Origin of the sequence: Pseudoduganella sp. SL102, from assembly GCF_027856995.1 — a bacterium.
GTDB lineage: Bacteria > Pseudomonadota > Gammaproteobacteria > Burkholderiales > Burkholderiaceae_D > Rugamonas > Rugamonas albidiflava.
The window spans coordinates 57672-115342 of record NZ_CP115554.1; the positions used below are offsets into that span (position 1 = coordinate 57672).

The 57671-nt window shown below is 64.7% G+C and carries 43 protein-coding genes and 3 tRNA genes (1 of these 46 only partly in view); 21 read left to right on the forward strand and 25 right to left on the reverse strand.

Features of this window, described 5'->3' with window-relative positions; genetic code table 11:
• From OU994_RS00260 to OU994_RS00295, 8 genes are all read left to right on the forward strand, one after another.
• A protein-coding gene (locus OU994_RS00260; protein ID WP_281609151.1) for a tetratricopeptide repeat protein crosses the window boundary here: on the forward strand, window positions 1–1055 show its final stretch. Its footprint begins 1450 nt before the window's first position; 1055 of the gene's 2505 nt are visible here — the last part of the coding sequence; its start codon lies off the left edge, out of view; it ends in the stop codon at window positions 1053–1055.
• Between the two features lie 378 nt (window positions 1056–1433).
• Complete coding sequence (locus OU994_RS00265) at window positions 1434–2216, forward strand: TylF/MycF/NovP-related O-methyltransferase (protein WP_281609152.1); 783 nt, start codon at window positions 1434–1436, stop codon at window positions 2214–2216.
• Between the two features lie 15 nt (window positions 2217–2231).
• On the forward strand, window positions 2232–3938 hold the full coding sequence (locus OU994_RS00270) for a hypothetical protein (protein ID WP_281609153.1): 1707 nt from the start codon (window positions 2232–2234) through the stop codon (window positions 3936–3938).
• An 11-nt stretch (window positions 3939–3949) separates the two neighbouring features.
• Window positions 3950–4723, forward strand: coding sequence for a glucose-1-phosphate cytidylyltransferase (gene rfbF, locus OU994_RS00275; RefSeq protein WP_281609154.1), 774 nt, complete (start codon window positions 3950–3952; stop codon window positions 4721–4723).
• Window positions 4720–5874, forward strand: coding sequence for a CDP-glucose 4,6-dehydratase (rfbG, locus tag OU994_RS00280; RefSeq protein WP_281611552.1), 1155 nt, complete (start codon window positions 4720–4722; stop codon window positions 5872–5874). Before rfbF ends, rfbG begins: the two co-directional genes overlap by 4 nt.
• Window positions 5867–7192, forward strand: coding sequence for a lipopolysaccharide biosynthesis protein RfbH (gene rfbH, locus OU994_RS00285; RefSeq protein ID WP_281609155.1), 1326 nt, complete (start codon window positions 5867–5869; stop codon window positions 7190–7192). Before rfbG ends, rfbH begins: the two co-directional genes overlap by 8 nt.
• A gap of 7 nt (window positions 7193–7199) precedes the next feature.
• Entirely contained in the window at window positions 7200–7757 is a 558-nt protein-coding gene (gene rfbC / locus OU994_RS00290; RefSeq protein ID WP_281609156.1) for a dTDP-4-dehydrorhamnose 3,5-epimerase, read from the forward strand.
• On the forward strand, window positions 7754–8644 hold the full coding sequence (locus OU994_RS00295; protein ID WP_281609157.1) for an NAD(P)-dependent oxidoreductase: 891 nt from the start codon (window positions 7754–7756) through the stop codon (window positions 8642–8644). Before rfbC ends, OU994_RS00295 begins: the two co-directional genes overlap by 4 nt.
• 127 nt (window positions 8645–8771) lie before the next feature.
• Here OU994_RS00295 and OU994_RS00300 read toward each other — a convergent pair whose 3' ends face one another.
• The 10 genes from OU994_RS00300 to pseB are packed head-to-tail and all read right to left on the reverse strand — an operon-like array spanning window position 8772 to window position 17800.
• The gene (locus OU994_RS00300; protein WP_281609158.1) at window positions 8772–9548 is read right to left on the reverse strand and encodes a glycosyltransferase; all 777 of its coding nucleotides are present in this window, start codon (window positions 9546–9548) and stop codon (window positions 8772–8774) included.
• 7 nt (window positions 9549–9555) lie between these two features.
• Complete coding sequence (locus tag OU994_RS00305; RefSeq protein ID WP_281609159.1) at window positions 9556–10761, reverse strand: N-acetyl sugar amidotransferase; 1206 nt, start codon at window positions 10759–10761, stop codon at window positions 9556–9558.
• Window positions 10762–10771: 10 nt separating this feature from the next.
• Complete coding sequence (gene hisF, locus OU994_RS00310) at window positions 10772–11581, reverse strand: imidazole glycerol phosphate synthase subunit HisF (RefSeq protein ID WP_281609160.1); 810 nt, start codon at window positions 11579–11581, stop codon at window positions 10772–10774.
• A complete protein-coding gene (gene hisH / locus OU994_RS00315; RefSeq protein WP_281609161.1) occupies window positions 11578–12192 on the reverse strand; it encodes an imidazole glycerol phosphate synthase subunit HisH in 615 nt (204 codons plus the stop codon). Before hisH ends, hisF begins: the two co-directional genes overlap by 4 nt.
• Before the next feature lie 9 nt (window positions 12193–12201).
• Window positions 12202–13245, reverse strand: a complete 1044-nt coding sequence (pseI, locus tag OU994_RS00320) for a pseudaminic acid synthase (protein ID WP_281609162.1) — start codon at window positions 13243–13245, stop codon at window positions 12202–12204.
• 12 nt (window positions 13246–13257) lie between these two features.
• Window positions 13258–13827 (reverse strand): UDP-4-amino-4,6-dideoxy-N-acetyl-beta-L-altrosamine N-acetyltransferase, encoded by a 570-nt coding sequence (gene pseH / locus OU994_RS00325; protein ID WP_281609163.1) that lies wholly within the window; start codon window positions 13825–13827, stop codon window positions 13258–13260.
• Window positions 13820–14923, reverse strand: a complete 1104-nt coding sequence (pseG, locus tag OU994_RS00330) for a UDP-2,4-diacetamido-2,4,6-trideoxy-beta-L-altropyranose hydrolase (RefSeq protein WP_281609164.1) — start codon at window positions 14921–14923, stop codon at window positions 13820–13822. Before pseG ends, pseH begins: the two co-directional genes overlap by 8 nt.
• Window positions 14914–15651, reverse strand: a complete 738-nt coding sequence (gene pseF, locus OU994_RS00335; protein ID WP_281609165.1) for a pseudaminic acid cytidylyltransferase — start codon at window positions 15649–15651, stop codon at window positions 14914–14916. The genes pseG and pseF overlap by 10 nt, the downstream gene beginning before the upstream one ends.
• Window positions 15648–16799, reverse strand: a complete 1152-nt coding sequence (gene pseC, locus OU994_RS00340; protein WP_281609166.1) for a UDP-4-amino-4,6-dideoxy-N-acetyl-beta-L-altrosamine transaminase — start codon at window positions 16797–16799, stop codon at window positions 15648–15650. Before pseC ends, pseF begins: the two co-directional genes overlap by 4 nt.
• Window positions 16796–17800, reverse strand: coding sequence for a UDP-N-acetylglucosamine 4,6-dehydratase (inverting) (gene pseB / locus OU994_RS00345; protein WP_281609167.1), 1005 nt, complete (start codon window positions 17798–17800; stop codon window positions 16796–16798). The genes pseC and pseB overlap by 4 nt, the downstream gene beginning before the upstream one ends.
• 369 nt (window positions 17801–18169) lie before the next feature.
• Between pseB and OU994_RS00350 the strand changes: the two genes are divergently transcribed.
• Window positions 18170–20956, forward strand: coding sequence for a glycosyltransferase (locus tag OU994_RS00350; RefSeq protein ID WP_281609168.1), 2787 nt, complete (start codon window positions 18170–18172; stop codon window positions 20954–20956).
• 58 nt (window positions 20957–21014) lie between these two features.
• On the opposite strand, the gene OU994_RS00355 is transcribed toward OU994_RS00350, so the two are convergent.
• From OU994_RS00355 to ssb, 6 genes are all read right to left on the reverse strand, one after another.
• The gene (locus OU994_RS00355) at window positions 21015–22334 is read right to left on the reverse strand and encodes an HlyD family type I secretion periplasmic adaptor subunit (protein WP_281609169.1); all 1320 of its coding nucleotides are present in this window, start codon (window positions 22332–22334) and stop codon (window positions 21015–21017) included.
• Window positions 22331–24469, reverse strand: coding sequence for a peptidase domain-containing ABC transporter (locus OU994_RS00360; protein WP_281609170.1), 2139 nt, complete (start codon window positions 24467–24469; stop codon window positions 22331–22333). Before OU994_RS00360 ends, OU994_RS00355 begins: the two co-directional genes overlap by 4 nt.
• Window positions 24470–24645: 176 nt before the next feature.
• Window positions 24646–31278 (reverse strand): heme utilization protein, encoded by a 6633-nt coding sequence (locus OU994_RS00365; protein ID WP_281609171.1) that lies wholly within the window; start codon window positions 31276–31278, stop codon window positions 24646–24648.
• A 1128-nt stretch (window positions 31279–32406) separates the two neighbouring features.
• Window positions 32407–32826, reverse strand: a complete 420-nt coding sequence (locus tag OU994_RS00370; protein ID WP_281609172.1) for a hypothetical protein — start codon at window positions 32824–32826, stop codon at window positions 32407–32409.
• A gap of 647 nt (window positions 32827–33473) precedes the next feature.
• Window positions 33474–34451 carry a hypothetical protein gene (locus tag OU994_RS00375; RefSeq protein WP_281609173.1) on the reverse strand — a complete coding sequence of 326 codons (978 nt, stop codon included), beginning with the start codon at window positions 34449–34451 and terminating at the stop codon, window positions 33474–33476.
• A gap of 90 nt (window positions 34452–34541) precedes the next feature.
• On the reverse strand, window positions 34542–35042 hold the full coding sequence (gene ssb / locus OU994_RS00380; protein WP_131148689.1) for a single-stranded DNA-binding protein: 501 nt from the start codon (window positions 35040–35042) through the stop codon (window positions 34542–34544).
• 357 nt (window positions 35043–35399) lie between these two features.
• On the opposite strand from ssb, the gene uvrA reads away from it, so the two are divergent.
• Entirely contained in the window at window positions 35400–38252 is a 2853-nt protein-coding gene (uvrA, locus tag OU994_RS00385) for an excinuclease ABC subunit UvrA (RefSeq protein ID WP_131148688.1), read from the forward strand.
• Window positions 38253–38286: 34 nt separating this feature from the next.
• Here uvrA and OU994_RS00390 read toward each other — a convergent pair whose 3' ends face one another.
• Window positions 38287–39573: a hypothetical protein gene (locus tag OU994_RS00390; protein WP_281609174.1), complete on the reverse strand. Its 1287-nt coding sequence runs from the start codon at window positions 39571–39573 to the stop codon at window positions 38287–38289.
• A gap of 405 nt (window positions 39574–39978) precedes the next feature.
• Window positions 39979–40602, reverse strand: a complete 624-nt coding sequence (locus OU994_RS00395) for a TetR/AcrR family transcriptional regulator (RefSeq protein WP_281609175.1) — start codon at window positions 40600–40602, stop codon at window positions 39979–39981.
• A 129-nt stretch (window positions 40603–40731) separates the two neighbouring features.
• Here OU994_RS00395 and OU994_RS00400 point away from each other — a divergent pair, with 129 nt between their 5' ends.
• The gene (locus OU994_RS00400) at window positions 40732–41127 is read left to right on the forward strand and encodes a ZIP family metal transporter (protein ID WP_281609176.1); all 396 of its coding nucleotides are present in this window, start codon (window positions 40732–40734) and stop codon (window positions 41125–41127) included.
• Between the two features lie 80 nt (window positions 41128–41207).
• Entirely contained in the window at window positions 41208–41486 is a 279-nt protein-coding gene (locus OU994_RS00405; RefSeq protein WP_281609177.1) for a hypothetical protein, read from the forward strand.
• Window positions 41487–41561: 75 nt separating this feature from the next.
• Here the strand turns inward: OU994_RS00405 and OU994_RS00410 are convergent, their stop codons facing one another.
• Window positions 41562–42104, reverse strand: coding sequence for an ankyrin repeat domain-containing protein (locus tag OU994_RS00410; protein ID WP_281609178.1), 543 nt, complete (start codon window positions 42102–42104; stop codon window positions 41562–41564).
• A gap of 21 nt (window positions 42105–42125) precedes the next feature.
• Between OU994_RS00410 and OU994_RS00415 the strand changes: the two genes are divergently transcribed.
• Entirely contained in the window at window positions 42126–43196 is a 1071-nt protein-coding gene (locus OU994_RS00415; protein WP_281609179.1) for a hypothetical protein, read from the forward strand.
• A gap of 206 nt (window positions 43197–43402) precedes the next feature.
• Here OU994_RS00415 and OU994_RS00420 read toward each other — a convergent pair whose 3' ends face one another.
• A complete protein-coding gene (locus tag OU994_RS00420; protein ID WP_281609180.1) occupies window positions 43403–45268 on the reverse strand; it encodes a phosphoenolpyruvate carboxykinase (GTP) in 1866 nt (621 codons plus the stop codon).
• A 451-nt stretch (window positions 45269–45719) separates the two neighbouring features.
• On the opposite strand from OU994_RS00420, the gene OU994_RS00425 reads away from it, so the two are divergent.
• Complete coding sequence (locus OU994_RS00425; RefSeq protein WP_281609181.1) at window positions 45720–46727, forward strand: D-2-hydroxyacid dehydrogenase family protein; 1008 nt, start codon at window positions 45720–45722, stop codon at window positions 46725–46727.
• A gap of 101 nt (window positions 46728–46828) precedes the next feature.
• Here the strand turns inward: OU994_RS00425 and OU994_RS00430 are convergent, their stop codons facing one another.
• Window positions 46829–47581, reverse strand: coding sequence for an L-asparaginase (locus tag OU994_RS00430; RefSeq protein WP_281609182.1), 753 nt, complete (start codon window positions 47579–47581; stop codon window positions 46829–46831).
• 145 nt (window positions 47582–47726) lie between these two features.
• On the opposite strand from OU994_RS00430, the gene OU994_RS00435 reads away from it, so the two are divergent.
• Window positions 47727–48212: an asparaginase domain-containing protein gene (locus OU994_RS00435; RefSeq protein ID WP_131148680.1), complete on the forward strand. Its 486-nt coding sequence runs from the start codon at window positions 47727–47729 to the stop codon at window positions 48210–48212.
• 104 nt (window positions 48213–48316) lie between these two features.
• On the opposite strand, the gene OU994_RS00440 is transcribed toward OU994_RS00435, so the two are convergent.
• Window positions 48317–49213 (reverse strand): recombination-associated protein RdgC, encoded by an 897-nt coding sequence (locus tag OU994_RS00440; RefSeq protein ID WP_281609183.1) that lies wholly within the window; start codon window positions 49211–49213, stop codon window positions 48317–48319.
• 303 nt (window positions 49214–49516) lie between these two features.
• Between OU994_RS00440 and OU994_RS00445 the strand changes: the two genes are divergently transcribed.
• A complete protein-coding gene (locus OU994_RS00445; RefSeq protein WP_281609184.1) occupies window positions 49517–50092 on the forward strand; it encodes a hypothetical protein in 576 nt (191 codons plus the stop codon).
• A 3-nt stretch (window positions 50093–50095) separates the two neighbouring features.
• On the opposite strand, the gene dinB is transcribed toward OU994_RS00445, so the two are convergent.
• Window positions 50096–51247: a DNA polymerase IV gene (dinB, locus tag OU994_RS00450; protein WP_131148677.1), complete on the reverse strand. Its 1152-nt coding sequence runs from the start codon at window positions 51245–51247 to the stop codon at window positions 50096–50098.
• A gap of 228 nt (window positions 51248–51475) precedes the next feature.
• Between dinB and OU994_RS00455 the strand changes: the two genes are divergently transcribed.
• Window positions 51476–52567, forward strand: a complete 1092-nt coding sequence (locus OU994_RS00455) for a porin (RefSeq protein ID WP_281609185.1) — start codon at window positions 51476–51478, stop codon at window positions 52565–52567.
• Between the two features lie 16 nt (window positions 52568–52583).
• Complete coding sequence (locus OU994_RS00460; RefSeq protein ID WP_281609186.1) at window positions 52584–54338, forward strand: methyl-accepting chemotaxis protein; 1755 nt, start codon at window positions 52584–52586, stop codon at window positions 54336–54338.
• Here the strand turns inward: OU994_RS00460 and OU994_RS00465 are convergent.
• Together OU994_RS00465 and OU994_RS00470 are read right to left on the reverse strand one after the other, a co-directional pair.
• Window positions 54335–55180, reverse strand: coding sequence for a helix-turn-helix transcriptional regulator (locus OU994_RS00465; protein ID WP_281609187.1), 846 nt, complete (start codon window positions 55178–55180; stop codon window positions 54335–54337). The genes OU994_RS00460 and OU994_RS00465 overlap by 4 nt on opposite strands.
• A gap of 59 nt (window positions 55181–55239) precedes the next feature.
• Entirely contained in the window at window positions 55240–56523 is a 1284-nt protein-coding gene (locus tag OU994_RS00470; RefSeq protein ID WP_281609188.1) for an MFS transporter, read from the reverse strand.
• A gap of 314 nt (window positions 56524–56837) precedes the next feature.
• Between OU994_RS00470 and OU994_RS00475 the strand changes: the two genes are divergently transcribed.
• From OU994_RS00475 to OU994_RS00485, 3 genes are all read left to right on the forward strand, one after another.
• Window positions 56838–56913: transfer RNA gene (locus OU994_RS00475), tRNA-Val, on the forward strand.
• Between the two features lie 21 nt (window positions 56914–56934).
• Window positions 56935–57011, forward strand: a tRNA-Asp gene (locus tag OU994_RS00480).
• A 91-nt stretch (window positions 57012–57102) separates the two neighbouring features.
• Window positions 57103–57179, forward strand: a tRNA-Asp gene (locus OU994_RS00485).
• The last annotated feature ends 492 nt before the right edge of the window (window positions 57180–57671 follow it).

Sequence of the window (57671 nt, forward strand, 5' to 3'; positions counted from 1 at the left end):
ACTACCTGGCGCGCTTCCGGCTGGCCGACCTGTTCCTCGACACGCATCCCTTCAATGGCGGCACCACCGCCAGCGACGCGCTGTGGGCAGGCCTGCCCGTGCTGACCTGGGCCGGCCAGACCTTCTGTTCGCGCATGGCGGGCAGCCTGCTGCATGCGGTCGGCTTGCCCGAACTGGTCACCCATGCGCTGGCGGACTACGAGGAAACCGCCGTGGCGCTGGCCACCGACCCGGCGCGCATGGCCGGCCTGCGCGCCCGCCTGGCCGCCAACCGCGATGCCAGCCCGCTGTTCGACACGCCCCGCTTCGTGCGCGACTACGAAGACCTGCTGGCCACGGTGGTGAAGCGCCCGGCCGGCGTGCCCCTGTCGGACGAACCGGATCCGATCCGCGCGCACGCGGTGCCAGAACCTTCGCCGGGCCAGCTCAGCGTGCAGCAGAACAGCATGCTGGCGTTGATGCGGCCGGGCATGCACAGCGTTGTCGAGGTGGGCGGCGCCACGCTGGCCCAGGCATGGCGCGCGCGCGAACCGCACTCGCATTTCATCGCGATCGCCGGCGATGCCGCGGCAGATGGCTGGGAGACGGCGCGCATCGTTGCCGACCCTGAAGCGATGGCCGCCGAGCACTGGCGGCAGGCCGCCCCCGCCCAGTGCTGGCTGTTCCCGGAAACGCTGGAACGGCTGCGCGATCCCTGGGCCTTCCTGCACCAGCTGCGCCGCCAGGCGCTGGGCCGGGTCGAAGTGATCGCCTGCGTGAACAATGCGCAGAACTGGCTGTTGCAGTCGCTGCTCGCTTCCGGCAATTTCCACTACCAGGCCGGCGGCGTGCCGGAGCGCCGCAGCCTGCACCTGTTCACACGCGCCTCGGTGGCCGCGCTGCTGCGCGAATGCGGCTTTGCCGTGGTGGAGATGACGGCGGTGCACGCGCACCAGCCCACGCCGGCCGTGCTCGCCGCGATCGGCCAGCTGGCCGCCGTGGCCGGCACCGATCCGGCACTGGCCCAGCAGGATGCGCTGCCCTACCAGTACATGGTGCGGGCGGTGGCGGCGTGAACGGAGGTTCGCGCCGGTGCGCCTGCCGTGCTCAGCAGGAGGTATGAGGGGTGAATCCCCTTTTGTGCGCTGTTTTGTGCGGTATCAAAGCGGCGTATAGTGGAATGACCGTACAGGCGGGGCCGGCCGAGCCGCCAGGTGACTGTTTGCCAGGTGACTGTTTGCCAGGTGACTGTTATTCGCCTGGTGATGTTGCCAGTGCTACCGCCCGGCGTTTTGTAACCCAATGCAATCGCCCAGCGTTTTGTACGCCCAACGCAATCGCCCGGTGTTTTGTAGCCCAATGTTGTCGCCCAGTGTTATCGCTTAGAATACTTGCCACAAGAAAACTAATCAGCGGTACCGGCCGTGTGCCCTACTCCGCGTCGAAAGAGCCCCATGATCCTGCCGCCATTCACGCCCATCGAACATCCCGAACGCGTCCTCAACTTCATGGTCCGCACGGTATGGGGCCTGACCGATCCCCAGCGCTTCTATGCCCTGATGCAGGAGGCCCAGGCGCTGTGCGTGCCCGGCACCTACCTGGGCGATAACCTGTTCACCTGGGGCAAGAGCAATTCGCCGTTCGAGGACAAGCGCTTCGTCGCCGCCTGGGAAAACAACTGCCAGAACGATGCCGACCGCGCGATCGCCTGGCGCCGCTACATCCTCGCCTGCGCAGCCTTCCATTGCGCCCAGATCGACGGCGATTTCGTCGAGTGCGGGGTGTACCGCGGCACCAGCATCAAGACCATCGTCGACTACTTCGGCAAGGAAAACTTCGACAAGACCTTCTGGGGCTACGACACGTTCGACTACAACCCCGTCGAGCACCATGCCTTCGAAGGGCAGACCACCGGCCTGTACCAGGAGATCCAGCAGCGCTTCGCCGGCTACGACAATGTGCGCCTGGTGCAGGGCCTGCTGCCGCAATCGCTGGAAGGCAATTCGCCGGAACGCATCGCCCTGCTGCACATCGACTTGAACAGCGCCGAATTCGAGATCGCCGTGCTCGATGCCCTGTTCGACCGGGTGGTCCCCGGCGGCATGATCGTTCTCGACGACTACGAATGGGGTGGCCAGTACCGCCAGCAGAAGATTGCCGAGGATGCCTGGTTCGCCGAGCGCAACTACCGCGTGTTCCCCCTGCCGACTGGCCAGGGAATCGTCCTCAAGCGCTGACCACCGGGCAGGCAGATGGACCACGTCGTCATCGTACTCAGTTCGCAGGATATTCCCGGTGTCATCACTACCGCCACCCGGCTGGGCCCAGGCTGCCGGGTGGCCTGTTTCGACCCGTCCGTGCTGGACGAGTTGAAGGCTGCCGGTTTGCCACAGGCCGAATATGTCGACTTCCCGGGGGCGCCGACGTTTCCGGATTTGCATAATGGCAGCCGAGAAGAGGCACTGGCAATCGAGGCCGATCTGTTCGGCCTGTTCGGCCCGGTCCTGCCGGGTGTCCGCAGCTTTGCCTGGCTGCACCTGAACTGGTATTACCTGCTGATCGCCCTGCGCTGGTATTCGGCGCTGGGCGAATACATCGCCGCGCACTACGCCGGCCTGTTCGGCTCGCGCAAGGCCATGGTGCTGCTGAATGACAACCCGGCCAATTTCTTCTGGCCCTCGTTCGTGCCGGCGTTGTGTGTGCTGGAAGCGCTGTCGCGCGCCGGCGTCGCCCTCGAAGCCTTTTCCTATGAGCCTCGTCCTGATGAGACCGGTGCACTGCCGGCGCTGCTGGCAGGCGATGACCGCAGCGAACGCTGGGATCTGCTCACGCACCTGCCCACCTGCATGCACGACGTGCCCATGCTGGAAGAAGAGCTGAAGGCCAGCGGCCGGCGCATCATCAATATCCGCGCGAAGTACTGGGATACGCCTGTGCCCGCTGCGCATGACGTGGGGCTGGGCCACAAGCACGACTTGCTGCGCATCGTTCCGGAAAACGTGCGCAACACCCTTAACCTGCTGCTGCCGCATGTGCAGGCGCGCATCGATGCCGTGCTGGCGCCGCATATCCGCGTCGACGCCTACCGCGAACGGCAGGCGAAACAGCTCACCAGCCTGTACGAAACCCAACTGCTTACCTATCTGCTGCTGCACGACTTCTTTGCCGGCCGCAAGCCGCGCAAGATGCTGCTGTGCGACCATGACGCCGGTTTCCACGGCCCGCTGATCGCCTATGCCGATGCGGAAGGCATCCCCGTGCTGTTCTTCCCCCACTCGAAGACGATCGCCGACATCCAGTTCAGCGCCGACAATGTCGCCTGCCTGGTCCATCCGGTGCAGGGGGCCAGCCTGAACGACGGCGCCGGCCGCCGCGTGGCGCACCACAAGCTGGCATTCCCCGAAACGCTGTCGGCTTTCACTGTGCTGCCGCATGGCTTGCGCACGGTGGGCCTGCTGCTCAATTCAATCACCCTGAACGGCGTAATGGTCGGTGGCTGGCAACCATTCATGGATGGCATCCGCCTGGTGGCTAACTGGTGCCGCCGCCATGGCGTGGCGCTGGAAGTGCGCAGCCGGCCCGGCCATTCGATATACGAAATGGTGGCCGAAGCCACCGGCATCCCGGCCGACACGCTGGCCGCGAACATGCGCAAGCCGCTGTCGCAGTTCGCCGCCGAGATCGACCTGTGCCTGATGTACGACGCGCCCACCACGGCGGAGCTGGAATTCCTGCGCCGTAACGTCCCGATCCTGAATCCGATCCCGGAGGCGCTGGCCAAGTACGAGGCGGTGATCGCCTGCACCGACATCATCCCCCGTGGCGCCGTCGAGGAAATCCTGTTCCGCATGGAAGGCTTCGCCAGCGACCCGGCCAACCTGCATGCGTTCAAGCTGCAGCAATTCGCCGCCTATGCCGGTGCCTTCCGCGATGCGGCACCGCTGCGCGCCTATCTTTGAGAGCAGCCAACATGAAAGCAGTCATCCTTGCCGGCGGCCTGGGCACCCGGCTCAGCGAAGAAACCAGTGTCCGCCCGAAGCCCATGGTGGAAATCGGCGGCAAGCCGATCCTGTGGCACATCATGAAGAGCTACTCGGCGCACGGCATCAACGATTTCGTCATCTGCTGCGGCTACAAGGGCTACGTGATCAAGGAATTCTTCGCCAACTACTTCCTGCACACCTCCGACGTCACCTTCGACATGCAGGCCAACAGCGTGGAAGTGCATACCCGCAATGCCGAGCCGTGGCGCGTCACGGTGGTCGACACGGGCGACGACAGCATGACGGGCGGCCGACTGAAGCGCGTGAAGAAATTCGTCGAGCACGAGGAAGCGTTCTGCTTCACCTATGGCGACGGCGTGTCGGACGTGGACGTCGCCGCCTCGATCGGCTTCCACCGCAGCCACGGCAAGCTGGCGACGATGACGGCCGTGCAGCCGCCAGGCCGCTTCGGCGCCATCGAGATCGACGGCAGCCGCATCGTGCGCTTCAAGGAAAAACCGCAGGGTGACGGCAACTGGATCAACGGCGGCTTCTTCGTGCTGTCGCCGAAGGCGATCGACTATGTCGACGCCGATGCCACGATCTGGGAAAAGGAACCGATGGAGGGACTGGCCCGCGATGGCCAGATCGACGCCTTCTTCCACGCCGGCTTCTGGCAGCCGATGGATACGCTGCGCGACAAGATCCACCTGGAAGAGCTGTGGCAAAGCGGCCGGGCGCCGTGGAAGCGCTGGCCATGAATCCCGGCTTCTGGCGCGGCAAGCGCGTCTTCCTCACCGGCCACACGGGCTTCAAGGGAAGCTGGCTGAGCCTCTGGCTGCAATCGCTCGGCGCGCACGTCACCGGCTTCGCGCTGGCCCCGCCCAGCCAGCCCAGCCTGTTCGACGTGGCGGGCGTGGCGGCCGGCATGGAATCCCTGGCGGGCGATATCCGCGATGCCGAGGCGCTGCGCGGCGCGCTGGCGGCGGTCCGGCCCGACATCGTGATCCACATGGCGGCGCAGGCGCTGGTGCGCTATTCGTATGCGCACCCGGTGGAAACCTATGCGACCAACGTGATGGGCCTGGTGCACCTGTTCGAGGCGGTGCGCGCCACACCGGGCGTGCGCGCCGTGGTCAATGTCACCAGCGACAAATGCTATGAAAACCGCGAGTGGCCGTGGGGCTATCGCGAAAACGAGGCGATGGGCGGCTACGACCCGTACAGCAACAGCAAGGGCTGTGCCGAACTCGTCACCAGCGCCTACCGCTCGTCGTTCTTCAACCCGGAGCGCTACAAGGAACACGGCGTGGCGCTCGGCTCCGGCCGCGCCGGCAACGTGATCGGCGGCGGTGACTGGGCCGAAGACCGGCTGATCCCGGACATGGTGCGCGCCATCGCCGCCGGCCGGCCGGTACGCATCCGCAGCCCGCATGCGATCCGGCCGTGGCAGCACGTGCTGGAACCGTTGTCCGGCTACCTGGCGCTGGCCGAGCGGCTGTACCAGGACGGGCCGGCCTGCGCCGAAGGCTTCAACTTCGGGCCGCAGGACGTCGACGCGCAGCCGGTGCAGTGGATCGTCGAGCGCCTGTGCGGCAGCTGGGGCGCCGGCGCCGCCTGGGAGCTGGACAGCGCGCCCCAGCCGCACGAGGCGCATTACCTGAAGCTCGACTGCTCCAAGGCGCGCAGCCGCCTGGGCTGGCAACCGCGCTGGGCGCTGGGCCAGGCCATCGACCGGATCGTGGCCTGGCACAAGGCCCATGCCGCCGGGCAGGACATGCGCGCCTTCACGCTGGCCCAGATCGCCGCGTACCAGGACACTTCGCAGGACGCTTCTCAGCACGCTTCTCAGCACACTTCTCAGCACACTTCGCAAGACACTTCGCACAACCAAGAGAACAACCATGAGTGACCGACAGAACAAGGAACAACTGCGCGAGCAGATCATCGCGCTGGTGGCGCAGTACGGCGCCCTGGCCAGCCAGCCGAAGCCGTTCGAACCGGGGGTGACAGTGATCCCGCCGGCCGGCAAGGTGGTCGGCGCGCCGGAGATGGAACTGATGGTGGAAGCGTCGCTTGACGCCTGGCTGACCACGGGCCGCTTCAACGACCTGTTCGAGGCCAGGCTGGCCAAGCTGATCGGCGTGCAGCACCTGATCACCGTCAATTCCGGCTCGTCGGCCAACCTGGTGGCGTTCAACACGCTCACGTCGCCCAAGCTGGGCGAGCGCGCGATCCGCCAGGGCGACGAAGTGATCGGCGTGGCGGCGGGCTTCCCCACCACCGTCAACCCGATCATCCAGTTCGGCGCCGTGCCGGTGTTCGTCGACGTGGAACTGGGCACCTACAACATCGACGTGACGAAGCTGGAAGCGGCGATCTCGCCGAAAACCAAGGCGATCATGCTGGCCCATACGCTGGGCAATCCGTACAACCTGGACGTCATCACGGCGCTGTGCAAGAAGTACAAGCTGTGGCTGATCGAGGATTGCTGCGACGCGCTCGGCTCGACCTACCATGGCAAGATGGTGGGCACCTTCGGCGACATCGGCACCATGTCGTTCTACCCGGCGCACCACATCACGATGGGCGAAGGCGGTGCCGTGTTCACCGACAACTACGAGCTGAAGCAGATCGCCGAGTCGTTCCGCGACTGGGGCCGCGATTGCTACTGCCCGCCCGGCAAGGACAACACCTGCGGCAAGCGCTTCTGCTGGAAGCTGGGCACGCTGCCGGAAGGGTACGACCACAAGTACACCTACAGCCACCTGGGCTACAACCTGAAGATCACCGACATGCAGGCGGCCTGCGGCCTGGCCCAGATCGACCGCGCGGCCGGCTTCATCCAGGCCCGCAAGGACAACTTCGCCTACCTGAAGGAGCGGCTGCAGTCGTGCAGCGAATTCCTGATCCTGCCGGAAGCGACCGAGCACTCCGATCCTTCCTGGTTCGGCTTCCCGATGACGCTGAAGCCGGAAGCGAATACTTCCCGGGTGGACCTGCTCACCTACCTGGACCAGCACAAGATCGGCACGCGGCTGCTGTTCGCCGGCAACCTGACGCGCCAGCCCTACATGATCGGGCGCACCTACCGCGTATCAGGCGAGCTGGTCAATACAGACCGTGTGATGAACGACACCTTCTGGGTCGGCGTCTACCCCGGCCTGACGCGCGAGATGCTCGACTATGTGATCGAGAAGCTGGAGGCATACTTCGGCGTGAACTTCTAGGAACGCCATGGTTTTCTCGCCCACTTCGATCCACGGCTGCTACGAGCTGTCTCCCGGCGTTTTTCGCGACCAGCGTGGCAGCTTCGTCAAGGTTTTCCACGAGGAGCTGTTCCAGGCCCGCGGGCTGGCCAGCCACTTCGCGGAAGACTATTACACCCTGTCGCGGCGTGGCGTCCTGCGTGGGCTGCATTTCCAGACGCCGCCGCACGACCACGCCAAGCTGGTGTATTGCCCGCATGGGGCAATCCTGGACGTGGCCCTGGATTTGCGCCTCGGGTCGCCGACCCATGGCCAGCACGTGATGCTCGAACTCAGTGCGGAAAAGGCCAACATGCTGTACCTCCCGCCGGGACTCGCTCATGGCTTCTATGCGCTCAGCGAGCAGGCCCTGGTGGCATACAAGGTGACCACGATCCATGCACCCGAGAGCGACAGCGGCGTGCATTGGGATTCGGCCGGGATTCCCTGGCCGGACCGCGAACCTGTCATTTCGCCGCGCGACAGCGCATTGGTACCGTTCGACCGGTTCGCCAGTCCGTTCAAATTTCAATCCGGACGTACATGATGGGCGACTCCATTCTCCTTACCGGCGCAACGGGTTTTATCGGCAGTCATGTCGCACGGCGCCTGGTGGCTGATGGCTGGCAGGTTCACGCTGTGGTCCGGGATCCGGCCGCGGTACTGCCTGAAGGCGTTGCCGGGCTGGTTCACGATGGCACCACGGCCGGCATGACTGATCTGATGCACAAGGCCAGCCCGAGGGTGGTGGTGCACCTGGCATCGCTGTTCCTTGCCCAGCACTGTCCGGCAGACATTGTGCCGCTGCTGCAGTCGAATGTGGTATTCGGTGCTCAATTGGCCGAGGCAATGCAGGTCACCGGCGTGCGGCACCTCGTCAACGCCGGCACGTCCTGGCAATACTTCCACAGCGAAAAGTATCGTCCTGTCTGCCTGTATGCCGCGACCAAGGAAGCGTTCGAAGCACTGTTGCGCTTTTACGTCGACAGTGCCGGCCTCCAGGTGATCACGCTGAAACTGTTCGATACCTACGGGCCCGGCGATCCACGGCCAAAGCTGATGCACCTGTTGAAGAATGCGGCACGGGAGAAAACGGCACTGTCGATGTCGCCCGGCGAGCAGTTGATCGATCTCGTCTATATCGACGACGTTGTCGATGCTTTTCTGGTCGCCATCACACGTCTGCTGGCAGGTGTCGTCGGTGGCATGGAAGAATATGGCGTGTCTTCGGGCGCGCCGCTGACGCTCAGGGCGCTCGCGGAGCGCTTTTCGAAAATCAGCAATCTTCCGCTGGCCATCGACTGGGGGGGGCGGCCGTACCGGCCGCGTGAAGTGATGACACCCTGGCAGGACTACCGCCTGCTTCCTGGCTGGAAGCCAAAGGTGGATATCGACCAGGGCATTGCCGCCTTCCTCGACAAAACGCAATCCTGACAGGCCGGGACCGTTTTGCAAGGTGGTTACCAACGGACCATCCGGCATGCGATGCCAGGCTTGACGCGAATGCTTCCCCGCCAGGCAGCGGCGCCTGGCCGGAAAGGAACATGGACTCCTTTGGCTGCTAGCGATAAACCTGAACTGCGGCCATGGCCTGAAAAACAGCGCGTTCCGTGTCGCTCGTGGCCCCTGCGATCTTCGCGTTCAGGAATTCCTCGCGAATCGAGTTCTGTTCAATCCGGGCCGCCGGCACCCAATATTCGCCCAGTGCATTCATGTCCGACTCGCCGCCGACATAACAGAGTTCGAACGGCAGGTAATAGCAGCCATACCGCGCCAGCAGGACACAGACCGTGAAGGTTTGCGGATAAATACAGCGGCGGTCATACAGGAACGACGAATTTTCTTCCCATGCCGCCTGAGCCAGGGTTGTATTGAATACCAGGCCGGACAGGTAAAAACTGCAGTAGTGGAAATCGGCCGCGGGAATGGGCACGGCGTTACCGGTACGGCCCCGGTACAGCTGCCCATGGCTGACGAATACGGTACTGGCAAAGGCGAAACTGTTCCCCTCGAGCAAAGCCATCAGTTGCAACAGGCCATCGTGCCGCACCGGATCTTCATCCGACGTGATGACGAAGTAATCGGTGGTGCATGACATCAGCAAGCCACCGATATTCTCGTTCATGCCGACATTGCGGGCGTTCCTGCTGATCTGGATTCCGTGTTCGCGCTTGTAGTCGGCCAGCATGCGGTACGTTCCATCGCTGGATGCATTGTCGCGCACGACGATTTCCACGCCCGGCACATGGTGGATCCCCGCAGCGATCATCGAATCGAGCGTTGCCTTCAGCATGTCGCACCGATTGTAGGTGGGGATGGCGATGGTCAGCGTTTTCATATCGTCGTCACTTCCGCAGGAAGCGTTCCTGCTCGGCCTGGGATAAATGCACTTCGCCGTAGGCCGACGAATCGCCCCAGATATTGTCCTTGTACCACTTGCCGTTCTCGATCCACCACACGCGCGGATCGCGGAACTTGTCGGCGGTGCGCCAGAATTCCTCTTCCGTCATGTTCACATAGTCGAGCCAGTAGTACAGGTCGTCGGACACCACGTGGTCATATTTGCGCACCATCTCGACCGCTTCCTCGCGCGTCATGTAGCCGGTGCGCACATCCTTCGAGCTGTGGTCGGAACCGCGGCCATAGCCGAACTTGACGAACTTGAGAAGGTCGTGGATGCCGTTCTCGTAGCGGTCGTCCAGGTTCGAGGCGCGGCGATAGGTGCGGTCGAACGGGCGCTCCGATTCCTTCCAGCCATACAGGTCCTTCATCAGCTGGGTATGCTTGTACGGATCCCACTTGAAGAAGTTGCCGATGTACAGGCCGCGCACGCCGGTCTTCACGATCGCCTCGTCGCTGGGGTACTTGGCCCACATCAGGTCGTTTTCCTTCAGCGGCTCCTGCGGGTCGTTCAGCATGTCGTACCACTCGAAGCCGCGCAGGCCGTGCTCGTGGCGGACCCGGGCGGAGAACTCGACGAAATCGTTCGGATCGAACATGCCGGAGATATCCCACGCGATCTCGCCCCAGATCATCATCGGCACATTGAAACGCACCGCCATCTGGATCGGGAACGTGAAGATGCCGCAGTGACCGTGCCAGTTCATGTCGCCCATCTTGCGGAAGCACAGCCGGTTCAGCTTCTTCAGCGCTTCGACGCTGGGGCCCATCACCAGGTGGTCGCAATCGAACACTTCGCGCATGCGGTCGCGGTTGTAGTTCCCTTCCGGCAGGTAGTTGTTGCCGTGGTAGGTCACCAGCAGCGGTTTCAGGCCGTATTCCTTGACCATGATGTGGGTCTGCCAGTAGCTGTCCTTGCCGCCGCTGACCGGGATGATGCAATCGTAGTCGGAACCATCCTTGTTGCGGCGCAGTTCCTCGATCTTGCGCTCGAACAGCGCCTTGCGCTGCGCCCAGAAGTCGGGGCTGAGTTCCTCGAACGCTTCGGCGGTATGGCAGGCGCTGCAGATGCCGTCGTCGTCGACCGCCAGGTTCACGGCAACGAAGGGGTAAGTACAGCGGGCGCAGTATTGCATGCGGCGGTAGTTCATGATGGGCTCCTCAGATGTCCAGCAGTTCCGGCGAACGCACGTTCAGGCCGGCGCCGTACAGGTGTTGTCGCGCCAGATATACGCTCTGGTCGCTGTAATGGAAGATGTTGGCGGCGGCAACCGCGTCAACCCGGGTCTCGCGCAGCCCCTCGGCCAGGTGCTCCCAGTCGCCCACGCCACCGCAGCCGATCACGGGAATCCGCACCGCCGAGCTGACCGTGTCCAGCAGCGCCAGGTCGTAGCCGTTCTTCATGCCGTCGCGGTCGATCGAGTTGATCAGGATCTCGCCGGCGCCCAGCGTCTCCACGCGGCGAGCCCACTCGGCCGCGCTCATGCCGGTCGCCTCGCGGTTGCCGTCGCGCCGCACGCGGTGCACGCCATCCTCCTCCAGCCGGGCATCGATCGACACCACGATGCACTGGGCGCCGAACTCGCGCGCCGCCGCCGTGATGAAGTCCGGCTCGTCGATCGCCTTGGTATTGATGGCGATCTTGTCCGCCCCGAGGGCCAGGCGCTGCTCGATGTCCAGCAGCGAGCGGATCCGGCCGCCGACGGTAATGGGCATGAAGGCATGCTTCGACACGTCTTCGATGATGTCGAGCACACTGCTGCGGTTGGCATGCCCCAGGTCGTCGCGCCGCATGTCGTAGGTATCGTCGCGCGAGATGTCGAGGTACACCAGCTCGTCCGAGCCCCACTCGCTGAGGCGCTTCACGGCGGTGACCGGGTTGCCCAGGTTCTGGTAACGCTTGAACTGCTTGCTCTGGACCAGGAAGCCATTGCGCAGCAGCAGGACGGGGATCACACGATGTTTTTTCATGAGAGCGCCAGGAAATTCTTCACCAGGCGCATGCCCGCGCGCTGGCTTTTTTCAGGATGGAACTGCACGCCATGGATATTGTCGCGCGCGATCACGCCCGCGAACTCCTGCCCGTAGCCGGTGGTCGCCAGCACCGTGGCGGGATCGGTCGCATCGAACGCGAAGCTGTGCACGTAATAGAAATCGGGCGCGTGTTCCAGGCCGTCGAGCAGGGGGCTGGGCTGGCGCACGTCGATATTGTTCCAGCCGATGTGCGGCAGCGGGAACTCGCCCGAATCGAGCTGGCGCACGCTGCCGCTGATCCAGCCCAGGCCGGCCGTCTCGCCGAACTCGTAGCCGCGGTCGGCCAGCACCTGCATGCCGACGCAGATGCCGAGGAACGGCTTGCCGCCCTGGCGCACCACGCGCTCCAGCACGTCGAGCGGCAGGCGTTCGTGGATGCGCCGCATGGCGGCACCGAATGCCCCCACGCCGGGCAGCACCACGTGCGTGGCGCCTTCGATGCTGGCCGCGCTGTTCGAGATCGCCACATCGGCGCCCACGGCGGCAAACAGGTTGAACACGGACTTCACGTTGCCGGAGCCGTAGTCGAGGATACAGACACGTTGCATGCTTGCCCCTTAATCCAGCAGGTCCCAGGCCAGCGGCGTACCGCGCGCGAGCCCGGTCTTCGCCTTGCGGCCTAGTACCTTTTCCAGGTGTTTCGGCGGCAGGCCCATGCCGGGCCGGATGGCCCGCACGTTGTCCATCGTGAGCCGCTCGCCGGCCGCGATGTCGCGGCTCACGTACAGCGAGCGGCGATATTGCAGCGATGGCTTCTCGGCGCAGGTCGGCCCGTAGCTGACGGTACCGAGCGACTGCCAGGCGCGCTCGGTCTCGACCACCAGCGACCGCAATTCGTGCGGCTCCAGCGAGAAGGCCGAATCGACGCCGCCTTCGGCGCGGCTGAGCGTGAAGTGTTTCTCGACCACGGTCGCGCCCAGCGTGACCGCCGCCACCGCCACGCCGACGCCCATGGTATGGTCCGACAGCCCCACCTCGGTGCCGAACAGCGCACGCATGTGCGGGATCGTCGACACATTGGTGTTCTCCGGCGTGGCCGGGTAATTGCTGGTGCACTTGAGCAGCACCAGGTCCTGGCACCCGGCGGCGCGCGCGGTGCGCACCGTTTCATCGAGTTCGGCCACGCTTGCCATGCCGGTCGAGATGATCATCGGCTTGCCGGTGGCCGCCACGCGGCGGATCAGCGGCAGGTCGGTATTCTCGAACGATGCGATCTTGTAGAACGCCACGTCCAGGCTTTCCAGGAAATCCACCGCGCTGTCGTCGAACGGCGTGGAGAACGGAATCATGCCGTGCTTGCGGGCGCGCTCGAAGATCGGCGCATGCCATTCCCATGGCGTGTGCGCCTCGTGGTACAGGTCGTGCAAGGTGCGGCCGTACCACAGCGACTTTGGATCATCGATCACGAAGCCCGGCCCGTTGACGTCGAGCGTCATGGTGTCGGCCGTATAGGTCTGGATCTTCAGCGCGTGCGCGCCGGCGCCCGCGGCAGCGTCCACGATCTCGAGCGCGCGGTCCAGCGACTGGTTGTGGTTGCCGGACATTTCGGCAATGATGAAAGGCGGATGCGCCAATCCGATCTGGCGATGCTCGATCTGCATGATAGTCCTTCTCTAGTTTTCTGCGCCGTACAGGCGGGCAAAACGGGGCCGCTGGATTTGCCACTCCCCTGCCAGGATGCCGAGCAGCGCGACGTCGATGCGCTGGCCGGCCTTGATGACGTTCGCGCGCCGCGTGCCCTCCAGCGTGAAGCCGAACTTCTGGTGCATCGCGATGACCTTCGGATTGGTCGCCAGCACCTCGCAATTGAGTTTTTCAAGCGCGCACGCCCCGAACGCCAGGTCGAGCAGCAGGAACTCGACGACGCCGCCGACGCCCTTGCCCTGCATCTCCGGGCTCAGGTAAAACGCCCACTCGGCGCTCCGGTGCCGGGGGCGGATCGCGCTGAGCGATACCAGCCCTTCGATGCTGCCATGATACAGAACAACCCATGCGAGCTGCGCCTCGTTGCCACGCAGGCTGTCGAGCCAGCGGGCATGTTCGTCGGCTGTAATTTCATGGTCCGAATACATGTGCTCGCGCACGGACGGCGCGTTGCGCAGCTCGCGGATACGTTCCAGCCCGGCCGCGTCCTGTTCCAGCAGCGGCGCGAAGCGCACGCTCTGCACGCTGGCCTTACTCATCTTCTGCACCCATGCCATGTTCCCTTGAAGTACCCAGCAATACATCGCTCACGCGGTCGGCACCGCGGCCGTCGATCGTGCCGAAATCGCGCAGCCATCCCGCCGGGATCCCCCGTTCGCACCAGCGCGCCAGCGCATCGGCGATGACGGTCTCGGTGATTTCTTCCGCGGAACCGAGCCATTCCACCAGTCCCTGCCGCGCCATCAGCCGCGTCGTTTCCACCTGGTTTTCCGCCAGTGTCACCGCCAGGCAGGGCAGCCCCAGGCATAGCCGTTCCCAGCTCGTCGCCCCGCCGGCGCCCACCGCCAGGTCGGCGCTCATCATCAGCGGCGCAAGGCTCGGCAGCGCCGCATGCACCGTGATCCGGCCATCGTGCGCGCACTGTTCGCGCAGGTCTTGCAGCGCCGGGTTGGCGGGACCGACGACGATATCGGCACGCAGTTCGAGGTGCCGCAGCGCCAGGATCGCGCGCACTGTCCGGCCGGTCAAGCCATCCCGGTCGACGCCGCCGAAGAACACCAGCACCCTGCGCACCGCGCCTTCGCGAGGGCGGGCCCGGGCATGCAGCACCGCGTATTGCGGTTGCAGCAGCGCGTAATGCGGCCCCACCAGCAGCGTACAGCCGGCCGGCACCAGCCCCGCATAGCGCGCAGCCCCCAGTTCGGTGAGGTTCTGGTCGAGCAGGCAGTCACAATCGTGGCGGCGATCCGCCAGGTCGTCGATGACGAGGATGCGGCCCGCGTGCGACCGGAGCGCGCCTTGCCAGCGCTGGTCGATGCCGTAGTGATCGGTCACCAGCCAGTCGGCCCGCCACGGCAGCGCCGCGATCGTCTGGCGTGCATCATCTTCCCAATGCGCGCCCAGCCAGCGGGCATGCGCCGGACCGGCATCGTCTTCGGTGGCGCCGCCGGCGGGCAGCACGCCCACGGCAAATCCACGCCCTTCCAGCAGCGCCACCAGGTTGCCGGGATGTTCACGGCACAGGAAGACGACTTCGGCACCGGCATCGCGCAGGCGGGCCGCCAGCGTCAGGCAGCGCATCACATGGCCGCTGCCGATGTCGAGCGAGGCATCGGTGCGGAACGCTATGCGCAAGCTGGGCTCCCGGCCACGCCCATGGCGGCACGGAAGGCCAGCTCGGCGCGTTGCCAGTCCTCGGGCGTGTCGATATCGATGGCGCGCCACGCCGGGATCACCAGGCCGCGGCCCTGCTGGTGCGGCGACTGGCCGGCCAGCCACGCGCCGCTGCGGCCCCAGTAGAACTGGCCGGCATCGTAATAGCCGGGTTCCAGGTCCTGGCTGCGCGTGTGCACGTGTTCCGGAAAGAATGGCGCCATGGCGCCGCCGGCGCCGCGCTTCAGGGCGCGCTGCACGGCGGCGGGGAACGGGCTGACGGTGAAGGCATACGCGGCATCGGCGTCGTCCAGCAGCGCCAGCGCATCGCGCAAATCCTGCGGCTGCAGCAGCGGCACGCCCGGATAGATGCAGCACACCAGGTCCGCATGCCAGCCGGCTTCCGCGCAGCGCCGGATCGCATCGGCGATCACGGGCACGGTGCCGGCATGGTCGTCGGCCAGTTCGGGCGCGCGCAGGAACGGCACTTCGGCGCCATGGGCGCGCGCGACGGCGGCGATCTCGGCGTCGTCGGTGGAGACGATGATGCGGTCGAACACGCCGCTGTCGCGCGCCGCGGCGATGGCGTACGCGATCATCGGCTGGCCGGCGAACGGCTTGATGTTCTTGCGGGGAATGCGCTTGCTGCCGCCCCGCGCGGGAATCACGGCCAGTTTCGTCGCAGCCAGTTTCATCGCGGCCAGGCTCATGCGAGCGCTTTCCGCACCGCCGCCACCACCTCGTCCTGTTCCGCTTCGGTCATGCCGTAGAACATCGGCAGGCTGATGGCGCCGGCATAGTATCGCTCGGCGTTCGGGCACAGGCCTGCGCGGAAGCCCAGCTTGCGGTAGTACGGCTGCGTGTACACGGGAATGTAGTGCACGTTGACGCCGATGCCCTGGCTGCGCAGGCTGTCGAAGACCGCGCGCCGGCGTGCCGGGTCGACCTGGATCGGATACAGGTGGAAGGCCGACACGCCATATGCCGCCTGGCGGGGCCGGATCACGGGCAATTCCGCCAGCAGCGTGTCGTAGCGTGCCGCGAGGGCCCGGCGGCGCTCGAGGAACAGGTCGAGCCGCCCCAGTTGCGACAGGCCCAGCGCCGCCTGCAGGTCGGTGATGCGGTAGTTGTAGCCGAGATCGCTCTGCTCGTAATACCAGCCGCCTTCGTCGTGCTTTTCCAGCTCGCCGGCCTCGCGCGTCATGCCGTGCGAGCGCAGCAGCTGGAGCCGGCGGTACAGGGCGGGGTCGCGCGCCATCAGCATGCCGCCTTCGGCCGTGGTGAGGATCTTCACCGGGTGGAAGCTGAAGATGGCGATGTCGCTGAACCGGCAGTCGCCCACCTTGCCGCCGTCATATTCCGCGCCCACCGCGTGCGACGCATCCTCGACCACCCGGAAGCCGTACTGTTGCGCCAGCGCCGCGATGGCCCGCATGTCGCATGACTGGCCGGCGAAGTGCACCGGGATCACCACCTTCGGCAGGCGGCCGGCGGCACTGGCCTGTTCCAGCTTCTCCGCCAGCTTGCGCGCGCACAGGTTGTAGGTATCGGGGTCGGTGTCGACGAAGTCCACCTCGGCGCCGCAGTACAGCGCGCAGTTGGCCGAGGCGATGAAGGTGTTCGGCGAAGTCCAGACCACGTCGCCCGGGCCCACGCCCAGCGCCAGCATGGCGATATGCAGCGCCGCCGTGGCGTTGGCCACGGCCACGCCGCCACCGTCCTGCAAGCCGCAGTAGGCGGCCAGCCCGCGCTCGAACGCGCCGATGGCCGGCCCCTGGGTGATCCATTCCGAACGCAGCACCGCTTCGACGGCGGCGATATCCTCTTCCGAAATCGACTGGCGGCCGTACGGGATCATGCTTCCGCCATCGCCTTGCCGATCAGCGTGCGGATATCTTCGACGCTGAGGAAGACCGGGTTGGTGCCGGAGCTGTACTCGAAGCCGTCGGGCACCGGCACGCCGGTCTCGCCCTTCTTGTTGATCTTGTAGTCGGCTTCCAGCGAGAACGAGATCGACGGCTGGATCACGAAATGGTCGTGGAATTCCAGCGTGAGGTGCGAGTCGTCCAGCGGGCACATGATCTCGTGCAGTTTTTCGCCGGGGCGGATGCCGATGATCTTGATCGGCAGGTTCGGCGCCATCGCCACGGCCAGGTCGGTCATCGTGGCCGACGGGATCTTCGGCACGAAGATCTCGCCGCCATGCATGCGCGCGAAATTGGTGATGACGAATTCCACGCCATCCTGCAGCGTGATCCAGAAGCGGGTCATGCGGTCGTCCGTGATCGGCAGTTCCTGCGCGCCCTCGGCCAGCAGCTTGCGGAAGAACGGCACCACCGAACCGCGCGAGCCGATCACGTTGCCGTAGCGGACCACGGAAAAGCGCGTGGGCCGGGTGCCCACCATGTTGTTGGCGGCGACGAACAGCTTGTCCGATGCCAGCTTGGTGGCGCCATACAGGTTGATCGGGCTGGCCGCCTTGTCGGTGGACAGCGCGATCACGCGTTCGACGCCGTTGGCCAGGGCCGCGTGGATCACGTTTTCCGCGCCATACACGTTGGTCTTGATGCATTCCATCGGGTTGTATTCGGCCACCGGCACATGCTTCAGCGCCGCGGCGTGGATGACGTAGTCGACGCCGTCCATCGCCTGCATCAACCGGGCCTGGTCGCGCACGTCGCCGATGAAATAGCGCATCTGCGGCGCGTTGAACGTCTGGGCCATTTCATACTGCTTCAACTCATCCCGCGAATAGATGATGACTTTCTTCGGCTTGTAGCGTTCCAGGATGGTCTTGGTGAACTGCTTGCCAAACGAACCGGTGCCACCGGTAATCAGGATCGTCTTATTGTTGAGCATTGGCGTGTCCAGGTAATCGGATCGGCGGGATTTGCCGTGGCACTATTATGCCCCCTCGATCCGCCGCACGGTAGGCGGAACAAGCGTGCAAGCAGTGCACTGTTCACCTGATTGGCGGAGATGAGATCAATATGACAATTGATGGATGGGCCAGCAGGAGCCGGTACATTGGCGCGCTGACAAAGGGAGCAAACGAGGTGGCGAATCAGGTGGCAAATCAGGTGGCGCATGAGGTGGCGGATGCGCTGGTGAAAGCGCGGGTGAATCCGCGAATGCGATGACCACTGCGTGCCGCGGTGCCGCGCCGCCATGCCGGGTCTTTTATCGCTAGAATGGCGCGGGTTCCTTTCCCAACTTCGACCGTCGATCATGGCAAATCCAGCAAGCATCTCCTCCGAACTCGCCAGGTCCCTGGAACAGGCCCGCCGTGGCGTTGCCCAGGGCACGCTGCCGCTGGTCGACCTGTTCCAGGTGACCCACGAGCTGCACCAGAACGGGCACCAGGACACGGCGATCCAGCTGTATCGCGACTGGCTGGCCGGGCCGCCGTCGCCGCTGGCCTATGCCGCCTGGTTCAACCTGGCGATCGCGCTCAATGCGCGCGGCGACAGCGCCGGGGCGGAGTCGGCCTACCGCAGCGCCATCGCGCACCATCCGCGCTTTTCCGAAGGGCACCTCAACCTGGGCACGCTGCTGGAGCGGGCCAAGCGCCCGCAGGAGGCGCTCGATGCGTGGCGCGTGGTGGTCGGATACGCGGATCCCGCCAACGCGGCGGAGCGCGCGTTCCTGGTCCAGGCACTGAACAATATCGGCCGGCTGCTGGAGATCCAGCGCGATTACCCGGCCGCCGAGGATGCCCTCACGCGCAGCCTGCACCTCGATGCGCGCCAGCCGGACGTGATCACGCATTGGGTGCACCTGCGCCAGAAGCAGTGCAAGTGGCCCGTGTTCAGCAGCAGCGCCAGCGGCGTGCCCGAGGCCGAGCTGATGGCCGCCACGTCGGCGCTGGGCATGCTGAGCGGTTCGGGCGACCCGGCCATGCAGCTGGCCTCGGCCCAGCGCTTCGTGCGCGAGAAGGTGATCCAGGACGTGCCGCAGCTGTCCGGTCCGGCCGGCTACGAACACACGCGCCTGCGAGTAGGTTACCTGTCCTCCGACTTCTGCTCGCATGCGGTATCGATCCTCACCGCCGAGCTGTATGGCCTGCACGACCGCGCCCGCGTCGAAATGTTCGGCTTCGACTGGAGCAACGACGATGGCTCGCCGCTGCGCGCCCGCGTGGTGGCCGGCTTCGACCAGCATGTGCGCATCCACGACCTGACTGACGAAGAAGCGGCGCGCCTGATCCGCTCGCACGAGATCGACATCCTGGTCGACCTGCACGGCCTGACGCTGGGCGCGCGGCCGAACATCCTGTCGTACCGGCCGGCGCCGGTACAGATCACGTGGCTGGGCCTGCCGGGTACGACGGCGTTGCCGCAGATCGACTACGTGATCGCCGATCCGTTCGTGCTGCCGCCGGAGCTGGAGCCGTACTTCACCGAGAAACCGCTGCACATGCCGCGCACCTTCCAGGTCAACGACCGCGAACGCCGGATCGGCGCGCGCCCTACCCGCGCCGGCTGCGGCCTGCCGGAAGAGGCGTTCGTGTTCTGCGCCTTCAACAACAACTTCAAGATCACCCAGGAGATCTTCCAGACCTGGATGGCGATCCTGCGGCGCGTGCCGGACAGCGTGCTGTGGGTGGTGGGCGACAACGAGCAGGTGCGCACCAACCTGGCACGCCAGGCCGAGCTGGCCGGCGTGCCCGCCAGCCGGCTGCACTTCGCCGACCGCGCGCTGCCGGCGGATTACCTGGCGCGCTTCCAGGTCGCCGACCTGTTCCTCGATACGATCCCGTTCAACGGCGGCACCACGGCCAGCGACGCGCTGTGGGCCGGCCTGCCGGTGCTGACCTGCTCGGACCGCACGTTCTCGTCGCGCATGGCGGGCAGCCTGCTGCGCGCGGCCGACCTGCCGGAACTGGTCACCTTCAACTTGCGCGACTACGAGGAAAAGGCGGTCAGCCTGGCCGGCGACCGGGCTCGCGTGGAAGCGATGAAGCGGCAGCTGGTGGACAACCGGCTGAGCTGCGCGCTGTTCGATACGCCCCGCTTCGCGCGCGACCTGGAAGACGCCTACGAGCGCGTGGCGCTGGGCCGGCGCGTGGCGGCGCCGGCCGCCGAAGCGGCACCGGCCACGGTGCGCCTGCCGCTGGTCTCCGTGCTGATCGCCGCCGGCGAGGATTGCGGCAGCGAGGCGGTGCTGCAAAGCCTGGGCACGGCGCTGGCCCAGCAGGGCTGGCCGCGGCTGGAAATCGTCATCAGCGATGCGTCGCGCGGCGAAGCGCTCGGCGAAGCGCTGGAACCGCTGCTGGGCCGCAGCGCGCAACTGCGCTACCTGCGCGCGCCGGGCCTCGACGCGGCGGCCAACCTGCAGAACGCCTACCGGTTCGCCCAGGGCGAGTTCATCGCGCTGCTGCCGCCGGGCGACCTGTTCCACCCGCAGAAGCTGGCGGTGATGATGGGCTACATGGCGACCCAGCCGAACGTGGGCATGGTGGCCTCGTGGACCCAGCAGATGGATGCGCAGGGGAATTACCTGACGCCGGCCCAGGGCAACGGCCCGCTGTACCCGAACGAGACACGCATCGGCGGCCGCTCGCTGGGCGACCTGATGCTGGCCAACAGCCAGAATATCGCCGGCGGCCCTGGCGGCGTGCTGTTCCGCAAGGCGCTGGCCGGGCCGCGCTTCGGGCATTTCCTGGGCCGCGACTACATCGCACTGCCGGAAGTGGCCACCTGGCTGGCGGTGCTGGCGCAGGCCGACTGCGTGTACCTGCCGCAGGCGCTGAACTATGCCGCGGTGCCGGCATCGAAAGGCCTGGACGGCCGCATCGCGGCGCAGGTGGAATGGCTGCAGCTGCTGTGCGATGCGCACGAGCAGGATGTCTATGCGCGCAACCGCGCCCTGCTGCACGAATCGCTGACCAGCAAGCTGGTGTCGGCGCTGATGTTCCTGTCGGCCACGCACGAGGAAGTCAAGCGCGGCGCCTACGAGCTGGAACGCATCCACGCCGTGGTGCGGCAGGCCAACACGATCCTGCTCGCGCCGTGACGGGCGAGCTCAGGGTTCAGGGCCCTGGGCTTTTGGCTTTTGGCTTTTGGCTGCGGGCTCAGGGCTCGCGGATCGACTCGTCCAGCGCCCGCGTCAGCGGCCACACGATGTAGGACAGCACGGAGCGCTTGCCCACCACGATTTCGGCATTGACGGTCATGCCCGGCAATAGCCGTATGCCGGTGGGCATGTTGCGCAGCTGGCCCTTGAAGGTCACGCGGCCCACGTAGAAGGCGTTGGTGCCCTCGCCCGCCGCGACTTGCTCGCGCTTGAACGAATCCTGGCTGATCGTGCGGATCTGCCCGTCGAGGGCGCCATGCTTCTGGAAGGGGAACGCGTCGAACTTCACGTGCACCGGATCGCCCCGCTTGAGCTGGCCCACGTCCATCGAGTCGATCTCCACTTCCGCCTCCAGCGGCGCGTTCAGCGGCACCAGCACGAACATCTGCTCGGCGCCCTGCACCACGGACCCCTGCGATACCTTGCCCACCTCGAGCACCACCGCATCGGCGGGGGCGCGCAGCTGCACCAGTTCGCGCCGTTTCTCGGCCTTGGCCAGCTGCTCGCGCAGGCCGTCGCGTTCGCGCGAGGCGCTCAGCAGGTCTTCCAGCGATTTCTGCCGCCAGCCCTTGTCGAACGCGGCACGCTCGGCCTGGGCGGACGCCAGCTCGCGCGACATCTCGATATCCTTGTTGCGCGACAGCGTGGCCTGGCGCTCGACTTCCAGACGGCGGTCGCGCGCTTCGAGCAGGTGCATGCGCGCGCCGAAGTTCGCTTCGATCAGGCTTTGCTGCATCGACTCGATTTCGCGCAGCGACTTGACGCGCTCGACCAGCACCTGCTCATCGCGCCGGTTGGTCTCGATACTGGCTTTCAGGCGGGCGATGTTCTCGTCCAGCCTGGTGCGCTGCGCATCGTAGTTGGCCCGGCGCTCGGCGGCCAGGCGCGCCTGCAGCGCGGCATCGGCATCACTGGCACCGGCCGCGCCGGCCGCGCCATTGAGTTCCGCTTCGAGGCGCCTGACCTGGGTTTCCAAACTGAGCAGCCGCACCCGCAGCTGCGCATCGTCGGCCTGCGCGAAGGTGGGATCGAGTGTCGCCAGCAGCTCGCCTTTGCGGACCACCTGGCCCGGACGCACGCCGATGCGCTGCACGATCGAGGTATCGAGCGGCTGCACCACGATATTCGATTCCGGAGTGACCAGGCGCCCATGCGCCACCACCACTTTCTCCACGCTCGACAGCGCCGCCCACATGATGAACACGGCCAGCGCCGCGACCAGCAGCCAGATGGTCATGCGCAGGTAGGGCGGCAGCGGATCGCGTTCGATCGCATCCGCGTCCGGCAGGTACTCGATCTCGGTCCTGTCCTGCTTCAAAGGTGACTTGTTTGCTGGTTCCATAAGTGCTGGTATGTATCGCTGCTTTGAAGCAGTTGCTCATGGGTGCCCGAATCGACCAGCCGGCCGCGCTGCATGACCAGGATGGAATCGGCGTTGACGAGCGTGGAGAGCCGGTGCGAGATCATGACGACCGTGCGGCCGATCGCGATCTTCGACAGGTTCTTGATGAAGATCGCTTCGCTTTCCGGATCCAGCGCGCTGGCCGCTTCGTCCAGGATCAGGATGCGCGGCTTGGCCAGCAGCGAACGGGCGATCGACAGCCGCTGCTTCTGGCCGCCGGAAAGGTTCGACGCATTCTCTTCCAGCAAGGTGTCGTAGCCCTGCGGCAGCCGCTCGATGAACTCGTCGGCGCCGGCCGCGGCCACCGCTTCCATCACTTCCTCGAACGTGGCGTCCGGCTTGGTGACGGTGAGGTTTTCGCGCACGGTGCCGCGGAACAGGAAATTCTCCTGCAATACCACGCCGATCTGGCGGCGCAGGTGCGACAGCTCGATCTCGCGGGCATCGATGCCGTCGAAGCGCACGATGCCATCCTGCACCGCGTACAGGCCCTGGATCACCTTGGTCAGCGTGGTCTTGCCCGAGCCGCTGCGGCCGACGATGCCGACCACGGTGCCGGGCTTGACCGTGAAGGCGGTGCGGTCGAGCGCATTGGTCTGGCTGCCCGGATAGCGGAATGTCACGTCCTCGAACTTGATTTCGCCGTTCAGGACCGGACGCAGGCCGCCAGCGCCGGCGCGGCCTTCCGGCGCCCGGTTCATCACTTCGCCCAGCATCTTCACGGACAGCGCGGTTTCCTGGTATTCGTTGACCAGGCCGACGAGGGCGATCAGCGGCTGCGTGACACGCTGCGACAGCATCTGGAAGGCGATCAGCGCGCCCACCGTCAGCGTCTGGTCGAACACGCTCTGGGCACCGATGACGATGATCGTCACCGGCAACAGCTTGCCGAGGAAGTCCGTGATCGTGTTGCCGGCGATCGACACGCGGCCGACCCGGTAGTGCATGGTGATCGATTCGGCGGAACGCTGGTCCCAGTCGCGGCGCTGGTTCGGCTCGATCGCCAGCGCCTTCACCGTGCGCATGCCGTGGATGGTTTCCACCAGCATCGCCTGGCGCATGCCCTCGGCCTTGTACAGTTCCTGCAGGCGCCGCTGGAACGGCGGCACCATCAGCATCACCACCAGCGCGATCAGCAGCGTGAAGCCCAGTACCAGCATGGCCAGCTTGAACGAATACGAGAACAGCACCGGCAGGAAGATCACCAGCGCGATCAGGTCCAGGCCCGTCATGAACAGGCGGCCGGTGAGGAAATTGCGGATCTTTTCCAGCTGCTGCATGTGGCGCGTAATGATGCCGGCCGTCTGCGTTTCAAAGAAGTCGATCGGCAGTGCCAGCAGCTGGGCGAAGGTGCGCCGCGTCAGCCGCATGTCGATCTTGTTGGAGGCCGCCAGCGTGAGCATCTGACGCACGTAGCCGAGCACGGCTTCGAACAGCAGGGCCATCACGATGCCGATCGCCAGCACCCACAGCGTGGTGATGCTCTGGTGCGTGAGCACCTTGTCGATCACGAGCTGGAAGAACATCGGCGAGGCCAGCGACAGGATGTGCATGGCGATCGCGGCGATGAAGATGTCGCGGAAGGCCGCCTTCTGCTTCAGGATTTCTGGCAGGAACCAGGTCAGGCCGAACGGCTGGTTGGGGTCGCTCAGCCGGTGTTGCCGCTTGATGAAGATGACTTCGCCGTCCCAGCGCTGGGCGAAGTCGGCACGCTTGACCATGACCACCCCCGGATTGCCGGAGGCGGGATTGAGCACCGCCACTTCTTCCTGCTCGGCCCGCACCCCCACGATGATCACCATCTGGCCGCCGCTCAGCCGCGCCATCAGGGGAAATACACCGGTCTGGGCGGTCAACCCCTGCCAGCTCAGCCGCGAGGCCTTGGCCTTCATGCCGATGTCGGCAGCCATGCGGATGATCAGGTTATTGCCGGGCTCTTCGGCGCCAAGAGCGAACTCGTCGATCAACCGCTCGGGATTGACCGGCAAGCCATGATGCTGCGCGATGGCCGCCAGACACTGCACGGTCGTATGGGGGAATTTTGATTGCATGCGTGGAGGTATGGGAGCGCCTGTGGCGAGCAAATTTACCTGTCGCGATTCTACAGGAGGGCTTGCAGGACCGGCGCAGTATTACCGGTCCGTGCGGGGGTAACGAAAAAAAAGCGGCAGACCGGGGTCATGCCGCTTTTCGCGAGGAGAGCCTTGCGGCCCTCCGGTACTTGCCTTTACTTCGGTGCCGCCAGGTAGCCTTGCGACTGGCCGCGGTTCAGGGCCTTCAGCTCCAGCGCCTCGCTGCCCGCCATCGCGGTTGGCGCACCGACCGGTTTGCCGTTGGCATCGAAGTTGCGCATCGCATCGGCCATGCCGACCGCCAGGGCATTGGTGGTGGTGCCACCGTCCAGCTTCAGCGAACCCGGCGCAGTCACCGGTTGTGCCGCCGACTGGTTGAACGCCGACATCGACTGGGCCAGGCCGCTGACATTGCTGCGCAGGTTGGTGGCCGCCGCTGCCGTGGTGCTGAACCACACGTCAGCCATGTCATGCGACTGGCCATCTTCCGTGGTGAAGCCGGACGTCAGGCCGATCGTGTTGCCGTTGCTGTCGATCTGCGTGGACTGGGCATTCAGGTCCAGCGACACGATGCCACGGTCCGCCAGGCTGGTCAGCTCGCCGGCATCGGTGATGCCGTTGCCGTTGCCGTCTTCCCACACGCTCAGCTTGCCGAAGGCGGTATCGCTGGCGTCCAGCTTGCCGTCACCGTTGCTGTCCAGGTCACGCATTGCCGCATAACCATCTTCCGCCTTGCTACCGTCGGACATGGTCGTTGCGCTGCCGAACAGTTCGCCACCGTCGTTGATCGTGCCGTCGCCGTTACGATCCAGTACCAGCAGGCCATCGCCCTTGCCGGTCCAGCCGGTCAGGTCTAGCGTGCCATCGGCATCCAGGTCGAACCGGGTACCAGCGGTCACGCTGACCGTGCTGATGCCGTTGCCGTCCAGGTCCAGCACGACCGGCGTCAGCTGGCCCAGCTGGGCCGGCGTCAGTGCCGCCAGTTGCGTGGTACTCCACGCATTCCAGTTGGTGGACAGTGCCACGATCTGGGTCGTGCTCAGGGCCGTCACTTGCGCATTCGTCATTGCCGACACTTGCGAAGTGGTCAGCGCCGCGATCACGCCGGTGCTCAGGGCACGCAAATCCTGGGTTTCCAGTGCCTGCAGGATATCGCTGGAGAACGCGTTCAGCTGCGACACCGCGATCGCCGAGGCCTGGCTCGTCGTCAGCGCCGCGATCTGCGTGCTGGTGAAGACGTCGAACTGGGCGGAGCTCAGGCCTGCGATCGCCGCCGTACGCAGGGCAGCGATGGCACCGGTACTCAGCGAGCTCAGTGCAGCCGACGACAGCGACAGCACCTGGGTGCTCGACAGGGCCGTCGCCTGGCCGGTGGTCAGGCCAGCCAGCTGCAAGGTACCTGCCGCGCTCAGCGTCGACGCTTGCAGGCCACCCAGCTGGGCGCTGGTCAGCACGCCGAACTGCGCACTCGTCAGCGCCGTGACCTGGGTCGAGGTCAGGCCGGCGATGGCCGCCGTCTTGATCGCACGCAGGTCGGCCGTTTCCAGCGCCTGCAGGGCGGTCGAACCCATCGCTGCCAGCTGGGTGCTGGTCAGCGCGCCGGCCTGCAGGGTCGTCAGTGCGGCGATGTCGGCCGCATCGAAGGCGGTGGAGCCGAATGCGCCCGCAGTGATCGCAGCGATCTGTGCCGTGGTCAGGCTGGCCAGTTGCGTGGTCGTCAGGCCACTCAGCTGGGTGGTGCTCAGCAGGCCGATCACCGATGCCTTCAGTGCCTTGACGTCCTGCGATTCCATTGCGGCGACGATGTCGCTCGACAGCGCGTTCACCTGGTCGGTGGTCAGCGCAGCGGCCTGGACGCTGGTCAGGGCAGCCATCTGGGTGGACGTGAAGGCATCCAGTTGCGCCGAGGTCATGCCGGCGATCGCGGCAGTCTTCAGAGCCGCGACGGCCGTGGTGTTCAGCTGAGCCAGCACGCTCGTGCTGATGGCGTTCAGCTGGGTCGACGTCATGGCCGCAGCTTGTGCCGTGGTCATGCCGGCGATCTGGGTCGACGTCAGCGCATAGTCCGAACCCAGGGCCGTGATCTGGCCGCTGGTCAGGGCATTGACCTGGGTGGTGCTCAGGTAGGCGAACTGGGTCGACGTCAGGCCGGCGATGGCTGCCGTCTTGATGGCACGCAGGTCAGCCGTTTCCAGCGCCTGCAGGGCGTCCGAACCGAGGGCCGCCAGCTGGTCGCTGGTCAGCGCGCCTGCCTGGGTGGTCGTCAGGGCGGCGATATCGGCGGCGCTGAACGCCGTCGAGCCGAAGGCGGTCGCGGTGATCGCGGCGATCTGCGCGGTCGTCAGGCTGGCCACCTGCGTGGTCGTCAGGCCGGTCAGCTGCGTGCTGTTCAGCAGGCCGATCACCGACGCTTTCAGTGCCTTCAGGTCTTGCGATTCCAGGGCAGCGAGGATGTCGCTCGACAAGGCGTTCACCTGGTCGGTGGTCAGTGCAGCGGCCTGGCCGCTCGTCAGGGCAGCCATCTGGGTTGCGGTGAACGCATCCAGCTGGGCCGACGTCATGCCAGCGATGGCGCTCGTCTTCAATGCGGCAACGGCAGCGGTGTTCAGTTGTGCCAGCGTTGCGGTAGCGATGGCGTTCAGCTGGGTCGACGTCATGGCCGCGGCTTGGGCAGTCGTCATGCCGGCGATCTGGGTCGACGTCAGCGAGTAGTCCGAACCCAGGGCGGTAATTTGCGCGCTGGTCAGGGCATTGACCTGGGTGGTGCTCAGGTAGGCGAACTGGGTCGACGTCAGGCCGGCGATGGCCGCCGTCTTGATGGCACGCAGGTCAGCCGTTTCCAGCGCCTGCAGGGCGTCCGAACCGAGGGCCGCCAGCTGGTCGCTGGTCAGCGCGCCTGCCTGGGTGGTCGTCAGGGCGGCGATATCGGCGGCGCTGAACGCCGTCGAGCCGAAGGCGGTCGCGGTGATCGCGGCGATCTGCGCGGTCGTCAGGCTGGCCACCTGCGTGGTCGTCAGGCCGGTCAGCTGCGTGCTGTTCAGCAGGCCGATCACCGACGCTTTCAGTGCCTTCAGGTCTTGCGATTCCAGGGCAGCGAGGATGTCGCTCGACAAGGCGTTCACCTGGTCGGTGGTCAGTGCACCGGCCTGGGCGCTGGTCAGGGCAGCCATCTGGGTTGCGGTGAACGCATCCAGCTGGGCCGAGGTCATGCCAGCGATGGCGGCAGTCTTCAATGCGGCAACGGCAGCGGTGTTCAGTTGTGCCAGCGTTGCGGTAGCGATGGCGTTCAGCTGGGTCGACGTCATGGCCGCGGCTTGTGCCGTGGTCATGCCGGCGATCTGGGTCGACGTCAGCGAGTAGTCCGAACCCAGGGCGGTAATTTGCGCGCTGGTCAGGGCATTGACCTGGGTGGTGCTCAGGTAGGCGAACTGGGTCGACGTCAGGCCGCCAATGGCTGCCGTCTTGATCGCACGCAGGTCAGCCGTTTCCAGCGCCTGCAGGGCATCCGAACCGAGGGCCGCCAGCTGGTCGCTGGTCAGCGCGCCTGCCTGGGTGGTCGTCAGGGCGGCGATATCGGCGGCGCTGAACGCCGTCGAGCCGAAGGCCGTCGCGGTGATCGCGGCGATCTGCGCGGTCGTCAGGCTGGCCACTTGCGTGGTCGTCAGGCCGGTCAGCTGCGTGCTGTTCAGCAGGCCGATCACCGACGCTTTCAGTGCCTTCAGGTCTTGCGATTCCAGGGCAGCGAGGATGTCGCTCGACAAGGCGTTCACCTGGTCGGTGGTCAGTGCAGCGGCCTGGCCGCTGGTCAGGGCAGCCATCTGGGTTGCGGTGAACGCATCCAGCTGGGCCGACGTCATGCCAGCGATGGCGCTCGTCTTCAATGCGGCAACGGCAGCGGTGTTCAGTTGTGCCAGCGTTGCGGTAGCGATGGCGTTCAGCTGGGTCGAGGTCAGGGCTGCGGCTTGGGCAGTCGTCATGCCGGCGATCTGGGTCGGCGTCAGCGAGTAGTCCGAACCCAGGGCGGTAATTTGCGCGCTGGTCAGGGCGTTCACTTGCGTCGTGCTGAGGTAGGCGAACTGCGTCGAGGTCAGGCCGGCGATGGCTGCCGTCTTGATGGCGCGCAGGTCAGCCGTTTCCAGCGCCTGCAGGGCATCCGAACCGAGGGCCGCCAGCTGGTCGCTGGTCAGCGCGCCTGCCTGGGTGGTCGTCAAGGCGGCGATATCGGCGGCGCTGAACGCCGTCGAGCCGAAGGCGGTCGCGGTGATCGCGGCGATCTGCGCGGTCGTCAGGCTGGCCACTTGCGTGGTCGTCAGGCCGGTCAGCTGCGTGCTGTTCAGCAGGCCGATCACCGACGCTTTCAGTGCCTTCAGGTCTTGCGATTCCAGGGCAGCGAGGATGTCGCTCGACAAGGCGTTCACCTGGTCGGTGGTCAGTGCAGCGGCCTGGCCGCTGGTCAGGGCAGCCATCTGGGTTGCGGTGAACGCATCCAGCTGGGCCGACGTCATGCCAGCGATGGCGGCAGTCTTCAATGCGGCAACGGCAGCGGTGTTCAGTTGTGCCAGCGCAGCGGTAGCGATGGCGTTCAGCTGGGTCGAGGTCAGGGCCGCGGCTTGGGCAGTCGTCATGCCGGCGATCTGGGTCGGCGTCAGCGAGTAGTCCGAACCCAGGGCGGTAATTTGCGCGCTGGTCAGGGCGTTCACTTGCGTCGTGCTGAGGTAGGCGAACTGCGTCGAGGTCAGGCCGGCGATGGCTGCCGTCTTGATGGCGCGCAGGTCAGCCGTTTCCAGCGCCTGCAGGGCATCCGAACCGAGGGCCGCCAGCTGGTCGCTGGTCAGCGCGCCTGCCTGGGTGGTCGTCAAGGCGGCGATATCGGCGGCGCTGAACGCCGTCGAGCCGAAGGCGGTCGCGGTGATCGCGGCGATCTGCGCGGTCGTCAGGCTGGCCACTTGCGTGGTCGTCAGGCCGGTCAGCTGCGTGCTGTTCAGCAGGCCGATCACCGACGCTTTCAGTGCCTTCAGGTCTTGCGATTCCAGGGCAGCGAGGATGTCGCTCGACAAGGCGTTCACCTGGTCGGTGGTCAGTGCAGCGGCCTGGCCGCTGGTCAGGGCAGCCATCTGGGTTGCGGTGAACGCATCCAGCTGGGCCGACGTCATGCCAGCGATGGCGCTCGTCTTCAATGCGGCAACGGCAGCGGTGTTCAGTTGTGCCAGCGCAGCGGTAGCGATGGCGTTCAGCTGGGTCGAGGTCAGGGCCGCGGCTTGGGCAGTCGTCATGCCGGCGATCTGGGCCGGCGTCAGCGAGTAGTCCGAACCCAGGGCGGTAATTTGCGCGCTGGTCAGGGCGTTCACTTGCGTCGTGCTGAGGTAGGCGAACTGCGTCGAGGTCAGGCCGGCGATGGCTGCCGTCTTGATGGCGCGCAGGTCAGCCGTTTCCAGCGCCTGCAGGGCATCCGAACCGAGGGCCGCCAGCTGGTCGCTGGTCAGCGCGCCTGCCTGGGTGGTCGTCAAGGCGGCGATATCGGCGGCGCTGAACGCCGTCGAGCCGAAGGCGGTCGCGGTGATCGCGGCGATCTGCGCGGTCGTCAGCCTGGCCACTTGCGTGGTCGTCAGGCCGGTCAGCTGCGTGCTGTTCAGCAGGCCGATCACCGACGCTTTCAGTGCCTTCAGGTCTTGCGATTCCAGGGCAGCGAGGATGTCGCTCGACAAGGCGTTCACCTGGTCGGTGGTCAGTGCAGCGGCCTGGCCGCTCGTCAGGGCAGCCATCTGGGTTGCGGTGAACGCATCCAGCTGGGCCGAGGTCATGCCAGCGATGGCGGCAGTCTTCAATGCGGCAACGGCAGCGGTGTTCAGTTGTGCCAGCGCAGCGGTAGCGATGGCGTTCAGCTGGGTCGAGGTCAGGGCCGCGGCTTGTGCCGTGGTCATGCCGGCGATCTGGGTCGGCGTCAGCGAGTAGTCCGAACCCAGGGCGGTAATTTGCGCGCTGGTCAGGGCGTTCACTTGCGTCGTGCTGAGGTAGGCGAACTGCGTCGACGTCAGGCCGGCGATGGCCGCCGTCTTGATGGCGCGCAGGTCAGCCGTTTCCAGCGCCTGCAGGGCATCCGAACCGAGGGCCGCCAGCTGGTCGCTGGTCAGCGCGCCTGCCTGGGTGGTCGTCAGGGCGGCGATATCGGCGGCGCTGAACGCCGTCGAGCCGAAGGCGGTCGCGGTGATCGCGGCGATCTGCGCGGTCGTCAGGCTGGCCACTTGCGTGGTCGTCAGGCCGGTCAGCTGCGTGCTGTTCAGCAGGCCGATCACCGACGCTTTCAGTGCCTTCAGGTCTTGCGATTCCAGGGCAGCGAGGATGTCGCTCGACAAGGCGTTCACCTGGTCGGTGGTCAGTGCAGCGGCCTGGCCGCTCGTCAGGGCAGCCATCTGGGTTGCGGTGAACGCATCCAGCTGGGCCGACGTCATGCCGGCGATGGCGGCAGTCTTCAGGGCGGCAACCGCAGCGGTATTCAGTTGCGAGAGAGCCATGGTGGACAGCGTATTCAGCTGTGCGGAACCAAGGCTGGCAGTTTGCGTGGTAGTGAGGCCTGCTACCTGGGTAGAGGTGAGACCGCCGGACAGGATCGCATTGTCCAGGCCAGCAATTTGAGAAGTCGTCAGGGAGCCAACTTGCGTGGAAGTCAACGCGGCGAAATGGCTGGAGCCGATCGCGTTGATCGCCGTGCTGGACAGCGCACGCAGGTCAGCAGTTTCCAGCACTTGAAGGTTGGTGGTCGTCAGCGCGGAGACTTGCGTGCTGGTCATTGCACCGGCCTGCACCGTAGTCAGTCCAGGCAAGGCAACAGAGCTCAGCGCGGCAATATTGGTGCTGGTCAGTGCGCGGACTTGGGCCGAAGTCATCCACGACAGCTGGTCAGCCGTAATAGCCTGCATGTCTGCAGTGGTGAGACTGTTAGCAATGAAATTGGTGCTCAGCGCTCGTAGATCGGCCGACGTGTTAAAGCTTTGGATGATACTCATCTGTTTCTCCCTGATGACTTCGATGCTGCGGAATTCTTAGTTAATAAATGGCCGGACTCTGTGTCGGCATTCCTGAACGTGACCGTCGATCCCGGAGCATTCCCGCGAACCGCACGAACCAGATGAGCCACTGCTTGCTGCTGTAGCGTCAAACAACCCCGGAACTTTAGATCCACGAGGCAACATTCACGTCAAATATTTCGCCTGGGCACTCGTCTTGCTATTACTTACACGCAACAAGATTTCATGCCCTCAACTTCGAAGGCGACCGTAGAGGGGCACCGATTAAACCTTCGAACTTGCTTCCGCAGTGACGAAATGCCTGACGGAAACAGGCTCCACTATACCGGAGAAGATTTCCCCAGGGCATATTTTTTTTCCGCTAACGACCGTGCTTGAGTAACGTGCAACCTTGTCGACACCTGCTAAAATATCTTTTTAAATCAATGATTTGCGGAATCGATTTGGCGAGGCCAGGCGAAATTTCATCCGCCTGTCACGTAAACCGACGCTTATTCCTCGTTTGCCTTGGACACGGGCGTTGCGCTAAATCGACACTGGCAACCCGCTATCCGCGGTTAACTGGAAATAGCTGTAACGATGCCGGGCGGAACTGCCGCCAAGTGATGCAGGAATGCTATCGATGGACGAAGGGATGGCTGGCCAAAGTCATGCTGGCGGCATCTTCACAACGGCCAGCCGAGATGGCCATGCTCGCGGCGGACTTGTAAACAAGCGGACTAGTTGCGCGGATGGCAAGAAAATGGTGGCCGATTGGCGCCAATACTAAAGGGCCAACGACTACGGGGCCAACGACTACGGGGCCAACGACTACAGGGCCAATGGCAAGCAGGGCCAATGGCAAGCAGGGCCAATGACAAATAGGGAGCACTGCGAGCGAAGTGTTTTTCGTCATTCTTTTTGAGCTTCTGGAGTGGCCGGCTGGAAGCCCGAAACAACGAAAACGTTCTTGCCTTTCACCGCCGGCGCAATGGTGAAAACATAAGGAACCTGTTCGCCGTCGAGCTCCACGGTAGCCTTGCAGGCACGCACACGCGTCGTGCTGGCATAGCCGACGTCGTCGAGGCTCTTCACCGTTGGCTCGGAAACGCGTTTGCGAAGTGCCGGCGCATCGATCTTGTCCAGGCCCGGGCCCAGCAACAATTGCTCGATGGTGCGCCGCGTACTGTCCTCCGAGCAGCCGGGCGCGGGGGCCGGCCGAAAGATCGCCCATGCCAACAGGCCCGCGACGAGCACCCCTGCGACCTTGAACATGCGCTTGCGCCGCCGCCGTGCCGGTTCCCGCAGGACCCATTCCAGGTTTTCCAGCATGCGAGCCATTTTCGGCTCGCCGGTGGGATTGCCGGCAATCCGCACCTCCGCCAGGCGGTCCGGGCTGACGATGCCTCTTCCAGCCATCCACGCGAGCAGCTCACCCGGCCCCTCGCGACGGTTTCCTCGTGCCCGATCGCTGCCAACGCACGGTCGCACTCATCCTGGGTAATCCATTTCGCTCCGAGCAGCTGGCGGAACCAGACCCGCTGCAGTTCGTCGATCTCCAACACCACGCCGAGCGCTGCCTCGATCGCCTCCAGGTAACGCGCCCGTTCGTCGCCGGCGTAGGTGGCTGTCACGTGTGCTTCGGCCTGTTCCAGCACCTGCTCGTCGACGATGTTGTCTACCCGCATCCACAGGAGAGATCGATCAGGCCTCGATTCGCCCGGAATTCGTCATAGGAAGGATCGGCCAGGGCTTGCCTGCGGTGCTCGGCGGTGATGATGCCGGCCGCGTGCAGGATATCCAGTGGGTGTGTGAAGGAAGTATCGGTCACAAGACTTGCGTGAAGTGAGATTGCTTATTTTACAATGACAGCCCTGCGCGACAACATGGGAGCGCTGGCATCATCCGTTGCGAATCAGATCACCTTCACAGCCGGCTTCCCTCCCCGTTGCCGGGCCGGCGTTCGCGCCAGCACGGCTCTAGAAATCAGCCATCTTGAAACCGTCCCACGCAAAGTCCGTACGTTCGATGGTGAAGTAATAAAAAGAACCTGGATCGTTACCATCCCTGCCGCTTGTATTGCCGACAACAATGCTGGCCTTGCATATACGTCTCAAGGGAGAACGAGAGCGTGCTTTGCCCGAACGGCCGATTTGCATAATTTCCTGTATGACCGGTGCGGGCTTGTCCGGCTTGCCCCAGCCATTTCCAGGCCAAAACATGTCGCGCTTCGCCAGCCGCTCCTGGACTTTCTCTACCACGATGGGATCCCAGCATTCGCGCATCGGATCGGCCGACGTCAGGTCATACAATCCCATGACGGCAGCGATGAAGAGCAGCAGGAGTACGGGTGGCACAAGCCAGCCCAGCCATGGATTTGGCGGCGCCTGGGGAAGGTGCGGCCCTGCGTGAGCGCTCCATCGCATGTCGCTGATGGCGTTATCCAGGTCGGCCAGGATACCGGCACGGGAAGCGGTGCGGTGCGGCCCCCTGGCGGAACGGATCTCTTCGAGCCGTCCGGGGCCGAGAACCCCGGCTGAATCCATCCACAACAGCACACGCCCTGGTGTCGAGGCAACCTTTCTGCGGGGGTCGCTGGCAGCAAGGGCGCGATGGCGTTCCGGCCGGGTAATCAGCCGCGCGGACAGCAAGGCGTCCAGCGCGGGCTTGTTCACGTTCTCGCGTTCGGCGAGCTGGAACAAGGCTCCGGCAATCGCAGCCTGCAACTGGGCCCGCTGCCTGGCGGTACCAGTGCCCGCAGCATGACGGGAAGATCGCAGCAACCCGGGATCGTCGAGGATACCGCTCGAGACCAGCCACGCGAGGCAGACATCGCGCCCCTCGCGCAACTGGCACGCACCAGGATGGATCATTGCCGTATCTTTCTGAGCCAGGGTGATGATCCCGGCATCCTGCAACCAGTCCAGGTGCGAGGCAAGCGATGCGTTTGTTGTCATTCAGGAAATACTGAAAGAACCATGTCGATAATGAAAAGCCCGCTGTTCTTTCGAACAGCGGGCTGTGATCTGCAAAGAATTATCGGTACATCAGAATGGAATATCGTCATCCATGTCCGAGAAGTTCGGTGCCGGCTTCGGTGCCGGCCGTGGGGCCGGAGCGGCAGCCTGCTGCGGGCGCGGGGCTGGACGGCTTGGCGGCGCATCGTAGCCGCCCATGTCGTCGCCACCCATGGCGTCGCCGCCGCCCATGCCCTGGCGGCCGCCCAGCATCTGCATTTCCTGCGCGATGATGTCGGTGGCGTATTTTTCAACGCCATCCTTGTCCGTATACTTGCGGGTCTGCAGGCGGCCCTCGACGTAGACCGACGAACCCTTCTTCAGGTACTGGCCGACGATTTCCGCCAGGCGCCCGAAGAACGAGATGCGGTGCCACTCGGTGATTTCCTTCTGTTCGCCCGTGTTGCGATCCTTCGACTTGAAGGACGTGGCCACGGCAATGTTGGCGATGGCATCGCCGCTCGGCATGTAGCGGATCTCCGGATCGCGGCCCAGGTTGCCGACGATGATGACTTTATTGACAGATGCCATGTAGTACTCCTGCGTGAATATTTAGCAAACGATCATTATAAGACAGCGCCTGTGGACGGCACACCACGCGGCGGATGTATTTTGGGGTATTTCTGGGGTAACTTCGGATGCGAGTTAGGGATGTTTTCCGCGTGAGATGCGCAGCGGATGGTGAATACTGGTATTATATACAGTATTCATCAGCCACGGCTAGTTCGCGTCCTGACCCGCATCAAAATGTTCTAATGGTCTTGAAATCGAATCGAACGGCAGCATTGTGGCTAGGTTGGTCTCCGGACGCCGCACACGCCAAGCGGGTGACAGTTCAGGTTGGCCGTCCCTGTCGTTTTTCCTCGCATACTCAAGGCACATACATACATGGAAGAAATCCGCATCCGCGGCGCGCGTACCCATAACCTGAAGAACATCAACCTCGATCTGCCTCGCAACAAGCTGATCGTGATTACCGGGCTGTCCGGCTCCGGCAAGTCGTCGCTGGCGTTCGACACGCTGTACGCCGAGGGCCAGCGCCGCTATGTCGAATCGCTGTCGGCCTATGCGCGCCAGTTCCTGCAGTTGATGGAGAAGCCGGACGTCGACCTGATCGAAGGGCTGTCGCCGGCCATCTCGATCGAGCAGAAGGCCACGTCGCACAATCCGCGCTCCACCGTCGGCACCGTGACGGAAATCCACGATTACCTGCGCCTGCTGTATGCCCGCGTGGGCACGCCGTATTGCATCAACCACCCTGACCATGCGCTGTCGGCGCAGTCGGTGTCGCAGATGGTCGATGCCGTGCTGGCCATGCCGGAAGGCACCAAGCTGATGATCATGGCGCCGGTGGTGGCGAACCGCAAGGGCGAGCACGTCGACCTGTTCGAGCAGATGCAGGCCCAGGGCTTCGTGCGCTTCCGCGTGCAGAGCGGCACGCACGATGCGAAGATCTACGAAGTGGACGACCTGCCGAAGCTGAAGAAAACGGAAAAGCACACGATCGACGTGGTCATCGACCGCGTGAAGGTGACTCCGGAAATCAAGCAGCGCCTGGCCGAAAGTTTCGAGACGGCGCTGCGCCTGGCCGATGGCCGCGCGGTCGCGTATGACATGGATGCCGGCACGGAGCATGTGTATTCGAACAAGTTCGCCTGCACCAGCTGCGGCTATTCGCTGCAGGAGCTGGAGCCGCGCCTGTTCTCGTTCAACAACCCGATGGGTGCCTGCCCCGAGTGCGACGGCCTGGGCCATATCGAGTTCTTCGATCCGAAGCGGATCGTTGCATTCCCCAACCTGTCGCTGGCGTCCGGCGCCGTGAAGGGCTGGGACCGCCGGAACCAATTCTATTTCTCGATGCTGCAAAGCCTGGCGAACCATTATGGTTTCGACCTCGATGCGCCATTTGAAAAACTGAACGCCACCGCGCAGAACGCCGTGCTCCATGGCTCCGGCAAGACAAACATCCCGTTCTCGTATGTCAATGAACGCGGCCGTGCCGTCGTCAAGGAACATGCGTTCGAAGGCGTGGTCAACAACCTGGCGCGGCGCTACCGTGAAACGGATTCGATGGCCGTGAAGGAAGAACTGGCCAAGTTCATCAACGAAAAGAAATGCCCCACCTGCGAAGGCGCACGCCTGCGCGTGGAAGCACGCCACGTGAAGGTCGGTACCGGCAAGCAGGAAAAGGCGATCTACGAGATCGCCGAAAAGCCGCTGCGCGACACGCTGTCGTTCTTCGAGCAGCTGAAGCTGAAAGGCGCCAAGCGCGACATCGCCGACCGCATCATCAAGGAAATCGTGGCGCGCCTGTCCTTCCTGAACAACGTGGGCCTGGATTACCTGTCGCTCGACCGTTCGGCCGATACCCTGTCCGGCGGCGAAGCGCAGCGCATCCGCCTGGCGTCGCAGATCGGTTCCGGGCTGACCGGCGTGATGTACGTGCTCGACGAGCCGTCCATCGGCCTGCACCAGCGCGACAATGACCGGCTGATCGACACGCTGAAGCACCTGCGCGACATCGGCAACAGCGTGCTGGTGGTGGAGCACGACGAGGATGCCATCCGCACCGCCGACTACATCGTCGACATGGGCAAGGGCGCCGGCGTGCATGGCGGCGACGTGATCGCGGCCGGTTCGCTGAAGGATATCCTCAAGAACAAGGAATCGCTGACGGCGCAGTACCTGAACGGTTCGCTGAAGATCGACGTGCCGAAGAAGCGCCATCCGGCGGACCCGAACCGCCAGCTGGTGATCACGGGTGCCAAGGGCAACAACCTGAAGAACCAGACCCTGTCGGTGCCGGTCGGCCTGCTGACCTGCGTGACGGGCGTTTCCGGTTCCGGCAAGTCGACCCTGGTGAACGATACGCTGTATCCGGCCCTGTCGCGCCACCTGTACGGTTCGCAGACGGAACCGGCGGAACATGAAACGATCAGCGGCCTGGAGCATTTCGACAAGGTGATCTCCGTCGACCAGGCGCCGATCGGCCGTACGCCGCGCTCGAATCCGGCCACCTATACGGGCCTTTTCACGCCGATCCGCGACCTGTTCGCCACGGTACCGACGGCGAAGGAACGGGGCTACAGCGCCGGCCGTTTCTCGTTCAACGTGAAGGGCGGCCGCTGCGAGGCGTGCCAGGGCGATGGCGTGCTGAAGGTGGAAATGCACTTCCTGCCGGACGTCTACGTGCCGTGCGATGTCTGCCACGGCAAGCGCTACAACCGTGAAACGCTGGAAGTGCATTACAAGGGCAAGAGCATCACCGAAGTGCTGGACATGACGGTGGAAGACGCGCACACGTTCTTCAAGCCCGTGCCGACCATCGCCCGCAAGCTGCAGACGCTGCTCGACGTGGGCCTCGGCTATATCAAGCTGGGGCAGAGCGCCACCACGCTTTCCGGCGGCGAAGCGCAGCGCGTGAAGCTGTCGCTGGAACTGTCGAAACGCGACACCGGGCGCACGCTGTACATCCTGGATGAACCGACGACGGGGCTGCACTTCCACGACATCGACCTGCTGCTGAAGGTGATCCACCGCCTGCGCGACCAGGGCAATACGCTGGTGATCATCGAGCACAACCTGGACGTGATCAAGACCGCCGACTGGATCGTCGACCTGGGCCCGGAAGGCGGTGCCGGCGGCGGCCGCATCATCGCCACCGGCACGCCGGAAGAGGTGGCGGCCAATCCGGACAGCGTGACGGGCAAGTACCTGGTGCCCCTGCTGAAGAAGAAGTAAGCGCTGGCGAAGTAACTGCTGGAGCAATAACCCTTCAGTCCTGCCGGCTTGCCGCCTGCTCGCGCCGTACTTCGGCGAGCAGGTGGCCCACCGGCGAATCATGGGCCGCACCACTATCGAGGCTGAACTCCAGGTACCTGACCGCCAGGTCGAAATTACGGGCGGCCTTGTAACACAGGGCAATCAGGTAGAGGAGTTCCGCATGGTCCGGCTCGCAGGGCAGCAGTCCGCCCAGCCGGTTGAGGGCTTCCGGCAGGGTTGCGGGGGCCTTCATCAGCTCCTTTGCCTCGTCGATGCGCTGCCGGAAGTTCAACTTTACCTTGGCCTGTCGCGCCACGTCCGCGAAGAATGCCGCATAGTCCACGCCATTGGTAGCATCGCGCAGGTCGCCGGCGAACTGGATGGTCTCGCCTGCCTCGCCTACCAGGCGCCGCCATTCGGCATCATCGAAGTCGCCGCGGCTGGCACGCGCAAAGAACGCATTGCTGCAGTTGTGCTGGTCAGCATCCAGCAAGAAACCCGGATTCTCACCCCAGCACTCCGCCTTTACTCCCTGGAAGGTGCAGTTGTGGCCGCCCCAGTCCAGGCAGAAAAATGCGCTCAATATCCGGTAGTACAGCGCCAGCAGCAATGCATATTCCCGTCGTTCCACCAGCAACGGCATGACAAGGTTGCGCACGGCCTGGCTCACCGCGGTCGCGAAGATCTCGTGTCGCACGAAGTGCATGAACTGTGGGAAGTGAGGCTGGAACGGCGGATAGAAGCGCAAGTAGTGCGCGCTCTTCCCCGAGGCCGGGAAACGGTACTCGCCGAAGTCCAGGCTGCACAGCTTCAGCAGATCCTGGCGATGGCCGAACAGCAGCTTGTCGTCGATATAGAATGGCGCCAGCATGGAGCTCGACAACACCGAGACCTTTTCGCGGAAGACCCGCAGATGGATACCCTGGGATTCCGTGATCCTGCTGTCCTTGCGCGCAAGGAAGGTCACCACATCGGCATCGATATGGCAGTCGGTACGGGTCTTGAAGACGTGGCCCGTACCGGTCGCCGCCTCCAGGCCGCGCCGCAGCGTCATCGACTGCCGGAAACCATTGAAGCGGTCGCACGCCAGGCGTGGATCCACCGTAGTGACAACGCGCAGCTGGTAACTCGCCGCCAGGCTTTTCAGGTACTCGCTGTGCTCCAGCGCGGTGTCGACCCAGGTCGAGAACACCATGTCCGTGACGCATGGCTGGGCAGACAGTTCCGCCAGACTGCGTTCGAACAGGGCCTTGTCACGCAGCTGGCCGGTAAAGAGAACGGTCACTTTTTTCTCTTGCATGCTTTCTCCTCGATGCGGCGCGTGGCGTCGGCGGCGGCTCACCCTGCCGCTGCGACAATCGCCACTCTGGCCGGCAGCCATCCTTGCAAGGACATGTACCCTGCGGCTCAGTAAAAGCAGAAATCCTCGTTACAGTCCGGGACGAGCCGCACGGCGTCGGCCACAACATACCATACGAGCCCGGCAAAGGGCACGACCAGCAACCAGAGTGCAAGCATCCCAACCTCCCAGTTCAGTTATCGATTCACCATTCGCTGAATTTCCAGCCCAATTTGCAGCTTGCTTACCGGCTCGCTTACCGGCTCGTTCTTCAGCTCTTTCTTCAGCCCGATGCTGTCTGCCGGCACATTATTTCGCACAGGTGTGCGAAATTGTGGCAAACATTCCGGAGCTCATGCCGGAGCCTTATTCCACTTCGTTGAAACTCTTGTACGTCGAGATCAGGCGGTTGAAGGCCCGTGCCATGCGCTTCGGCGCGGTGTCGTCGCGCAGGAAGCGCACGTCGTGCATCACGCCGATGATCAGGCTGTAGATTTCAAACACGAGCTGTTCGGGATCGGTATCGGGCCGCAGGTGCCCCGCTTCCATCGCCTGCAGCACGGTCTTGCGCAGCGACGCGCGCCAGCGCGCCACGCCCTGCTCCAGCCTGTCGCGCAACGGGCCGGCCAGGTCGTCGAATTCAAAGGCCCCCGCGGTGTACAGGCAGGCGCCGCGCGGCGCCTCGTCGCCGATCTTCTTCAGCCACTGGTTGACCTGCGAGATGAGCCGTGGCAAGCCCTTCGGCACCCCCATCGACGGCATGAACACTTCTTCCGCAAAGCGGCGGTCGTATTCATCCAGCACCGCGGCCTGCAGCGTCTCCAGCGAACCGACCCGCGAGAACACGCCGCTCTTGCTGATGCCCGTGCGCTTGGCCAGCTCGCCCAGCGACAGCTTGCCGATGCCTTCGGCGGCGGCCATGTCCATCGCCGCGGCAATGATCGTGGCATAGGTGGTTTCGCTTTTCGCGGTGGCTTGTCCGATCGTCATGACCGCACTTTAGCACACCTGTGCGAAACAACAAGGAAAAGCTGCGAAGAACCACGCCGCTGGCCTGCCGGACGCCACGCGCGCGTGAATGATCCGACAATCGAGCCTGGCCACACAACAGGGAGGGATATGGACGGTATCGCATTGTGGGCCCAGGCCGGTTTCTGGGGGTTGGTGGCGGGCTCGGCGCTGCTGCTCGGGGCCGCCGCCGGCTACTGGATGCGGGTACCGCAGCGGCTGATCGCCGCCATCATGGCATTCGGCAGTGGCGTGCTGATCTCGGCCTTGTCGTTCGACTTGATGGAAGAGGCGTTCCGCCAGGGCGGTTTCAATGCCACCGCGATTGGCTTCCTGGGCGGCGCCATCGTCTTCACGGCGGCCAACCGGGTGCTGGCATCGTTCGGCGCCAAGCATCGCAAGCGCTCCAGCGGGCGGCAGGCGGATGAAGGCAACGGCCTTGCGCTGGCGCTCGGCGCGCTGATGGACGGGATACCGGAATCGATCGTGATCGGCCTGTCCTGCTGAAAGGCGGCGCAGTCAGCACCGTCACCGTCGCGGCCATCTTCCTGTCGAATATTCCGGAAGGGCTGTCCAGTGCCGCCGGCATGAAGCGCGCCGGCCGTCCGGTGGGCTATATCTTCGGCATCTGGGGTGGCATCGCGCTTGTATCGGGCGCCGCGGCGCTGGTCGGCTACACGGTATTCCAGCGCTTCTCGCCGGCCGTGGTGGCCGCCACAACCGCGGTCGCGGCAGGCGCGATCCTGGCCATGCTGGTCGACACGATGATCCCCGAAGCGTTCGAGGAAGCGCATGACTATGCCGGCCTGATCACCGTGGCCGGCTTCCTGGCCGCCTTTGCGCTCTCCAAGCTGGGCGGCGCATGACGGCGCTGCGCTCGCACCACGAAAAGTTGCCGGGAAAATGGGGACGGACCCTATATTTGAGGAAACATTCCCGCTTTATCGTGCCGGCAGCGATTCCAGCAATGCCGCGGTGTCGGCCGCGCCCATTTTTCTCGCCGCATCCAGGCTCGACACGCCGGCGGCATCGACAGCGAACGGATCGGCGCCCCGTTCGATCAGCATGCGAGCAAGGTCGACACGGTTGAACATCGCGGCGAACATCAGCGGGGTCTTGCCGTCGCGGCCCGGGCCGTCGGGCCGTGCGCCACCGTCGAGCAGCAGCGTGGCGATCGCCAGGTCGCCCTTGAAGGCGGCGCCCATCAGCGGGCTCTGGCCGGCATCGTTCTGCAATTCCGGATCGGCGCCGTGCTCCAGCAGCACCTGCGTCGTCTCCGGGTGGCCGTTGTAGCTGGCCAGCATCAGCAGGCTGTCGCCGCGCTCGTTGCGCAGGTTGGCCGGCATGCCCTGGGACAGCAGCGTGGCCAGCTCCGCCGTTTCGCCACCCCGCGCCATCTGGAAGACCTTGCGGGCAAAGGCGAGGGTTTCGTCGTCGAGCTGGCTCGCGTCCGCGGGCGGACGCTGGGGTTCGTGGCCTTGCATGATTGCTCCCTGTGTAATCGGTTGCCGGATATTACCTCAGGCATCCGCCGTTCGCTTCTCTTCAGGGAAGGAATCGTTGCGTGCGAAAATGTTCCTTTTTCGAACTCCACGATGATGACCTGGTTTTTCAACAACAAACGCGTGCTTACACCCCTGTTCGCGGGGGCGCTTTACGGCCTGCTGCTGCGGATCATGTTCGACTGGAAGTTGCTGAATGACTTTTTGCAGATCGTATCGACGGCCTTCCTCGTCGTGACCCCATTCTGCGTGGGTGCCATAGCGGTCTTCATGACGGACCAGGAGCAGCCCCTCGCCGTCCGCCGGGCGCTGCGCGTGTCCGCCCAGGCGATGATGGTGTTCATGCTTGCAATGATCGTGCTTGTCCTCGAGGGCGTTATCTGCGTCGTCCTCGTCGCGCCGGTGTTCCTCGCCGCGGCCATGGTCGGCGGCGCCGTGGCCCGGCTGTTTATCCTGCATGGCAACACGTCGCGTGGCACGATTTCCGCGTTCGCGATCCTGCCGCTGCTGGTTGGTCCGCTCGAAGGCACGCTCGATACTGTGCAGAGCGAACAGGTGATCGTCGACTCGATCCGCATCGCTGCCCCGCCGGAAATCGTCTTCGACCAGCTGGCGCAGGTGCGCGATATCCGTCCGGACGAACTGGGCTTTTCCTTCCTTCACCTGATCGGGCTGCCCAGGCCGGTGGCGGCGGACATGCATGGCGAAGGAAGCGGCACCGTGCGGGTTTCTCGCTGGGAGAAAAACGTGCGCTTCGAGGAAGTGATCACGACCTGGAACCGGCCGTACGCGATGCATTACCGTTTCCATATCCCGCCCGGCTCGATTCCGCGCGACGCACTGGATCGCCATGTGGAAATGGGCGGCGAATATTTCACCGTGATCGATGGTGGGTATGACCTGGCGCGCACCAGCGATGGCGGCACCCTGCTGACCTTGCGCACCCGTTTCGCCAACCGCTCCCAGCTCAAGCTGTATGGAAACCTGTGGGGCAAGATGGTGCTGCACGATTTCCACGGGTCGATCCTGGGCCTGATGCGCTCGCGTGCGGAGGCGGCGTCGAAGGGGGCCTGAACAACAAGGAGGCACTAACGACAGGGGCCTGAACGCTAAAGGGGCCTGAACGCTAAAGGGGCCTGAACGATAAGGGGCCTGAACGATAAGCGGCCTGCCCGACAAAGGGCGCGCCGTGCCGGTACAGGCGCTGCCGGGACGGCGAAAAAAAAGCGCGCACCTTGCGGCGCGCGCTTCAACGCATCAAGCCTTGAACTGGCGCGGGATCAGCCGCCCAGGCGTTGCTCCAGCTTGGCCTTGTTGGCCAGCAGCTCTTCCGGCAGGCGGTAGGCCAGCTTGTCGAACAGTTCGGTGTGCAGCTTCAGCTCTTCGCGCCAGGCATCCTTGTCGATCGACGTGATCGTCTCGAATTCTTCCGGCGAGAATGGAATGCCGTCCCAATGCAGGTCGCCATAGCGCGGCGTGGTGCCGAACAGCGTTTCGATGCCGCCGGCAGTGCCTTCGATGCGTTCCAGCATCCACTTCAGCACGCGCATGTTGTCGCCGAAGCCAGGCCACACGAAGTGGCCATGCTCGTCGGTGCGGAACCAGTTGACGCAGAAGATCTTCGGCAGCGCGGCCGGGTTGGTGGCCGACACCTTCTTGCCCAGGTCCAGCCAGTGCTGGAAGTACTCGCTCATGTTGTAGCCGATGAACGGCAGCATCGCGAACGGATCGCGGCGCACCACGCCCATCTGGCCGGCGGCGGCGGCGGTGGTTTCCGAACCCATGGTCGCGGCCATGTACACGCCTTCGACCCAGTCGCGCGCCTCGGTGGCCAGCGGCACCGTGGTGGAACGGCGGCCGCCGAAGATGAAGGCCGAGATCGGCACGCCGGCCGGATCGTCCCACGCCGGGTCGATCACCGGGTTCTGCACGGCGGACACGGTGAAGCGCGCGTTCGGGTGCGCGGCCTTGGTGCCCGATGCCGGCGTCCAGTCCTTGCCCTGCCAGTCGACCAGGTGCGCAGGGGCTTCCTTGGTCATGCCTTCCCACCACACGTCGCCGTCGTCGGTCAGCGCCACGTTGGTGAAGATGACGTTTTCCTTCAGCGAAGCCATGCAGTTGAAGTTGGTCTTCTCGTTGGTGCCCGGCGCCACGCCGAAGTAGCCCGCTTCCGGATTGATCGCATACAGGCGGCCATCGGCGCCCGGCTTGATCCAGGCGATGTCGTCGCCGATCGTGGTGATCTTCCAGCCCTTGAAGGTGGCCGGCGGAATCAGCATGGCGAAGTTGGTCTTGCCGCACGCGGACGGGAACGCCGCCGCCACGTAGTGCTTCTTGCCTTCCGGCGATTCCACGCCCAGGATCAGCATGTGCTCGGCCAGCCAGCCCTTGCCGCCCTGCTGCGCTTCCTGGTAACCCATGTTCGACGCGATGCGCAGCGCAAAGCACTTCTTGCCCAGCAGCGCGTTGCCGCCGTAGCCGGAACCGTAGGACCAGATTTCACGGGTTTCCGGGAAATGCACGATGTACTTGGTCTTGTTGCATGGCCATGGCACGTCCTTCTGGCCGGCGGCCAGCGGCGCGCCCACGGTGTGCACGCACGGCACGAAATCGCCGTTCTCGCCCAGCACGTCGTACACGGCCTTGCCCATGCGCGTCATGATGCGCATGTTGACGGCCACGTACGGCGAGTCGGACAGTTCGACGCCGATGTGCGCGATCGGCGAACCCAGCGGGCCCATCGAGAACGGCACCACGTACAGCGTGCGGCCGACCATGGCGCCGTCGAACAGGCCGTTCAGCGTGCCGCGCATTTCATTCGGGTCGATCCAGTTGTTGGTGGGGCCGGCGTCTTCCTTCCTGGCCGAGCAGATGAAGGTGCGGTCTTCGACACGTGCCACGTCGGTCGGGTCCGAGCACGCCAGGTAGGAATTCGGCCGCTTGGCCTCGTTCAGTTTTTTCATCGTGCCCGCGGCCACCATCTCGGCGCACAGGCGGTCATACTCTTCCTGCGAGCCATCGCACCAGTAGATGCGATCGGGCTTCGTCAGCGCGGCCACTTCGGCCACCCAATTGATCAGCTTTTGATGTTTGATGTAAGCTGGTGCGTTCATCGCGGCAACGCCCTCCATCAGGGGTTGGTTCATGGTACTACCTCCAATGCCAATTAAGAATTCTGTCTCGTCCCGCGGAATTGTCCCGGCGGCAGGATCGTCGTCAGCTTTTGGCTAGCTCGCCCGGAACCGCATCCATCAGGTAAGAATGCGCGGCGATGCACGGCGGTCTGTCATTGCGCCCGATTGCCAGATGGGCAAGATCGAGGGCGCGCTCCCGGCGCTTTTCAACGTGGATCCACAATAAATTCGCATCGGGTGCGGCGTGAATTCGACGTTGATTGTTAGCGCTGCTACAGGAGAAGGAACGAATAATTGCCGGAGCGCATGCATGGCGCTCAACGGCGTGATCGATTGTACACCTGCCCTTTCGGCTTTCCGACAAAAATGTAGGAAAAATGGTTGACTAAAGTAGTAAGCTATTTGAGATATTCACAATCTCGTTAACTAGCTACTAATTCAAAAGGAATTTCATCTAACTCCCATGAAAATTGCCATACTCGACGATTACCAGGATGCCGTGCGCGAACTGGACTGCTTTTCACTTCTCGACAGTCATGACGTAAAAGTATTCAATCGCTCCACGCGCGGGCTCGGCCAGCTGGTGGCCCGGCTGGCGCCGTTCGATGCGCTGGTGCTGATCCGCGAGCGGACCCAGCTCAACCGAGCCTTGCTGGCCAAGTTGCCGAACCTCAAATTGATATCGCAAACAGGCAAGGTGAGCGGGCATATCGACGTGGCTGCCGCCACCGAATTCGGCATTGCGATCGCGGAAGGCACCGGTTCGCCGGTTGCCCCGGCCGAGCTAACATGGGCGCTGATCATGGCGGCCCAGCGCAAGATCGTGCCGTATGCCTCGCACCTGAAGGAAGGCACGTGGCAAACCGTGTCGACCAGCCAGCCGTTCAATACACTCGGTACGGTACTGAACGGACGCACCCTGGCCATCTGGGGTTACGGCAAGATCGGCAAGCTGCTGGCTGGCTACGGCAAGGCCTTCGGCATGGACGTGCTGGTCTGGGGCAGCGCCGACAGCCGCGCCCGCGCCGCGGTCGATGGCTATCGTGCCGCCGGGTCCCGCGCGGCATTCTTCGAGGAAGCGGACGTGCTCACCCTGCACCTGCGCTTGGCGGACGCCACCCGCGGCATCGTCACGGCGGACGACCTGGCCCGGATGAAGCCGACCGCGCTGTTCGTCAACACCAGCCGCGCCGAACTGGTGGCCGAAGGCGCGCTGGAAGCGGCGCTGCGCTCCGGCCGCCCGGGCGCCGCCGCGCTGGACGTATTCGAGAACGAACCGCTGCCCGCCGACTCCATCCTGCTGCGCATGCCGCACGTGCTGGCCACGCCGCACCTCGGCTACGTGGAAAAGGATAGCTACGAGCTGTACTTCAGCCACGCCTTCCGCAACCTGGTCGATTTCTTCGACGGGCAATACGGCACGATCCTGAACCCGGACTACCGCACCAACGTGCGTGGCGTTAAAAGCTGAGTTCGTAAGGCCGAGCGTGCGAGAGCCGCATCGATACGGCCGGGTGGCGAGATCCGCGCGTGTAAGGCTGAGCCTGTAAAGGCTGCGTTCCGCAGTCGGGATCAGCCCTCGGGAATGCCGGTGAGGTTGATACGCGGCGCCGGCATGACGTGCACCTTCGACCACAGGCCGGCCCAGCCCGGTGGCCAGCCGATGTCGGGGCCGCTGTACGGCGCCAGCCCGGCGCGCACGGGGACCACGGGCACCGGCGGCATGTCCGTCAGCGGCGCGCCGTCCGCACGCTGCATGTGCAGGCTGTACATATACCCCGGGAGCAGCGCATCGCACACGCTGGCGAACCATGCCGTGTGATCTTCGTCGCGGCCCAGCGCCTGCGCCAGCCCCTGCGGGTCGAATTGCGCCAGCGCGTGGATCAGCTCTTCGGTGGTGGCGCCGGGCGAGTCGCCCCAACCCATCACGGGATTGACGTTGTAGTCGGCACCCGAGCCATACCAGCCCTCGCGCCAGGAGCGCTGCATCCAGTCGCGCTGCCCGGTGAACATGTGCCAGCGCCAGTGCAGGCCGGACGGCTTCGGCCACGAATACAGGTACAGCCGCTGGTAGCCGGCCTGGTGCAGCGCGCGCACCATCGCCATCAGCCGCGCGTGGGGCATGCGGTCCGGCGGGGTGCGGCGGAACAGGATCGCTTCGCCATCGGCGAACTGCACTTCATCGGTGGAAAGATTCAGGTCGAGCGTGCGCGCCTCGCTGCCGAAGCGGGCCGCGATCCAGCCCGTCAGCAGGTTGACGGCCGTGATCACGCCATAGCCGCGATGGCGGTGGAAGATGACGGTTCCCGGGGCGAGCGCTTTCACGGACATGGCTGATGGGGGCAAAAAAACTAGTGTACTCAACGACGTGGCAACTTGCCAGCCGAGTACAAACAAACTTTTTTGTTGACTTGCCGGCGCGCGTGCGGGCTATCATTGGCCATTTCCGCCACCCACTTTACGAAACACCATGACTTTGCGCATCATCGCCACGGGCGGTACTTTCGACAAGCATTACAACGAACTGAACGGCACGCTGGGCTTCGCCGACAGCCACCTCCCCGCCGCCATTGCGCGGGCCCGCATCACCACCCCCGTCGAGCTGGAACTGCTGCCCCTGCTCGACTCGCTCGACATGCAGGATGCCGACCGGGAACGCGTGCTGGCCTCGTGCCAGGCCGCGCCGGAGAAGGCCATCGTCATCGTGCACGGTACCGACACGATGAAGGAAACCGCCGCCGTGCTGGGCCCCGCCGCACTGGACAAGACGATCGTCTTCACGGGCGCGATGATCCCCTACGAGATCGACGGTTCCGACGCCTTCTTCAACCTGGGCTTTGCGTGCGGCGTCGCGCAGGCGCTGCCGGCGGGCGTGTATGTGGCCATGAACGGCCGTATTTTCGCGTGGGACAACGTGCAGAAAAACCGTGCGGCGGGCGTGTTCCAGCCGAGGTAGCCGCGGGATGAAAAAAACGCATGCCGGGCAGTCGGTGCCCGGGCATGCGTCCTTTATGAGACCCCCGTATGACGGGTCCTGTATTGCCTGGTTTGCTATCTCCCTCAGGCGACGGCTTCGCCGCCCAGCGCCTCGACGACGTCCTTCAGCAGCTGCGACAGTTCGCCCGTCATCAGCATGAAATCGCCATCGAAACGCTCGTCGTCATTGCGGGTGACGGCATCGTTTTCCTTCAGCACGTCGAGCGGCTTGATGCTCTTGATCGCCAGCGACTCGGTCAGCACGAACGAGATCTTGCTTTCCCACGTCATGGCCAGGCGCGTGCACTGCTTGCCGGCCGCGATGTGGCGGCGCACTTCCTCGGGCTCCAGCGTGTGGCGCACATAGCGCACGGCGGCCTTGCTCTCGCCGGTGGCGCGCAGCTCGGTATCCATGTCGACGGTGAAGCCGGCCGGCGCTTCGTCTTCCTGCAGCCATGCCGTCATCACGCCCACCGGCGAGCGCTGCACGCGCAGGCTTTCCAGCGGCAGGCGGTCGACCGCCTTCAGCAGCAGCTTGATCACGTCGTCGGCCTTGGCCGGGCTGGCGGCATCGACGACCAGCCAGCCGTTGACCGGGTCGATCCAGGTCCACACATTGCTGCGGATCGTGAAGGCGCGCGGCAGCAGTTCGTCGTGCACGCGCTCCTTCAGCTCCTTCATCGCTTTCTTGCCGGGAGCGAAACCTTGCTGTTCTTCCATCTCGGCGGCACGGGCCTTCGCTACCTGGTTGACCACGGTCGACGGCAGCAGTTTCTTCTCGGTGCCCAGCAACAGCAGCATCTGCTGGTTCACCACGTGCACCAGCGAACCGTTGCCGCGCGGCGAGTCCCAGCCCTGGCGCAGCATCTCATTGCTGCTGGCCGGCGTGAACGCGTGGGGACGCAGTGCTTCGTCGAGTTTTTCGGGAGCGAATGCCCACGGAGCGGGCAGTCGGTAGATCTGTAGATTCTTGAACCACATGCTCAAATGACCTTGTTTTACGCGTTGCAAAGCTCAGCATTTTACACCCGGCCCGGCGCAGGCACTACCGCGATTTTCGATGCGTCAGGGGGCTGAAACGCTTGCACTCTCACGCCGCATCCTATCTATTCGTTCCGCATGAACTGCCATCCCTGACGGTCCTCAAGCCGTAGCTGCCGGCGCCCTTCTACTGTTGAGTGATTCCTCTCCTCAACCCTCAATGGAGCATCCCATGGCAGACGAAATGCGTGCAGCGGTAATGAAAAAAATGGACGATTCTGTTCCATGCGGCAAGGTGCGGGCATGATCCGCAACTGGATGTCGCTTGCAGTGGCAGCAATGTTGACTTGTCACCTATCCGCATCCGGCGCAAACCGCCTCGAATCGCGTCCGTGGCCGCGCCCCGCGCCCTGCCCCGGCTGCATGGCCCTGCAATTTGGCGAGCTGGAATTGCGCCTGCCCGAGACATCGATCGATCGGGTATTCGCCTTTCCTGGCGCGACCGGTCTTCATCTGCTGCTTCGAGGCGCCCCGCCCGGACGCTCCTTGATCCTGCTGGGATCGCCACGACAAGAGGTCATCGGGAGATACCCTGAACTGCCTTGCAGTACCACTGGCCAGCAATTTCTCGACATGCTCGGCCGCCCGAACGGCCACTCGCTGGCGCGCAAGGCAGAGGGAGTGGAAAGAGCCATCCGTTATACCAAGGCTTCCAAGGGCAGATTGCATGCTTACTGGATCGAAGCGGCAGAGGCCGAGACGCAAACGGTCCAGATCGTTGTCGAGGGTGGTGACACGGTGTACACGCTGGCTGGCGAATTGACACCGGAATTGTATGACCTGGTGCTCGCCAACCTCCGCATCGCGCCAATCCCCTAAGCCTTACACCGGAAACAGCTCGCCCTGCTCCCCCACCCGGTACCGCTCGGCCTCGTCGAGCGGTACCAGCGCGCTGACCCGCACGCCCAGCAACCGCAATCGCTGGTCCAGCGGTACGCGCCGCAGGCATTCGCCGGCGGCGCGGCGGATCGTGGCAGCATCGGCCGTCGGCGACGGCAGCGTCACGTCGCGCGTCACGGTGCGGAAATCGGCATAGCGCAGCTTGATGCCCACGGTGCGGCCGGCGAAACGCTTGCGGTGCAGGTCGTCCGACAGTTTCGTGCACAGCCGCGTGAAAATCTCCGACAAGGTATCGCGGTCGTGCTTCGCGTGCAGGTCGCGCTCGAAGGTGGTTTCGCGGCTCACGCCTTTCGGATCGGAACGGGTCTCCACCGCCCGCTCGTCGTGCCCGTGCGCCACGCGGTGCAGCCATTCGGCGGAATGGAGGCCGAAGTGTTCCTGCAGCAGTTTCGGATCGGCCTGGGCCAGCTGGCCCACCGTCTCGATGCCGAGCGATGTCAGCTTGGCATAGGCTTTCGGGCCGATGCCGTTGATCTTCTTGGCCGACAGCGGCCAGATGCGCTTCGGCACGTCGTCGAAGCCGATGATGGTGAGCCCGTCCGGCTTGTCCAGGTCGGAACTGATCTTCGCCAGCAATTTGTTCGGCGCGATGCCGATCGAGCAGGTCAGCCCCGTGGCATCCTTCACGGCCGCCTTCAGCCGCATGCCGAGTGCCCGCGTTTCTTCCGGATGGTCGGTGAGGTCGAGGTAGATCTCGTCGATGCCGCGGTCCTCGATGTCCGGCACGATGGTGGCCACGGCTTCCTTGAACAGCCGCGAATAGCGCTTGTACGACTCGAAATCGGTCGGCAGCAGGATCGCCTCGGGCGCCAGCGCGGCGGCCTTCATCGTTCCCATCGCGGAAAACACGCCCAGTGCGCGCGCTTCGTAGGTGGATGTGGTGACGACCCCGCGGCCGGCATAGTCGCGCAGCTTCGAGAAGCGGCGCGTGCCGTCCGGCTGCAGCACCGGCTGGTGGCGCGAGCCGCCGCCCACCACCACGGGCAAGCCCCGCAACTCCGGATAGCGCAGCAGTTCCACCGACGCGAAAAACGCATCCATGTCGAGGTGGGCAATGCGGCGCGGCGGGACCATGGCTTGTCGAGGCTGGGGAAAAGACTGAGCGTGGGAAAGACTGACACTGGGATTATATCCAGTATGCGGCAGGGTCCGCCAGCACCCGGGAACGTTGTCATATTTGGTTTATTTTTCAATTACTTAGTGCCATTTTATCCATCGTGTTTACGCAACAGTAGAGGCGCGCGGATATCGTGCGCAGGGGGAACGCGCGTACCATCGGTTCTTTCAGCCAGCCACGCGAACATGACACCCATCCGCCGTCTTTCCAGCTGTGTTGCTCTGCTGGCCTGCGCGCTGCCCGCCACGGCGCAGACCTCGATCACGATCATGGGCGGTGTCGATGCCTTCGTGGGCTCGATGAAGAACAGCGGCGATGCCGACCGCACCACGGTATTGGGCAGCGGCGGCATGACCACGTCGTGGTTCGGCTTCCGCGGCAAGGAAGACCTGGGCGATGGCCTGTACGCGGAGTTCTACCTGACCGGCTTCTTCCAGACCGATACCGGCGTGTCCGGCCGTTTCGCCGGCGACAACCTGTTCTCGCGCGATGCCAACGTGGCGCTGGTTGGCCGCCTCGGCCGGCTGCAGGTGGGCCGCGCCTCGGCGCCCAGCTTCCTGCCCAACATCCTGTTCAACCCGTTCGGCGATTCGTTCACGTTCTCGCCGCTGGTCCTGCATTCCTACGTGCCCACCGGGCCGTTCGCCGCGCGCACGTGGGCCTCGACGAACGCCGGCGACAGCGGCTGGAGCAACCAGGTGGTGTACACCACGCCATCGTTCGGCGGCCTGCGCGCCGGGCTGCACTACCAGGCCGGCGAACGGGGCGGCGACTCTGACCGGAACAACCTGGCCATCAGCGCGATGTACAACAACGGCCCGCTGGCGCTGACAACGTTCGTGCACCGGGTGCGCGCCAGCAACCCCAACTCGGGCGCCCCCATCATCGATGCCACGCGCAGCCCGGTGAACTACGCGCTGCTGGACGAACAGCGTGCCGTGTTCGTCGGCGCCACCTACGATTTCACGCGCATCAAGCTGTACGGCACCTGGCAGCGCACCCTGAACGACGCGGCTGGCGCCGAAGGCCTGCGCGACCGCACGTACAGCGTGGGCTTCTCGATGCCCGCCGGCCCCGGCGCCGTGCTGTTCGACGTGGCCGATACGCGCCGCGGCGGCACGCTGTTCGGCACCGATCGATCGCGCCGCACCGCATCGCTGGGCTACGACTACCGGCTGTCGAAGCGCACCGACCTGTACACGGTCGCGATGCGCGACCGCATCACCACGCTGCCCTCCGCCATGAGCTATGGCGTGGGCGTGCGCCATTCATACTGACCCGGGGGAACTGCTTGTGAATCTTTCCAATCTGCGTATCGGTGCCCGTCTCGCCCTGGGCTTCGCGGTGACCATCGTCATCATGCTGCTGATGTCCATGATCGGCATCAGCCGCATCCAGGAAGTGGCGGGCCGTACCGAACAGCTGGTCAACGACCGCTATGCCAAGGTCACGCTGCTCAACAACATGCGCAGCCAGGTCAACCGTGGCGCGCAAGCCGTGCGCAACGCGATGCTGACGCCGGATGCCGCGCAGACCCAGGAGTTCCTGGGCCAGATGGCCGACGCGGACCGGATCGGCGGCGAAGCAGCCGCGGAGATGGCCAAGTCCGAGCTGACGCCGGATGTGCGCGCCGTGTTCGACCAGCAGAACACCGCCTACTTCGCCTACAAGGAGTTGCTCGACAAGGCGATCGCCCAGTACCGCGGCGGCGACCGCGAAGGCGCCGTGCAGGCCATGTTCGCCAGCGTGATCCCGGCCCAGACCGTGTACTTCCGCCACCTCGACGAACTGTTGAAAGTGCAGCGCGACCTGATGACGCGCGATGCCGAAGCCGCCACCGCTGCAGCCAGGTCGGCCACCACGCTGATGATCGTGCTGGTGGTGCTGGCCACGATCGTGTCGGCCTTGATCGGCTGGCTGATCACGCGGTCCGTGACCGGCCCGGTCGGCGAAGCGGTGCAGATCGCCGAAACGGTGGCCTCCGGCGACCTCACGGCGCAGATCGCCACGACACGCAACGATGAAATGGGCCGCCTGCTGGCTGCCCTGCGCGACATGACCACGGCCCTGACCGGCACCGTGCGCACGGTGCGCGACAGTACCGACACGATCAATACCGCGGCAGCGGAAATCGCCAGCGGCAACATGGACTTGTCGAACCGCACCGAGCAGCAGGCCGCCAGCCTGGAAGAGACGGCATCGTCGATGGAGGAGCTGACTTCCACCGTGCAGGCCAACGCGGAAAACGCGCGCCAGGCGAACCAGCTGGTGGTGTCCGCCGCCAGCCATGCGAACGAAGGCGGCCAGGTGGTCAGCCAGGTAGTGGAGACGATGGGCTCGATCAAGGAGAGCTCCTCGAAGATCGTCGACATCATCGGCGTCATCGACGGCATCGCCTTCCAGACCAACATCCTGGCGCTGAACGCCGCGGTGGAAGCGGCCCGCGCGGGCGAACAGGGCCGCGGCTTCGCGGTCGTGGCGTCGGAAGTGCGCAACCTGGCGCAGCGCTCGGCCAGCGCGGCGCGCGAGATCAAGGAACTGATCAACGACTCGGTCGAGAAAGTGGATGCCGGCAGCCGCCTGGTGGACCAGGCCGGCTCGACGATGGACCGCATCGTGACCTCGGTCCAGCAGGTGGCCGACATCATGAACGAGATCGCGTCCGCCAGCCAGGAACAGAGTTCCGGCATCGCCCAGGTCAACACCACCATCACCACGATGGACACGGCCACCCAGCAGAATGCCGCGCTGGTCGAGGAAGCGGCCGCCGCCGCGGCCAGCATGCGCGAGCAGGCGCAGCGCCTGTCGGCCGCGATCGCCGTGTTCCGCATCGACGACCGTGCCAGCGCGCCGGTGCTTGCCGCGCCCGCATATTCCCCGGCGCACTCGCATGATGCGGTGCCGGCCGCCTCCGCGGTGGCGCATCCGCCGCATCCGAAGCTGGCAGGCAAGGCGCCAGTGCAGCCACGCGCGGCTGCCGGCAAGGGCGCGGTGAAAACGCCGCCCGCCAAAAAAGCGCCGGAAGGCGATGACTGGGAAGAGTTCTAGGCCTGCCCTTTCGAAGGTGCCGCACAGCGCTGTTGAAACCAGGTTGCGGTGGCGTCGTCCGCGGGAAAGAACGATTCGAGCCGCAGTTCGTGCACGGTCACATCGCGCGGCGTGCCCAGCGTGGTGATGGTGGTGAACAGGTTCAGTTCCACGCCATCCTTCGACAGCGTCACCGGCAGGAAAGGCAGCGCGCGGCGTTCCAGGTTGGGCACCCGGCCGGCCGCGTGAATGCCCGGCAGTGCCAGCAACTCCTCCAGCAGTGCCTGCGCTTCGCTGCCCGGCCCGTCGCCCAGTGCCTCGCGGGCGATCCATTGCAGCTGGTCGGCGCAGACCTCTTCCCAATTGACGATCGCGGGCCGCAGGCCGTGCGGATCCAGCGTCATCCGCACCACGTTCACGCTGCCGTCGCACGGGATCGGCGCATCGTCCGGCAGGCCGAGGAAGAAGCGCATCATCGCGGCCGCCGGCGCGTTCGCCATCACCAGGTTCCACAAGCGGTCCACCACCAGCGCCGGGTACGGTGCCGCCTGCGCCAGCATGAAGTCCAGCGCCTTGCGCACCGCGGCCATCTCGGGATCGGAGAGGTGGCGCTCCTGGTAAGCAGGCGCGAAGCCGGCGGCCAGCAGCATGCCGTTGCGATGCCGCAGCGGCACGTCGAGCACGATGCCCAGCTTCAGCACCAGCTCCCGGCTGGGCTGCGAGCGGGCACTTTCCAGGAAGCTGATGTGGCGCTGCGAAATGTCGGCCTCGGTCGCCAGCTTCAGCTGGGACAGGCCGCGTTTGCCGCGCCAGTAGCGCAAGGCGTTGGCGAAATCGCTGAAATAGCCGTCCGGTGCATTCATGCCGCCTCCCGCGATACGTGATGGATTGTCATTCTGCCACTGCCACCGCCGCGCGGCGATTACGTCGCGGGTAATCGCCCGCGTGCCAGCACCAGCAGGCCGCCCAGCACCAGGCTGGCCGCGAGCACCGATATGCCGACGGCGGTGCTGCCGGTGGCATCGCGCAGCGCCCCCACCAGGTACGGGCTGGCAAAGCCGGCCAGGTTGCCGACCGAATTGATCAGCGCGATGCCCGCCGCCGCCGCGGTACCGCCCAGCAGCGCCGTCGGCAGGCTCCAGAAAATCGGGAACGTGGTGAGGATGCCGGCCGTGGCGACCGACAGCGCGGCCAGCGCCAGCACCGTGTCGTCGGCCCACGCGGTGGCCGCCACCAGGCCGGCGGCACCGGCGAAACCGGCGATCGCGGTATGCCAGCGCCGCTCGCCGCTACGGTCCGAATGCCGCGCCGCCAGCACCATGACCACGGCCGCCACGCCGTACGGGATGGCCGTCAGCAGGCCGATATGGAAGACGTCCCGCACGCCGCTGTTCTTCAGCAGTTGCGGCAGCCAGAAGCTCACGCCGTACAGGCCCATCACGAACAGGAAATACATCAGCGCCAGCAGCCACACGGTGCCGCTGGCGAACACCTGCCGCAGCGGCAGGTGCCGTTTGGTCGCTGCCTCCGCCGACAGCTCGCGTTCCAGCACGGCCTTGGACGCATCGTCCAGCCAGCGCGCGGCGCGGATATTGTCGTCGAGGTAGAACAGCGTCCAGATGCCCAGCGCCACCGACGGCAAGCCTTCCAGCAGGAACAGCCACTGCCAGCCATGCAGCCCAGCCTGCCCGGCGAAGGCCGCCATGATGGCGCCGGACAGCGGCCCGCCCACCACGCCCGCCACCGCCACGCCGCTCATGAACAGCGCCACGATGCGGGCGCGGCGGTGCGCCGGATACCAGTAGGTGAGATACAGCACCACGCCCGGGAAGAAGCCCGCTTCGGCGACGCCGAGCAGGAAGCGCAGCACGTAGAAGCTGACGGGGCCGGTGGCGAACATCGTGGCCGCCGATACAAGCCCCCAGCTGACCATGATGCGGGCGATCCAGCGCCGCGCGCCTACCTTTTCCATCACCAGGTTCGACGGCACCTCGAACACGAAATAGCCGATGAAGAAGATGCCGGCACCGATGCCGTAGACGGTATCCGACAGCGCCAGGTCGGCCTGCATCTGCAGCTTGGCGAAGCCCACGTTGACGCGGTCCAGGTAGGCCGCCACGTAGCACAGGAACAGGAACGGCAGCAGGCGGCGGCTGACGCGCCCGTACAGCGCATCGAGGCCGGCATCGTCGTTGATGGCGTTCATCGGGTCTCCCGAGGGGAAAACCGCAGCGTAGCATTGGTGGTGGTCCAGTTGGCAATGGCGTGGACGTAACGGCGATGGATTCGCGTGTCGGCCAGGCAGGCAAGTCTGCGGATAGACAGCCATCCCGGGGACTCCATGACGTGCCCGGTACGGAAATACGCGCTTGCATTCCGCGACCTGTTGCCAGGTGGGGCACCACATGAGACCGGATGGAAATTATTTCGCGAAATCCCTTGCGGAATCTCAAAACAGCGCAGTAGAATACGGCCTCTTCTGAACGTTGTGACAAACGTTCGAAGCATCGAAGGTGATGAGGGCGCTTAGCTCAGTTGGTAGAGCGGATCCCTTACAAGGATTAGGTCGGGAGTTCGAGCCTCTCAGCGCCCACCACGCAATCGATGTTGAAGACCTGGAGCGGTAGTTCAGTTGGTTAGAATACCGGCCTGTCACGCCGGGGGTCGCGGGTTCGAGCCCCGTCCGCTCCGCCAGGATTCTGAAAAGAGCCCGACATACCGGGCTTTTTTCTTGTCGCAGCAGCGACGCAGTTTTTCTCAGTGCTTGCGCAAGCAGGTACTGATTGGAGCGGTAGTTCAGTTGGTTAGAATACCGGCCTGTCACGCCGGGGGTCGCGGGTTCGAGCCCCGTCCGCTCCGCCAGCATCAGTAAAAAAGCCCGGCTTGCCGGGCTTTTTTGCGTCCGATGCGCAGCGCAGCGCAGCGGAGTGCTTCCCCTGCGGGAAGCACGGCGGGAGCTCGAAGGGAGTGAGGCAGGGGTTTCGCGAGGCATTGCCTCGCGCCTGCCGAACGCCGCAGCCATGCAGGGCTGCGGCTCGCTTACCAGCGAATTCGCGGCCGGCAGGATGTCGGCGAGCCCCGTCCGCTCCGCAGCTGGCAGTGAAGGTGCCCGGCGCGCCGGGCACCTTCACTGCCAGCTCATTATTTCCTGCCGCGCCCGAAGTGGCACGGCAGCGCGGAGCGATGCCTCGCTTCCCCCATCCGCTTCGCTAATCCCCTTCCGCTCCGCGAATCCCCTCCGCTTCGCTAATCCCCTCCGCTTCGCTAAACCCTCCTCGCTTCGCTCCTTTCACCCGCCAGCTCCGCAACCCCACCCCATCCACCCCGCCACCATCCCATAAATCCCCTCCTTCC

Coding starts and splice junctions, on each gene's coding strand:
- OU994_RS00435 (WP_131148680.1), top strand. CDS start 47,727: ATGACTTTGCGCATCATCGCCACGGGCGGTACTTTCGACAAGCATTAC.
- OU994_RS00305 (WP_281609159.1), bottom strand. CDS start 10,761: ATGAACTACCGCCGCATGCAATACTGCGCCCGCTGTACTTACCCCTTC.
- OU994_RS00365 (WP_281609171.1), bottom strand. CDS start 31,278: ATGACCAGCACGCAAGTCTCCGCGCTGACGACCACCAACCTTCAAGTG.
- rfbC (WP_281609156.1), top strand. CDS start 7,200: ATGGTTTTCTCGCCCACTTCGATCCACGGCTGCTACGAGCTGTCTCCC.
- OU994_RS00270 (WP_281609153.1), top strand. CDS start 2,232: ATGGACCACGTCGTCATCGTACTCAGTTCGCAGGATATTCCCGGTGTC.
- OU994_RS00370 (WP_281609172.1), bottom strand. CDS start 32,826: ATGCTGGAAAACCTGGAATGGGTCCTGCGGGAACCGGCACGGCGGCGG.
- OU994_RS00405 (WP_281609177.1), top strand. CDS start 41,208: ATGAAGCGCGCCGGCCGTCCGGTGGGCTATATCTTCGGCATCTGGGGT.
- pseC (WP_281609166.1), bottom strand. CDS start 16,799: ATGATCCCGTACGGCCGCCAGTCGATTTCGGAAGAGGATATCGCCGCC.
- ssb (WP_131148689.1), bottom strand. CDS start 35,042: ATGGCATCTGTCAATAAAGTCATCATCGTCGGCAACCTGGGCCGCGAT.
- pseH (WP_281609163.1), bottom strand. CDS start 13,827: ATGAGTAAGGCCAGCGTGCAGAGCGTGCGCTTCGCGCCGCTGCTGGAA.
- pseB (WP_281609167.1), bottom strand. CDS start 17,800: ATGCTCAACAATAAGACGATCCTGATTACCGGTGGCACCGGTTCGTTT.
- OU994_RS00465 (WP_281609187.1), bottom strand. CDS start 55,180: ATGAATGCACCGGACGGCTATTTCAGCGATTTCGCCAACGCCTTGCGC.
- dinB (WP_131148677.1), bottom strand. CDS start 51,247: ATGGTCCCGCCGCGCCGCATTGCCCACCTCGACATGGATGCGTTTTTC.
- uvrA (WP_131148688.1), top strand. CDS start 35,400: ATGGAAGAAATCCGCATCCGCGGCGCGCGTACCCATAACCTGAAGAAC.
- hisF (WP_281609160.1), bottom strand. CDS start 11,581: ATGAAAAAACATCGTGTGATCCCCGTCCTGCTGCTGCGCAATGGCTTC.
- OU994_RS00395 (WP_281609175.1), bottom strand. CDS start 40,602: ATGACGATCGGACAAGCCACCGCGAAAAGCGAAACCACCTATGCCACG.
- OU994_RS00420 (WP_281609180.1), bottom strand. CDS start 45,268: ATGAACCAACCCCTGATGGAGGGCGTTGCCGCGATGAACGCACCAGCT.
- OU994_RS00400 (WP_281609176.1), top strand. CDS start 40,732: ATGGACGGTATCGCATTGTGGGCCCAGGCCGGTTTCTGGGGGTTGGTG.
- OU994_RS00350 (WP_281609168.1), top strand. CDS start 18,170: ATGGCAAATCCAGCAAGCATCTCCTCCGAACTCGCCAGGTCCCTGGAA.
- OU994_RS00455 (WP_281609185.1), top strand. CDS start 51,476: ATGACACCCATCCGCCGTCTTTCCAGCTGTGTTGCTCTGCTGGCCTGC.
- OU994_RS00410 (WP_281609178.1), bottom strand. CDS start 42,104: ATGCAAGGCCACGAACCCCAGCGTCCGCCCGCGGACGCGAGCCAGCTC.
- rfbH (WP_281609155.1), top strand. CDS start 5,867: ATGAGTGACCGACAGAACAAGGAACAACTGCGCGAGCAGATCATCGCG.
- OU994_RS00445 (WP_281609184.1), top strand. CDS start 49,517: ATGATCCGCAACTGGATGTCGCTTGCAGTGGCAGCAATGTTGACTTGT.
- OU994_RS00360 (WP_281609170.1), bottom strand. CDS start 24,469: ATGCAATCAAAATTCCCCCATACGACCGTGCAGTGTCTGGCGGCCATC.
- pseF (WP_281609165.1), bottom strand. CDS start 15,651: ATGAGCCTGGCCGCGATGAAACTGGCTGCGACGAAACTGGCCGTGATT.
- OU994_RS00440 (WP_281609183.1), bottom strand. CDS start 49,213: ATGTGGTTCAAGAATCTACAGATCTACCGACTGCCCGCTCCGTGGGCA.
- OU994_RS00265 (WP_281609152.1), top strand. CDS start 1,434: ATGATCCTGCCGCCATTCACGCCCATCGAACATCCCGAACGCGTCCTC.
- OU994_RS00425 (WP_281609181.1), top strand. CDS start 45,720: ATGAAAATTGCCATACTCGACGATTACCAGGATGCCGTGCGCGAACTG.
- rfbG (WP_281611552.1), top strand. CDS start 4,720: ATGAATCCCGGCTTCTGGCGCGGCAAGCGCGTCTTCCTCACCGGCCAC.
- rfbF (WP_281609154.1), top strand. CDS start 3,950: ATGAAAGCAGTCATCCTTGCCGGCGGCCTGGGCACCCGGCTCAGCGAA.
- pseI (WP_281609162.1), bottom strand. CDS start 13,245: ATGCAGATCGAGCATCGCCAGATCGGATTGGCGCATCCGCCTTTCATC.
- OU994_RS00470 (WP_281609188.1), bottom strand. CDS start 56,523: ATGAACGCCATCAACGACGATGCCGGCCTCGATGCGCTGTACGGGCGC.
- OU994_RS00300 (WP_281609158.1), bottom strand. CDS start 9,548: ATGAAAACGCTGACCATCGCCATCCCCACCTACAATCGGTGCGACATG.
- OU994_RS00375 (WP_281609173.1), bottom strand. CDS start 34,451: ATGACAACAAACGCATCGCTTGCCTCGCACCTGGACTGGTTGCAGGAT.
- OU994_RS00390 (WP_281609174.1), bottom strand. CDS start 39,573: ATGCAAGAGAAAAAAGTGACCGTTCTCTTTACCGGCCAGCTGCGTGAC.
- hisH (WP_281609161.1), bottom strand. CDS start 12,192: ATGCAACGTGTCTGTATCCTCGACTACGGCTCCGGCAACGTGAAGTCC.
- OU994_RS00295 (WP_281609157.1), top strand. CDS start 7,754: ATGATGGGCGACTCCATTCTCCTTACCGGCGCAACGGGTTTTATCGGC.